Source organism: Flectobacillus longus (genome assembly GCF_030056705.1).
Classification (GTDB): domain Bacteria; phylum Bacteroidota; class Bacteroidia; order Cytophagales; family Spirosomataceae; genus Flectobacillus; species Flectobacillus longus.
In genome coordinates this window covers 1-57,671 of the sequence record NZ_JASHIC010000036.1, presented here as the reverse complement: position 1 = coordinate 57,671, position 57,671 = coordinate 1, and the positions used below count along the sequence as shown (strand labels likewise).

At 36.3% G+C, this 57,671-nt stretch carries 51 protein-coding genes and 1 pseudogene (1 of these 52 running past the window's edge); 23 read left to right on the top strand and 29 right to left on the bottom strand.

Annotated elements, in window-relative coordinates:
- From QM491_RS22805 to ccoG, 9 genes are all read left to right on the top strand, one after another.
- On the top strand, nt 1-972 hold the 3' portion of the coding sequence (locus QM491_RS22805; RefSeq protein ID WP_283329840.1) for a heavy metal translocating P-type ATPase. Its footprint begins 1,422 nt before the window's first position; 972 of the gene's 2,394 nt are visible here — the last part of the coding sequence; its start codon lies off the left edge, out of view; its stop codon occupies nt 970-972.
- Between the two features lie 208 nt (nt 973-1,180).
- Nucleotides 1,181-1,927, top strand: a complete 747-nt coding sequence (locus QM491_RS22800; RefSeq protein WP_283329839.1) for an acyl-CoA desaturase — start codon at nt 1,181-1,183, stop codon at nt 1,925-1,927.
- A gap of 100 nt (nt 1,928-2,027) precedes the next feature.
- Nucleotides 2,028-2,846 (top strand): phytanoyl-CoA dioxygenase family protein, encoded by an 819-nt coding sequence (locus tag QM491_RS22795; RefSeq protein ID WP_283329838.1) that lies wholly within the window; start codon nt 2,028-2,030, stop codon nt 2,844-2,846.
- 348 nt (nt 2,847-3,194) lie between these two features.
- Complete coding sequence (locus QM491_RS22790; protein ID WP_283329837.1) at nt 3,195-3,656, top strand: group III truncated hemoglobin; 462 nt, start codon at nt 3,195-3,197, stop codon at nt 3,654-3,656.
- 215 nt (nt 3,657-3,871) lie between these two features.
- A complete protein-coding gene (ccoS, locus tag QM491_RS22785; protein ID WP_283329836.1) occupies nt 3,872-4,027 on the top strand; it encodes a cbb3-type cytochrome oxidase assembly protein CcoS in 156 nt (51 codons plus the stop codon).
- Nucleotides 4,028-4,142: 115 nt separating this feature from the next.
- Entirely contained in the window at nt 4,143-6,284 is a 2,142-nt protein-coding gene (gene ccoN / locus QM491_RS22780; protein ID WP_283329835.1) for a cytochrome-c oxidase, cbb3-type subunit I, read from the top strand.
- Between the two features lie 131 nt (nt 6,285-6,415).
- Complete coding sequence (locus QM491_RS22775) at nt 6,416-6,610, top strand: hypothetical protein (protein WP_283329834.1); 195 nt, start codon at nt 6,416-6,418, stop codon at nt 6,608-6,610.
- Nucleotides 6,611-6,636: 26 nt separating this feature from the next.
- Nucleotides 6,637-7,503, top strand: a complete 867-nt coding sequence (locus tag QM491_RS22770; RefSeq protein ID WP_283329833.1) for a cbb3-type cytochrome c oxidase N-terminal domain-containing protein — start codon at nt 6,637-6,639, stop codon at nt 7,501-7,503.
- A 464-nt stretch (nt 7,504-7,967) separates the two neighbouring features.
- Nucleotides 7,968-9,410 carry a cytochrome c oxidase accessory protein CcoG gene (gene ccoG / locus QM491_RS22765; protein ID WP_283329832.1) on the top strand — a complete coding sequence of 481 codons (1,443 nt, stop codon included), beginning with the start codon at nt 7,968-7,970 and terminating at the stop codon, nt 9,408-9,410.
- A 318-nt stretch (nt 9,411-9,728) separates the two neighbouring features.
- On the opposite strand, the gene QM491_RS22760 is transcribed toward ccoG, so the two are convergent.
- The 3 genes from QM491_RS22760 to QM491_RS22750 all read right to left on the bottom strand — a co-directional run bounded on the left by QM491_RS22760 (nt 9,729) and on the right by QM491_RS22750 (nt 11,069).
- Complete coding sequence (locus QM491_RS22760; RefSeq protein WP_283329831.1) at nt 9,729-9,980, bottom strand: CBU_0592 family membrane protein; 252 nt, start codon at nt 9,978-9,980, stop codon at nt 9,729-9,731.
- 81 nt (nt 9,981-10,061) lie between these two features.
- A complete protein-coding gene (locus tag QM491_RS22755; RefSeq protein WP_283329830.1) occupies nt 10,062-10,808 on the bottom strand; it encodes a hypothetical protein in 747 nt (248 codons plus the stop codon).
- Nucleotides 10,809-10,856: 48 nt separating this feature from the next.
- Entirely contained in the window at nt 10,857-11,069 is a 213-nt protein-coding gene (locus QM491_RS22750; RefSeq protein ID WP_166551836.1) for a hypothetical protein, read from the bottom strand.
- A gap of 357 nt (nt 11,070-11,426) precedes the next feature.
- Between QM491_RS22750 and QM491_RS22745 the strand changes: the two genes are divergently transcribed.
- The 4 genes from QM491_RS22745 to QM491_RS22730 all read left to right on the top strand — a co-directional run bounded on the left by QM491_RS22745 (nt 11,427) and on the right by QM491_RS22730 (nt 21,437).
- Complete coding sequence (locus QM491_RS22745; protein WP_283329829.1) at nt 11,427-14,333, top strand: DEAD/DEAH box helicase; 2,907 nt, start codon at nt 11,427-11,429, stop codon at nt 14,331-14,333.
- Between the two features lie 359 nt (nt 14,334-14,692).
- Nucleotides 14,693-18,265: a PAS domain-containing hybrid sensor histidine kinase/response regulator gene (locus tag QM491_RS22740; protein ID WP_283329828.1), complete on the top strand. Its 3,573-nt coding sequence runs from the start codon at nt 14,693-14,695 to the stop codon at nt 18,263-18,265.
- Between the two features lie 139 nt (nt 18,266-18,404).
- Nucleotides 18,405-18,833, top strand: a complete 429-nt coding sequence (locus tag QM491_RS22735) for a DUF6526 family protein (protein ID WP_283329827.1) — start codon at nt 18,405-18,407, stop codon at nt 18,831-18,833.
- Between the two features lie 51 nt (nt 18,834-18,884).
- Nucleotides 18,885-21,437 carry a family 20 glycosylhydrolase gene (locus QM491_RS22730; protein WP_283329826.1) on the top strand — a complete coding sequence of 851 codons (2,553 nt, stop codon included), beginning with the start codon at nt 18,885-18,887 and terminating at the stop codon, nt 21,435-21,437.
- A 168-nt stretch (nt 21,438-21,605) separates the two neighbouring features.
- Here QM491_RS22730 and QM491_RS22725 read toward each other — a convergent pair whose 3' ends face one another.
- Together QM491_RS22725 and QM491_RS22720 are read right to left on the bottom strand one after the other, a co-directional pair.
- Nucleotides 21,606-21,995, bottom strand: coding sequence for a DUF1398 domain-containing protein (locus QM491_RS22725; protein WP_283329825.1), 390 nt, complete (start codon nt 21,993-21,995; stop codon nt 21,606-21,608).
- A gap of 82 nt (nt 21,996-22,077) precedes the next feature.
- A complete protein-coding gene (locus QM491_RS22720) occupies nt 22,078-23,076 on the bottom strand; it encodes a nucleoside hydrolase (protein ID WP_283329824.1) in 999 nt (332 codons plus the stop codon).
- Between the two features lie 117 nt (nt 23,077-23,193).
- Here QM491_RS22720 and QM491_RS22715 point away from each other — a divergent pair, with 117 nt between their 5' ends.
- From QM491_RS22715 to QM491_RS22690, 6 genes are all read left to right on the top strand, one after another.
- Nucleotides 23,194-24,522, top strand: a complete 1,329-nt coding sequence (locus QM491_RS22715) for an AAA family ATPase (protein ID WP_283329823.1) — start codon at nt 23,194-23,196, stop codon at nt 24,520-24,522.
- Nucleotides 24,519-25,001 carry a hypothetical protein gene (locus tag QM491_RS22710; RefSeq protein WP_283329822.1) on the top strand — a complete coding sequence of 161 codons (483 nt, stop codon included), beginning with the start codon at nt 24,519-24,521 and terminating at the stop codon, nt 24,999-25,001. Before QM491_RS22715 ends, QM491_RS22710 begins: the two co-directional genes overlap by 4 nt.
- A gap of 69 nt (nt 25,002-25,070) precedes the next feature.
- A complete protein-coding gene (locus tag QM491_RS22705) occupies nt 25,071-25,976 on the top strand; it encodes a helix-turn-helix domain-containing protein (RefSeq protein WP_283329821.1) in 906 nt (301 codons plus the stop codon).
- 97 nt (nt 25,977-26,073) lie between these two features.
- Nucleotides 26,074-26,829, top strand: coding sequence for an SDR family NAD(P)-dependent oxidoreductase (locus QM491_RS22700; RefSeq protein ID WP_283329820.1), 756 nt, complete (start codon nt 26,074-26,076; stop codon nt 26,827-26,829).
- A 486-nt stretch (nt 26,830-27,315) separates the two neighbouring features.
- Entirely contained in the window at nt 27,316-29,520 is a 2,205-nt protein-coding gene (locus QM491_RS22695; protein WP_283329819.1) for a heavy metal translocating P-type ATPase, read from the top strand.
- A 51-nt stretch (nt 29,521-29,571) separates the two neighbouring features.
- Nucleotides 29,572-29,784, top strand: a complete 213-nt coding sequence (locus tag QM491_RS22690; RefSeq protein ID WP_283329818.1) for a heavy-metal-associated domain-containing protein — start codon at nt 29,572-29,574, stop codon at nt 29,782-29,784.
- Between the two features lie 123 nt (nt 29,785-29,907).
- On the opposite strand, the gene bla is transcribed toward QM491_RS22690, so the two are convergent.
- From bla to QM491_RS22675, 3 genes are all read right to left on the bottom strand, one after another.
- Nucleotides 29,908-30,669 (bottom strand): subclass B1 metallo-beta-lactamase, encoded by a 762-nt coding sequence (gene bla, locus QM491_RS22685; protein WP_283329817.1) that lies wholly within the window; start codon nt 30,667-30,669, stop codon nt 29,908-29,910.
- Between the two features lie 101 nt (nt 30,670-30,770).
- Nucleotides 30,771-31,211, bottom strand: coding sequence for a VOC family protein (locus tag QM491_RS22680; protein WP_283329816.1), 441 nt, complete (start codon nt 31,209-31,211; stop codon nt 30,771-30,773).
- 176 nt (nt 31,212-31,387) lie between these two features.
- Entirely contained in the window at nt 31,388-32,143 is a 756-nt protein-coding gene (locus QM491_RS22675; protein WP_283329815.1) for an SDR family NAD(P)-dependent oxidoreductase, read from the bottom strand.
- A 123-nt stretch (nt 32,144-32,266) separates the two neighbouring features.
- On the opposite strand from QM491_RS22675, the gene QM491_RS22670 reads away from it, so the two are divergent.
- The 3 genes from QM491_RS22670 to QM491_RS22660 all read left to right on the top strand — a co-directional run bounded on the left by QM491_RS22670 (nt 32,267) and on the right by QM491_RS22660 (nt 36,040).
- A complete protein-coding gene (locus QM491_RS22670) occupies nt 32,267-32,620 on the top strand; it encodes a winged helix-turn-helix transcriptional regulator (protein WP_283329814.1) in 354 nt (117 codons plus the stop codon).
- A 35-nt stretch (nt 32,621-32,655) separates the two neighbouring features.
- Complete coding sequence (locus QM491_RS22665) at nt 32,656-33,474, top strand: helix-turn-helix domain-containing protein (RefSeq protein ID WP_283329813.1); 819 nt, start codon at nt 32,656-32,658, stop codon at nt 33,472-33,474.
- 115 nt (nt 33,475-33,589) lie between these two features.
- The gene (locus QM491_RS22660) at nt 33,590-36,040 is read left to right on the top strand and encodes a TonB-dependent receptor (RefSeq protein ID WP_283329812.1); all 2,451 of its coding nucleotides are present in this window, start codon (nt 33,590-33,592) and stop codon (nt 36,038-36,040) included.
- A 9-nt stretch (nt 36,041-36,049) separates the two neighbouring features.
- On the opposite strand, the gene QM491_RS22655 is transcribed toward QM491_RS22660, so the two are convergent.
- From QM491_RS22655 to QM491_RS22570, 18 genes and pseudogenes are all read right to left on the bottom strand, one after another.
- Nucleotides 36,050-36,259 (bottom strand): helix-turn-helix domain-containing protein, encoded by a 210-nt coding sequence (locus QM491_RS22655; protein WP_166576618.1) that lies wholly within the window; start codon nt 36,257-36,259, stop codon nt 36,050-36,052.
- Between the two features lie 3 nt (nt 36,260-36,262).
- Nucleotides 36,263-36,799, bottom strand: coding sequence for a DUF2975 domain-containing protein (locus QM491_RS22650; RefSeq protein WP_283329811.1), 537 nt, complete (start codon nt 36,797-36,799; stop codon nt 36,263-36,265).
- 299 nt (nt 36,800-37,098) lie between these two features.
- Nucleotides 37,099-38,205 (bottom strand): acyltransferase family protein, encoded by a 1,107-nt coding sequence (locus QM491_RS22645; RefSeq protein ID WP_283329810.1) that lies wholly within the window; start codon nt 38,203-38,205, stop codon nt 37,099-37,101.
- A gap of 108 nt (nt 38,206-38,313) precedes the next feature.
- The gene (locus QM491_RS22640; protein ID WP_283329809.1) at nt 38,314-39,144 is read right to left on the bottom strand and encodes a VanZ family protein; all 831 of its coding nucleotides are present in this window, start codon (nt 39,142-39,144) and stop codon (nt 38,314-38,316) included.
- Nucleotides 39,145-39,385: 241 nt separating this feature from the next.
- A pseudogene (gene arr / locus QM491_RS25565) lies at nt 39,386-39,763 on the bottom strand (NAD(+)--rifampin ADP-ribosyltransferase); the annotation flags it as partial.
- Between the two features lie 787 nt (nt 39,764-40,550).
- Entirely contained in the window at nt 40,551-41,633 is a 1,083-nt protein-coding gene (locus QM491_RS22630) for a serine hydrolase domain-containing protein (protein ID WP_283329807.1), read from the bottom strand.
- Nucleotides 41,634-41,838: 205 nt separating this feature from the next.
- Entirely contained in the window at nt 41,839-42,627 is a 789-nt protein-coding gene (locus QM491_RS22625; protein WP_283329806.1) for a PhzF family protein, read from the bottom strand.
- 59 nt (nt 42,628-42,686) lie between these two features.
- Nucleotides 42,687-43,127 (bottom strand): hypothetical protein, encoded by a 441-nt coding sequence (locus QM491_RS22620; protein WP_283329805.1) that lies wholly within the window; start codon nt 43,125-43,127, stop codon nt 42,687-42,689.
- Nucleotides 43,128-43,247: 120 nt separating this feature from the next.
- A complete protein-coding gene (locus QM491_RS22615) occupies nt 43,248-43,931 on the bottom strand; it encodes a hypothetical protein (RefSeq protein WP_283329804.1) in 684 nt (227 codons plus the stop codon).
- A 278-nt stretch (nt 43,932-44,209) separates the two neighbouring features.
- The gene (locus tag QM491_RS22610; RefSeq protein WP_283329803.1) at nt 44,210-45,250 is read right to left on the bottom strand and encodes a hypothetical protein; all 1,041 of its coding nucleotides are present in this window, start codon (nt 45,248-45,250) and stop codon (nt 44,210-44,212) included.
- Nucleotides 45,251-45,399: 149 nt separating this feature from the next.
- Nucleotides 45,400-45,957 carry a hypothetical protein gene (locus QM491_RS22605; RefSeq protein ID WP_283329802.1) on the bottom strand — a complete coding sequence of 186 codons (558 nt, stop codon included), beginning with the start codon at nt 45,955-45,957 and terminating at the stop codon, nt 45,400-45,402.
- A 218-nt stretch (nt 45,958-46,175) separates the two neighbouring features.
- Nucleotides 46,176-47,240 (bottom strand): ligand-binding sensor domain-containing protein, encoded by a 1,065-nt coding sequence (locus QM491_RS22600; RefSeq protein WP_283329801.1) that lies wholly within the window; start codon nt 47,238-47,240, stop codon nt 46,176-46,178.
- Between the two features lie 185 nt (nt 47,241-47,425).
- Entirely contained in the window at nt 47,426-48,196 is a 771-nt protein-coding gene (locus tag QM491_RS22595) for a hypothetical protein (protein WP_283329800.1), read from the bottom strand.
- A gap of 39 nt (nt 48,197-48,235) precedes the next feature.
- Nucleotides 48,236-49,303: a serine hydrolase domain-containing protein gene (locus QM491_RS22590; protein ID WP_283329799.1), complete on the bottom strand. Its 1,068-nt coding sequence runs from the start codon at nt 49,301-49,303 to the stop codon at nt 48,236-48,238.
- Between the two features lie 89 nt (nt 49,304-49,392).
- Nucleotides 49,393-49,617 (bottom strand): hypothetical protein, encoded by a 225-nt coding sequence (locus tag QM491_RS22585; RefSeq protein ID WP_283329798.1) that lies wholly within the window; start codon nt 49,615-49,617, stop codon nt 49,393-49,395.
- A 29-nt stretch (nt 49,618-49,646) separates the two neighbouring features.
- On the bottom strand, nt 49,647-50,051 hold the full coding sequence (locus QM491_RS22580) for a DUF4844 domain-containing protein (protein WP_283329797.1): 405 nt from the start codon (nt 50,049-50,051) through the stop codon (nt 49,647-49,649).
- Between the two features lie 187 nt (nt 50,052-50,238).
- Nucleotides 50,239-50,841: a glycosyltransferase family protein gene (locus tag QM491_RS22575; protein ID WP_283329796.1), complete on the bottom strand. Its 603-nt coding sequence runs from the start codon at nt 50,839-50,841 to the stop codon at nt 50,239-50,241.
- Nucleotides 50,842-51,482: 641 nt separating this feature from the next.
- Nucleotides 51,483-52,094: an FMN-dependent NADH-azoreductase gene (locus tag QM491_RS22570; protein ID WP_283329795.1), complete on the bottom strand. Its 612-nt coding sequence runs from the start codon at nt 52,092-52,094 to the stop codon at nt 51,483-51,485.
- A 111-nt stretch (nt 52,095-52,205) separates the two neighbouring features.
- Here QM491_RS22570 and QM491_RS22565 point away from each other — a divergent pair, with 111 nt between their 5' ends.
- Nucleotides 52,206-52,553, top strand: coding sequence for a winged helix-turn-helix transcriptional regulator (locus QM491_RS22565; RefSeq protein WP_283329794.1), 348 nt, complete (start codon nt 52,206-52,208; stop codon nt 52,551-52,553).
- A gap of 266 nt (nt 52,554-52,819) precedes the next feature.
- Here the strand turns inward: QM491_RS22565 and lodB are convergent, their stop codons facing one another.
- From lodB to QM491_RS22550, 3 genes are all read right to left on the bottom strand, one after another.
- Nucleotides 52,820-53,923, bottom strand: coding sequence for a lysine-epsilon-oxidase maturase LodB (gene lodB, locus QM491_RS22560; protein ID WP_283329793.1), 1,104 nt, complete (start codon nt 53,921-53,923; stop codon nt 52,820-52,822).
- 4 nt (nt 53,924-53,927) lie between these two features.
- Nucleotides 53,928-55,979: a CTQ-dependent lysine 6-oxidase LodA gene (gene lodA, locus QM491_RS22555; RefSeq protein WP_283329792.1), complete on the bottom strand. Its 2,052-nt coding sequence runs from the start codon at nt 55,977-55,979 to the stop codon at nt 53,928-53,930.
- A 1,060-nt stretch (nt 55,980-57,039) separates the two neighbouring features.
- A complete protein-coding gene (locus QM491_RS22550; protein ID WP_283329791.1) occupies nt 57,040-57,489 on the bottom strand; it encodes a hypothetical protein in 450 nt (149 codons plus the stop codon).
- Between the last annotated feature and the right edge of the window lie 182 nt (nt 57,490-57,671).

Here is a 57,671-nt window from a genome sequence, read left to right as displayed (position 1 = left end):
GGAAAACAGAATTTTTATCTCAAAAATGCAGACATTATTGAGGCGATGGCACAATGTGACACCATTGTTTTTGATAAAACAGGTACTCTAACAACCTCGGAGGGAAGTTTACCGACTTTTCATAGTCAGCGTCCTTTGAATCAGTTTGAGGAAATGTTGGTGTCATCATTAGTAAGAAATTCGACACACCCGATTTCACAAAAAATCAAATACTTATATCCTGAGCCTACTTTTTTAGAAATAGAAAATTTTCAGGAAATCACTGGGCAAGGTTTGAAGGGATTATACGAGAATCACCAAATCAAATTGGGTTCGTTTGAGTTTGTGAATCCAGAAGGGAAAAAACCTGAAAAAGGATTTAATGCAAGTGTAGCGCACCTCAAAATCGATCATGAATATATTGGCTATTACTCGTTACCAAATCATTATCGTGCCGATATAGAGGGTCAAATTCGAGCGCTTAGCAAAACGTATCATACCTATTTGCTATCGGGCGACAATGAAGCAGAGCGCAATCAGTTGAAGAGTTGGTTTTCGGATGAAAACAACTTGAAGTTTAATTGCACACCACAAGAAAAACTTGATTTTATTAAGAAACTACAAGCCCAAGGCAAAAAAGTAGTCATGGTGGGCGATGGACTTAACGACGCTGGTGCCCTGAAACAATCAAATGTTGGTATTGCCATCACTGATGATACGCTCAACTTTACGCCATCAAGCGACGGTATTTTGGAGGCTAACTCTTTACACAAGTTTACGGCTATTTTCAAGTACAGCAAATATGCCTTACGTCTGATTCAGTTCAGTTTTGTGGTATCCTTGATTTACAACTTCGTAGGTTTGACTTTTGCGGCCTCTGGTACATTACACCCTGTGGTGGCGGCGATTCTGATGCCGATGAGTTCGTCAACAATGGTGATTATTGCTTCTGTAGGTATGATTTTACGTGGTAAAAATCAGTTTAAGCACTGATTTTTGTCAACTCTACAAAATAGATAGTCTATTAAATTTGTTCCAAATTCGTAATGATTTGGCTAATGATAGTGCATGAATCACTCATCGGAAAAATCACTATTTTTTCCTTGTACCGTGTTGTGAGCATTGGCTCGCCTGCTGGCTTTCTGAGTGGTTTTCACAGGTTATTAGTCAAATTTTTACCTAATCTATAAATCCCAATTTCATGGCAATTTTATTATTTTTTGTAGCACACTGGTATCTGTCATTATTCTCGCAAACATTCTTCTTACATCGCTACGCGGCACACCAAATGTTTACGATGTCTAAGGGCTGGGAAAAATTCTTCTATGTTTTTACGCTCATTACGCAAGGGTCTTCTTTTTTGAGTCCCAAAGCTTATGGTATCATGCACCGTTTGCACCATGCCTATGCCGATACCGAAAATGACCCGCATTCGCCAAGTTATTCAAACAATTTGTTTGATATGATGTGGAAGACCAAGAAGATTTACAACGACGTATTGTATGACAGAGCAGATATTGATCCTAAATTCAAAAAAAATGTACCTAACTGGATGTTTTTAGAAAAATTAGGCGACCAATGGTTGATGCGTCTTTTCTGGGGAACACTTTATACGTTATTCTACATGAAATTTGCTACTTCACCTTGGGAATATGCTTTGTTGCCGATTCATTATTTGATGGGTCCTGTACATGGAGTAGTAATCAACTGGTTTGCACACAAATATGGTTATATCAACTTTAAAGTAAACGATACAGCAAAAAACTTGCTTCCATTTGATTTCTTGATGATGGGCGAGTCGTACCATAATAATCACCACAAATTGGGTGGTCGTGCCAACTTCGGTGTAAAATGGCATGAGTTTGACCCGACATATCCAGTGATTTTACTTTTAAATGCCTTACACATTATTAAGTTGAAGAAAAACAACGACTTGAATTATATGTAATATCAGGCAAAACGGTAGGCTTTAGGCAATAGGCTTTTGTGGCTAGTTGACTAAAGCCTACCGTTTGACCTGAAACAAAATATGCTAAATGTTTAAAGATATGGGGAAACAATTTGAAGCAAAGACCTTTACGCTCGGTGAGCAGATAACAGACGAGCAGCGTGCTTTTTTTAACGAATATGGATTTTTACATTTCAAAAACTTTTTGTCTAAAGATACTGTCAAATTGTTTTTGCAAGAAGCCCACAGAGTTGAGAAAGATTGGATTGATAAGGGAATAGAAAAAATGAACGGCACGCCTCTGAAATTTGGCAAAGATCCAGCAGGTAATACCATGATTCAGCGTATGTGTTTTCTTTCGACACATAGCGAAATATTACATCAATATTTGCAAGATCCACGTTTGAAGGCACTTTTGACTTTGTTAGAACCCAACAATAATCGTATTGCGGAGGTAGAAAAGGATGGGTTAGTGTTTAATCATTACATCAATCAGGACAATAGTAAATTCTCACAAATGGGTTGGCATACCGATAGCCCGCGAGATTTGTTTTTGGGACAAAAGATTTTGAAAATGCTCAATATTGGTACTCATTTGGACGATTGCCCTTTTGAGAATGGTGGTTTGAGAGTACTGCCAGGCACGCATAAATTGAGCAAAATGAAGGTTTTGTTTTTGAAAAAACAATTCATTGACCATAATCCTGACCCGAATGAAGTTGGTTTGGACATCGAAGCTGGAGACTTGACAGTACACGACGGTGACCTTTGGCATCGCGTAGAAGTTTGTCCATTTACAGGCGAAAAATCTCGCCGTCGTGTAATGTACTTCCCGATTATTCAAGGCAAATATGCGCCAAAAGACGAAAACAGTTCGACGCCATTTTATCATCGTTTGGCGAAGATTGTTCAACGATAATATTTACTGACACCAATTAATATAGTGATTAATTTCGGGTAAATCTTAAATTCATATCAATCCAATTTTTTAATACTAAAGCACAAGGAAAACATCTATAGGATTGCTTTTGGGCAGTTTATGTTGTTAGCTTTGTGCTTTTTTTCAAGACTTAGTTTAAGACTTAGTCTTGGACTAGGAATAGAAATCCTTTGACTCTTTTGCGTACTGCATAAAGCCTGATGCCTATTGCGGATAAAATTTACTTAATTTTGCGAGAATCTCTTATTTATCAATAAAGATATAAGCTATTCAAAAAGAACTTTTTTAGAGATTTGAGTGTCAAAAGATTGACAGACAACCCAAACAATGAATCCAGAACAACATATAGAGACTAACACCTCCGTTCCTAGCGTGAAAAAAGCTTTGGAGGGGCGTGAAGACGTTGAGCTTCTTGTGAATACATTTTATGATAAAGTACGAGATAATCAAATGCTCGGACATATATTTGACCATGTAGCAAGAGTCAACTGGCAAAAGCATTTACCCAAAATGTACAATTTTTGGGAAATGATTTTATTTGGTACCGAAGGATATGATGGACATCCATTACGCCCACATTTTGTCATCAATTCGGTACATCAGCTTACAATTCCTCATTTTGAGCAATGGTTGAGCTTGTTTTTTCAAACCTTGGACGAACTTTTTGAGGGGCCAAAAGCAGAAGAAGCTAAAGAAAGAGCCTACAATATAGCCAATGCTTGGGCTCATAAGATTGACTATATGAACAAATTGAATGATTCACCAACCATCGAAGTGACCCAGTCATAGTGTTGATTTTAAGAAGTTTATCCCTAAAGGTACAAGAATAACTCTTGTGCCTTTTTTTATGCACCTATTCAATCCTGAGTCAGACAAGTCTTTTTTACTGACTTTTGTCATAAAATGGACTAATAAATGCGAGTACCCCCACTAACATTCCTCATAGCTGAACACAGCAGAAAGCCCCAATTTTGAGGCATAGAAACACAAAAAAACACAAAAAAATGCAAATCATCTTCATCATGATCGGAATCAGTTTGGTGATGGCACTTGTTTTTTTAGGTGCGTTTTTTTGGTCAATGAAAGACGGACAAAACGACGATTTACACACTCCTGCTATGCGTATTTTGTTGGACGACCAAAAAAGTACTCTGAAATAAACAGGGAATCAAACATTGAGTTAGACTCAACCGACGTAGTAAAATGGGAGGGTAGAATCTACAAAATTTGCTCTCAATCGCAATTGTTCTCGTAACCAATTTATAATCTAAAAATATGTCAGCTATCAGTACACACATCGAACGCTTTGAGTACGACAATAAGATTGTCCGAAACTTTGCCGTTGCGACGATTATTTGGGGGATTGTGGGCATGTTGGTGGGCGTTATTATCGCTTCTCAACTCTTCAAGCCTGAGCTTAATGTTACGCAATATGGTACATTTGGACGTATCCGTCCTTTACACACCAATGCAGTTATTTTTGCTTTTGTAGGAAACGCTATTTTTATGGGTGTTTACTACTCCCTTCAACGCCTTTGTAAAGCCAGAATGTTCAGCGATTTTCTTTCGAAAATTCACTTTTGGGGATGGCAATTAATTATCGTAGCAGCAGCCATTACTCTTCCATTAGGTTTAACAAGTAGTAAAGAATATGCTGAACTAGAATGGCCAATCGATATAGCTATCACTTTGATTTGGGTAGTATTTGGTATCAATATGTTTGGTACTATTTTCAAACGCCGCGAACGTCACTTATATGTAGCTATCTGGTTTTATATTGCAACATTTATTACAGTAGCAGTATTACACGTAGTTAACTCATTTGAATTACCAGTTACTCTTTTCAAAAGTTACTCTTTGTATGCAGGTGTTCAAGATGCTTTAGTACAGTGGTGGTATGGTCATAATGCAGTAGCATTTTTCTTGACAACTCCTTTCTTAGGATTGATGTACTACTACTTGCCAAAGATGGCGAATCGTCCCGTATATTCTTATAAGTTATCGATTTTGCACTTCTGGGCTTTGATTTTTATCTATATCTGGGCTGGTCCTCACCACTTATTATACACTAGTTTACCAGACTGGGCACAATCATTAGGTACGGTATTCTCGATTATGTTGATTGCTCCATCTTGGGGTGGTATGATTAACGGTTTGTTGACTTTGCGTGGCGCTTGGGACAAAGTTCGTGAAGATGCTATCTTGAAATTTATGGTAGTAGGGGTAACTAGCTACGGTATGGCAACTTTCGAAGGACCTATGCTTTCTTTGAAAAACGTAAACGCTATTGCTCACTTCACTGACTGGATTGTAGCACACGTACACGTTGGTGCTTTGGGTTGGAATGGTTTCTTGAGCTTTGCAATTCTTTACTGGTTGCTTCCTCGTATCTACCACACAACGATTTACTCTAAAAAATTAATTAACGTACACTTCTGGTTAGGTACTTTAGGGATTATCTTCTATGCAGTACCAATGTATATTTCAGGTTTTACACAAGGTATGATGTGGAAAGACTTTACACCAGAGGGAACCTTGAAATACGGTAACTTCCTTGAAACGACGCTACAAATTTTACCAATGCACGCAATGCGCGCTTTCGGTGGCTTGATTTACTTGACAGGGGCTATCTTAATGGCTTACAACTTGTTCAAAACAATGGCGCAAGGTTCTTTGGAAGCAAACGAACCAGCAGAAGCTCCAGCTTTGGAAGTTGCATACACACCAACAGGAACAGATACTTACTGGCACCGTTGGTTCGAACGCAAACCAATTCCATTATTGGTAGGTTCATTGGTAATGATTTTGGTCGGTACTGCTGTAGAATTGATTCCTACTTTCATGGTAAAATCAAATGTAGAAACTATCAGTGCTGTTCAGCCATACACTGCGCTCGAATTAGAAGGTCGTGATTTGTATATCCGTGAAGGTTGTGTAAACTGTCACAGCCAGATGGTTCGTCCATTCAGAAGTGAAACCGAACGTTATGGTCAATATTCAAAAGCAGGTGAATTTGTATATGATCACCCATTCTTGTGGGGTTCAAAACGTACTGGTCCAGATTTGCACCGTGAAGGCGGTAAATATCCAGACTCTTGGCACTATCACCACATGCGTGAGCCAGTTTCGATGTCGCCAGGTTCTATTATGCCTCCATACCCTTGGTTGTTAGAACAAAAATTGAATACTGCTGACATTGAGGCAAAAATGAAAGCGATGCAAAAATTAGGTGTGCCTTATGATACTTATCAAATTCAAAAAGCACAAGAAAACCTAAAAGCTCAGGCCGATGGTATTGCAGCAAATCTTGCTAAGGAAGGTGTAAAAGTTTCTTCAGACAAAGAAATCATTGCATTGATTGCTTACCTACAAAGAATAGGTACAGATATTAAGAAAACTGAAACTGCGGCAAACTAAATAGAGTGATGAGTTTTGAGTTGTGAGTGATGAATTTAAAATTTTAATTTATTGATATTTTACGTTTTATAATTCGTAATTCACAACTCACCACTCAAAATTCTCTTTAGCTGTAAAAAAAAACTAAAGCCATGTTTAAGCAATTTATCGATAAAGTAGACGGCGCTGATGTATATATGATTACCTCGTTTATCATATTTATGGCCTTCTTCGTTCTTGTAAGCATTTATTTGTTCATTATGGACAAAAGCTACTTGAATAAAATGCAAAACCTACCACTTGAAGACAGTAACCAAAATGAGCTTCAAGATGTGATTTCTATTTGACAACTTTCTAATTGATAACCAATCCGATGAAGCGATTATCTATTTTAGCAATATTAAGTCTGGTCTCATTCTCGATGTTTGCGGCCGAAGAAGCCCAAAATACTTTTCTTCCAGGGCTTAAATCAGGGCAGGAGTTATTCATTATCACTTTGCTCGGTATCATGACCTTGATTTGTGCAGTAATTATTGTTGTTACGCTCAATTTGAACTCACAAATCAGAAATATTTTCAAACCTAAAACTGAAAGCTCTGAGTTTGAACAGGCGATGCAAAATCGTACTTTCTGGCAAAAATTCTGGAGCTTGAAGCCTATTCAGTTTGAAAAAGACCAAATTATGGAGCACCAATACGATGGTATTGCTGAACTTGACAACCCAACTCCTCCTTGGTTTATGTACCTTTTCTACATCACGATTATCGTTGGTATTTTCTACTTGATAGGCTACCACGTAATCGGAAATGGTAAAATCATGAACAATGAATATACCGAAGAAGTAACCATTGCCGAAAAAGCACGCGAAGAGTACATGAAAAAGTTTGCTAATTCGGTAAACGAAGACAACGTGAAAGTATTGACAGATGCCAAAGGTGTTGAGGATGGTAAAAAGATTTATACTCAAAACTGTGTAGCATGTCACGGTGCAAATGGTGAAGGGGTTGTTGGTCCGAACTTAACAGATGAATATTGGTTGCATGGTGGTTCACCAAAAGCTATTTTCCATACTATCAACGAGGGTGTGCCTGAAAAAGGGATGATTTCTTGGAAAAAAACATTGAACCCAATTCAAGTGCAACAAGTGTTGAGCTACATTGTGTCGATTCAAGGAACAAAGCCTGCAAATGCTAAAGCTCCACAAGGAGACAAAGTAGAAGCTGCTGTTAGCATGAAATAATGTTTGAAGGCTAACAGAAATGAATGCCTTTCAAGAATACTTTTTTACGATTCGGACGTTCGAGACTTATGGGTAGTGCATAAGCCTCGATGCGTTCGAATTGTTTTTTAAAGAAGATTGATTAAATGAAATAGCCATTAGATAATATATAAAAACAAACAAGATAGCTTAGTTGAATAGCTTGTTTGAATTACTATTTCTAAAAGTATGTTAATAAAATCATTTGGTATTTATTGAAAAAACGAAATTTCCGTTCGCAACTCCTTACTTTTCTTGTCTTGACACAAGAAAAGTAACCGCGCGGCGGCCGCAAAAGAAAGTCAAGAAATCCTAAACTCGCCTGCGGCTCAAACAGTAGGATTTCATAAAACCAAATACCAAACTGTAAGTGCCTATTTTGAGCAACTTATAAAGTTTGAACATACTCTAATTCACTTATGTGCTGAAATTTAACTCTTAAAATTATGAAACCTCCTAAAATTGATACCACCGAATTCCGTGATCATCTTTCGAATGTCACCGAAACAGGGAAACGTATTTGGATATATCCACGTATAGTTGTAGGCCAGTTGTACAAGCTTCGTACTTATTTTTCATGGCTTTTGTTGGGATTTCTTTTCGGAATTCCATTTGTAGAAGTTAATGGTGGTCCACTATTTCTCTTTAATGTAATTGAACGAAAGTTTATATTTTTTGGAGTAACCTTTTTTCCTCAAGATTTCCATCTAGTGGCTTTTGGTTTGCTTACTTTTATCGTTTTTATTATACTTTTTACCGTAATTTTTGGTCGTGTATGGTGCGGTTGGGCTTGTCCTCAAACCATTTTTATGGAAATGCTTTTCCGTAAAATCGAAAATTTCATTGAAGGTGATTATCGAGCTCAACAACGTCTTGATGCACAGCCTTGGGATACCGAAAAGATTGTGAAGAAAACCTCCAAGCATATTATTTTCTTCATTATCTCCTTCCTAATTGCTAATACATTTTTGGCCTATATTATCGGTAAAAGAGAGCTGTTTTCTATCATTCTCGATAATCCACTGAATCATATTTCTGGGTTAGTCGCTATTGTCATTTTTACCTTTGTATTCTATTTCGTTTTTGCCAAATTCCGTGAATTGGTTTGTATTGTAGTTTGTCCCTATGGTCGCTTGCAAGGGGTATTACTAGACAAAAAATCTATTATCGTAGCCTATGATTTTCTTCGTGGCGAACCTCGTGGCAAAAAGAAAAAGGTTGAAGAACAACCCAATCCATTGGAAGAGCTAAAAGCGTTGGCAAATCCTAATGCCAACAAAGGACATTGTGTAGATTGTAGTATTTGTGTGCAAGTATGTCCAACGGGTATCGATATTCGTAATGGTACTCAGCTCGAATGTATTGGCTGTACAGCTTGTATCGATGCTTGTGATGAGGTAATGGTAAAAACCAACCAACCAACAGGCTTGATTCGTTATGCTTCTTTAGATGGTATCGAACAGGGAAATAAATTATCGTTTAATTTACGTATAAAAGCCTATACGGGTGTATTAGTAGCTTTATTGGGGATTTTGGCATATATGTTAATTACTCGTAGCGACGTTGAAACAACGCTTTTGCGCACACCAGGCTTAACGTATCAAGAGGAAAAAGGGAATGTTTCTAACTTGTATAATATTGAAATCTTGAATAAGACCATCAATTCTATGCCAGTTTCATTGCGAGTGAAAGACTATCCTGCGGCTCAAATCAAACTGATTGGCAAACCTCTTCAGCTCAATAAAAGCGATTTGACAAAAGGTTCTTTCTTTATCGTTATTCCTAAAAAAGAGTTGGAGTCTCCTTCGATCAAACTCAAAGTCGAGATTTTAAGCAACGGACAAGTAATAGATGAAGTAAAAACCTCCTTCCTTGGTCCGATGGAGTAGCGACTTTCCTAGTTTAGTGATTTGAGATTGAGTGATTATTCTAAAATTTGTATTCTAGTTGTAGAAATGCAATGATTGCGTCTAAAGCCGAGTTAGACATAGCATAGTAGTATCAAAACAAGAGTCTTCCCGAATTTTTGGGAAAAGTACTCAAATGCTAGGCATTTATTTACTGTTTATCAAAAAAGGCGTTCGAAAAATTCATTTCGAACGCCTTTTTTGATACTATATTTCAACATTGCGTCTCTACGAGTGAAAGGTAGGTTTAAAAAAATCACTCATTCAGTCAATCTCAAATCACTAAATTAGAGATTTCTATCACCTTGTTTGTTTAGTTTTTAAAATAGAGTAAACCGCAATAGCTACCCAAACAACATTGACCAAAGCAGAAGGATAGGCTTTATGAGCAATCGTATTTACAATAAAAAATACGCCACCAATCATATTACTCCAAATATATAAGGGCTGGTCGGCACGCAGTTTCCCTTGAATATTGAGTGCATACGCACCGACAATCAACACCGAGCCAATCCAACCTAAGGCTTCTACTAGAATATCAATCCACAACATTGTTTTTGATTTTTAATGAATCGGCAAAAATACTAAATCTACTACAGACAGACAAAACGAGAAGGGAAGGATAATATTTATTTATCCATTTAAACGCTGAACACGGAAGTAGGTTATGCCAAAATTGAGAATTTGATTATATGGAATAAACAACTTGTCACAAAACAGATTGTATTCATGATGCTGGTTCTTTTTGAGAATATGGCTAAACTCTGTGTTATGTTTATCGATTACCTTTCTTTTTACCTTTCCAAGTTCTATCAATTCACAATGTCCGTCTTTATTGAGCTGATAATCCAATAAAAAACCAGAATACACAAAAAAGTCATTATCAATCTTGACACAAACATTCATGTAGGTCAATATCTCTTCTGTATCTTTCTTTAAGAACATTTTTCCTGAAAAAACATAGTGAAAAGCATTGTCGAATTTTAGTACTAAAAAGCGTTCATCTAGACGTAACGATAGCACTAGTCGCTGTAGCAAACTGCCTATGACGTAACTAAAAAGTAACAAACAGGCATTGTAACTAAAAATTGGAATCAAATGCTTTTGTACTTTTGAAAGCACTACCTCGTCGGGACTAGATAGTAGTTTAGCCAACAAACGAAAATCGATATAAAGTGATGGATGATATTTGTTAATCATCAAAATACCAAGACATTGAATAACCATCCCAAATCCTAAAGTTGTAGCGATTTCGGCAAAATTACTGGCTCGTAAATGATAATTAGAAAGATGAATCGGAGAATAAGCTTTTCGGAAAAGTCCCCCAGGAAGAATAAAGAATAAAATAATCAGCGCAACGCCGTAGGTGATTCCTGACATAAATGCAGTTAAGGTCTACAGGAAAATCTGTAAAAGAAGAGATATTGGTTAAATTTCAGAAACTCGTTCAACACGGAAAGAGCCTTTTGTTCCAGAAATAGTAATGATATTTTCGCTATTTCTCTCACGGTCGATAGCCGTTAATAATTGCTCAGCCATGTTGGCATCGGACAAAATCAATTTTGAGTTTTTTCCCAAAACTGGATAGTCTGATTCTGCTGAACCAAATAAAAAAGCCATGATATTTTTAAGAAGAGCCATAATCACTTAGTATTTAACATCATTCAAAATGGAATCTAAACAAAATTACATTCGTATTGCTAATATAACTATTTTTTGAATAAAATATTTTGTGAAAGACAAATAAGTTTGGAGTTTTGAATGATTAGCTTTGGGTGTATATAATTGTAAATGAGGAGGTTATCTTTTTGAATGTCTGAGATTCGACTTTTACGAATGTAATAGGTTGATAACTAATGTTTTGCAATTGTTAATCATAATTCTGAACTAAAATTAAAAATAGATGGATGCTAATTACTTTGTGCGTGTTCACTTTTCACTTTGGCGCTAAGCCTTTACCTTTGTTTTCTTATTTCTTACCGAGGACTACAACCAACCATGATTGAAAAAAAATTATTAGCATACTGGAAAACGTGTTTGGCGCAAGCCATGAAAGCCAATATTGATGTAGAAGTAAACGAAAAGCTTCGTTTTTCTGCCGATGTTTGGCGCTTGGGAATGATTGATGAACAAGTATGCGAAACATTTTTTCAGGAACAAGAAAAAAAACGTAACTACGAAAAAGGCATTCGTTCAGACAAAGACCCTAAATGGGAACGTCCCGAGGTGCTACAGCTACTAGTTTCGCCCAGCTATCTCGAACCCCAGCGAGAGGAGCATCTGTTTTTTACACCAAAACCTATATATCCATTTTGGTTTCCGATTTTGCTTCATCGAGGAGGTCATTTTTCGATAGTTGATGAATATTATCCTATTGTTCCTCGCGAATGGATGAGTCCTGTGGGAAATGAAGATACCGATTTTGTTTTCTGTCAATTAGACTCGCTTGAAGAACTTTTATCCAAAGACAGAAATACTTTTTTACGTTGGGAAAATTATGTAGAATATCTCGAAGAAAGTTTTTTGTTGTTGAGAGGACAAGCCATGGAAGAGTTTTCGGAAGATGATTATCGTGTGGTTTACGAAACTACCATTGTCGTACCCGAAAAAGATATGCAGGCGGGCGCAGCCATTGTATCCTTGTACGAACATCTCGAAAATGCCAAGCAATTGCCAGCCTTACTGAAGGATATGATTGGCTTGAAGGAACAAAAAAACTTTACCTCACCCGTGGTAGTTTCACAGTGGTTGGAAACCCATTTGCAACATTTGGGACAAATGGGCGGTGCTTTTCCTTTAAGTATTTCGCAACGAAATGCTTTGGCAACGCTCAGCCAAGAACGAAAATCAAGGGTATTTGCTGTAAATGGCCCTCCAGGAACAGGTAAAACAACACTAATCCAAAGCATTGTAGCCAATCAAATGGTGCAAACCGCCATTCAAGGTCAAGACCCTGCAATCTTGTTGGCGTGTTCTGCCAATAACCAAGCGGTGCTAAATATCATCGAAAGTTTTAAACCTGTACGCTCCGAGCGAATTCAAGATTTACAAGAGCGTTGGCTACCCGATTTGGAAGGGTATGCCACGTATTTGCCAGCAAGAAATAAAAACGAAAAAGAACTCGTCAATATCAATTATATGAAATTGGACGATTCTGGGCTATTTGCTCGTCTGGAAGAAGAAGCTTATGTCGAAAAGGCTGAAAGGTATTTTTTAAACATGGTCGAGCGATATACCCACAAGCGAACAGATGATATTTCAGAAGCTTATTTTTGGTTGCAAACTGAGATAAAAAACCTCCAAAAATCATTGGAAAAAGGACGGATTTTATGGAAAATAGTTTGCGAAAAAATGGCAGAATTTACCCAACGTTCGATAGACCAAAAGCATTGGGTTGATTTGGAGGAAAATCAGGATTATTGGTTAGCCATTGAGAGTAGTATCGAAGACCAGCTGTATCATATTCAGGCCACTGCTCGACCGATGGTTCGTCAAACAGTATTGAATTTAGAACCGCTAAAAGATACGTCTAGAAGTCGTTTAAAAGGCTTTTTTGAAACAAAATTGAAGTTGATTCAAGAAGTCTTGAAAGCTTGGGCTGTTTGGGAAAAATGGAAGCGCCAGTACGGAATTTTCTCGAACCCTTGTACAGATGAAGAGAAAGTTTGGGAGAAGGATTTTCTGAAGCTACGGCAGTTTAATACTCATAACCAATATTTTTTTGACGAAGTAGATACCCAAATTAGATATAAAGCCTTTTTGCTGGCAACCCATTATTGGGAGGGACGTTGGCTAGAAGCTATTACAGATCAACTCAAAAATGAGTCGCCCAATAAGGGTTTGGCTGGTCGCAAACTCATGTGGCGCACCCGTGCCATGCTGACACCTTGTTTTGTGAGTACATTTTTTATGGCTCCTCGTTTCTTTTCCTATCTCAAATTTGCAGGAGAGAATGAAGACGGAACTAAAAAATGGGAAACCCCTCCGATGTTAGAGTTTGTTGATTTTCTGATAGTTGACGAAGCAGGTCAGGTAAGTCCAGAGGTAGGATTAGCAAGTTTTGGCTTGGCAAAGCAGGCAGTAATTGTAGGCGATATTCAGCAGATTGAGCCTGTTTGGAATACCATTTTTAAAATAGACTTAGGAAATTTGCTGAAAAACGAATTGATTGAAAATGAACAAGATGCGTTTTTGAGCAAGCTGCAAGAAAGAGGCTTTACGGCATCTAATGGCTCCATTATGAAAATGGCTTTGGAAGCGACAGACGTTTTTGACCCTATTAGTGAACAAAAAGGTATTATGTTGTTAGAGCATCGTCGCTGTCATCCTGCCATAATTAGCTATTGCAATGATTTGGCTTACAAAGGACTTTTGAAGCCCATGAAGCTATCGGATTCATCCCAACAAATTTTCCCTCCGATGGTATTGCTCGACCAACCAAGTAGCTCGACAGTAAGGAATAAAGAAAGATTTAATGAGGAAGAAGCAGACGAAATCTGTCGCTGGTTATTGACCAACAAAAGTACCATAGAAAGGCACTATACCGAAAAAGCAAAGCAATACAAACGAATCGAAGAACTGGTCGGAATTATAACGCCATTTAGAGGTCAACGAAAAATTTTATATAAAAAACTAAAAAAAATAGGGATAGATACGCATCTTATGAAAATAGGCACGGTTCATGCTTTACAAGGAGCAGAGAGAGAAATTATTGTGTTTTCTCCGGTGTATGCCCAAGATGATGCCGAAGTATTCTTTTTTGATAGGAAAAATCGCCCAAACATGCTAAATGTGGCTGTTTCGAGAGCTAAGAGTAGTTTTGTGGTGATAGGAAATGCAGGAGTTTTTCAGAAAAATCCAACTTCACCCTCAGGAAAACTCTATCAGTATCTTTCCAAAATATAACTTTTTTGTCTTGCTTATAGCTAATTGGTTATATCCTAAAACGCGAATTATGTTGAACTTTGAGAAGAAATTTTTGCGTTAAATTATTGAGTGTAGCTAAGTTTTAGGATTACCTTATAACTGAAAAATAAGGCACTCATCTTCAATCGAAAATATTGTTAATTAAATACGTCCAAAAGGGTAGTTTTTTCGTAGATAAGGTTTCAGAATAAGTGCTCCCACTGGCTAGTTTTTTGAATCAAATAACATTTGTAGTATTTCATACAACCATAACCGCTAATTTTTAGTATGAAAACTATCTATTTGATTTTTACTAACCAGTATTTTGTTAACCAATACACTTCGTGCTTCAAATCTATATGAATCAATTCAATCAACATAAAGACACTCATCTGACTACAACGTCGGGCTTTTCAGAGTTTGTTTATGAGTTTTTTATTAAAGATTTATGGACTTGCTCTGTCAATAACCTCGATAGGTTTTGGTTTGCACCACAATTAGTAAAATTGTTGGGTTATGAGAGTGTGCAAAATTTGGCTCACCATCCTGAGGCTTTTCATCCCGAAGATAAAGAAGAGTGTATTTCCTCACTAAATTATTTTGTACAATTGAATAATCCAGTGGTGGTTTTGGAATTTAGAGCAAAGCATTTTATAGGTGATTTGGTGTGGATACGTGCAAAATGTGGTTGGAATGACAGTACAGATGAAAAAGAAATCATCATTCATTTTGAAAATATTACCTCTTTAAAAATTCAGCAAAAAATTCAAAATAATTTAGTCCTTACAAGTCAATGGGGAAACAACGAGGGACAGTTGCAGCTTTCTAAGGAAATTGTTGCTAAAAGTAGCCAAATGGCCCGTATTGGTGCTTGGCAAATTGAATTGCCAGGTTATCAAATGAAATGGACCAAAGAGGCCCGAGAGATACTCGAAGTACCAGATAATTTTGATTTGGATGTTGAAGGTAGTTTAAGTTTTTATAAAGACCCTCAAAGTAAATCGATTCTATTTGAAGCTCTTAAGTCTACTGTAGAAACAGGTATTCCGTTTGATATAGAATTACATATTGAGACTTTTACAAATAGGAAAAAATGGATTAGAATCATTGGCGAAGGTGAGTTTGAAGGGAAAAAATGTAAAAGACTCTACGGAACGTTTAAAGATATTACCAAAGAAAAAGAAAATGAAGTAGCCATTAGAAATGATAATAAGCTTTTCAAAAAACTTTCCAATCAAGTCCCTGGTGGTTTGTATCAGTTAAAACGATATCATGATGGTCGCATGACTATTGTATATTGTTCAGAGTCATTGTTTGATTTGTTTGAGACTTCTATAAGATATAAGGAAACTAGCTATGTAGAAGCTTTTTCAAGAATCCATAACAAAGATGTAAAAGGATTATTAACTGCCATTGAAGAATCATATCAAACATTAGAGGTAAAGTCTATAGATTTTCGTTTGGTTTTACCACACAAGGGTAAAATATGGGTTCGTAGTGAATCAACACCCGAAAAAGTAGATGATGGTGTGATTTGGCATGGCTATTTGCATGATATTACTAAACAAAAAGAAGCTGAATTAGAAATTGTTCGTTCCGAGGCAAAATTTAGAGCTTTGTATGATTCTACAAGCGATGCCGTATTGGTACTTTCCCAATATAGATGTCTCGACTGTAACCCTGCGGCGATTCGCCTTTTTGGTGCTAAATCAAAGGAGTCTCTATGTCAAAAATCAGCATTAGACCTATCTGCAACATTCCAGAAAGATACTGAAAATATTGCCGAAACCCTAAATGCCCATGTTTTACAGTGTTTACAAAATCAAAGTCATCAGTTTGAATGGATTTGCCAAAAAGAAGATACTAACGAAACATTTTTGGCCGAAGTACTATTATCAAAACTAAACATTGAAGGTGAGCAACTGATTCAAGCAGTTGTTAGAGATATTACGTTAAGAAAACAAATAGAGCAACAATTACATAATGCTAGAGAACATGCTGAGGCTGCTAGTAGAGCGAAGTCTGAGTTTTTGGCAAATATGAGTCACGAAATCCGTACGCCTCTTAATGGAGTAATTGGATTCACAGATTTGTTAATTCGGACTGGTTTGAACGAAATGCAAAAGCAGTATGTGTCTACAATTCATCATTCTGCTCATGCACTTTTGGATGTGATCAATGACATTCTTGATTTTTCAAAAATTGAAGCTGGCAAACTTGAACTTTCAATCGAACAAATAGATGTTTTCGAATTAGGAAGTCAGGTCGTAGACTTGGTTAGTTATCAAGCACATCAAAAAAACTTAGAGGTATTACTTCATATCTCTCCAGCGATTCCACGTTATTTGCACGCAGATGGGGTGCGATTGAGACAAATTTTGGTGAATCTATTAGGCAATGCTGTCAAGTTTACGCATCATGGCGAAATAGAATTAAAGGTAGAATTAATAGAAGCAATAGACCTTAACCATAATATACTGAGGTTTGCAGTTAGAGATACAGGAATAGGGATTGCTCCCAAAAATATCGTAAAAATTTTCGAAGCCTTTTCCCAAGAAGATGCTTCTGTAACCAGACGATTTGGAGGAACAGGCTTGGGCTTAACTATTTCTAATAAATTGTTGTCGTTGATGGATAGTCAGCTTCAGCTTGAAAGTGTGTTGGATAAAGGAAGTACATTTTTCTTTGATGTTGAGTTTGAAAGTCATGAAGATGAGGACATTGCCTTCAATTTACAAGGAACTTTTTCTCATGTGCTGGTCGTTGATGATAATAGTAGCAATCGAGCAATTTTGGAAGAAATGCTGGGTATTTCTGGGATTTATGCCAAATCTTTAGAATCTGGCTCAAAGGTAATTCAATATCTACAGGAAAGCCCCAAAGATGCAGAGTTGATTATCATGGATTATCACATGCCAGAAATAGATGGCCTCGAAACAATCCGAATTATTCGAGAAGAGCTACTCTTAGATACTCCAATTATACTATTGCATAGCTCTTCAGACGACGATATGGTGATAAAAGCCTGTGAGGAGCTAGATGTTGCCAAAAGAATGGTGAAACCTATTACCATTCATAAGCTATATGAAGCAATACTTCAAGTAAGTGGACGTTCTAAGGACAATAATATTAATTTTGATAGAGCTAATATGGTAAACAACCTGATGAAATCAGGTGATTATACTATTTTGATTGCTGAAGATAATAATGTGAATATGTTTTTGGCATTGACGGTCTTGAAAGCAGTATTGCCAGAAGCCCGTATTCTTACCGCTGAGAATGGTCGAGAAGCAGTGGAAATGTATGAAAAACATGCGCCAAATTTGATATTGATGGATATTCAAATGCCTGAATTGAACGGATATGAAGCCACACAAATCATCAGAACTAAAGAAACTAGTAAACACACGCCAATCGTTGCGCTCACAGCAGGTACAGTAAAGGGCGAGCAAACCCGATGCCTAGACGCTGGTATGGACGATTATATAATGAAGCCATTCGTGAGGGATACCCTCGAACGAGCGCTTAATAAATGGCTCAAGACAGAACAGAATATGAATAATCCAATTGGAACAGCCTTACTTAGTTCGATTGACACTCAACATTTAGATTTTGCCGATTTGTCTAAAAGAATGGGAGACGATCCTGAACTTGCCAAAGAAGTACTAGAAATGGTATTGGTTCAATTTGAAACCATTACTAATCAATTTCAAACGCTAATTGAGGAGGAAAACTTAATTGCCCTTAATAAATTGGGTCATAAAATGAAAGGTACTGCTCTGTCAGCTGGGATGAGAGAGTTAGGAATGAGAGCAGGTAAAATCGAAAAATTAAAAGTATTTGATAAGGAAGAGTTCAAGAGTCTTCTGGATGAATTTGATGCAGAGATTGAAACGATAAAGCCTCTTATTTATCAAATTCTAAACGGTTAGAAAAAGTAGTTTACCAAAAGGCTATCTCTGTAAAGGGATAGCCTTTTTTATTTGTATGGTCCTATCTATGAATTTTTGATTTAACTCGGAAAGTCTTTAAGTTTGAGGAATAACTAAATAATTCAAACATAAACTTTCCATGCAAGAACAAAATTTTCAGAATCATTCAAAGTATGTCGTTGGCTATCATGTAATTACGTCTATATTGTTGGTAGGTGCCATGATTGCTGCAATTATCTACGCTGTCAAATATGGTAGCGAACAGGCACTACTTGCAACAAACTTGCTTTTGATAGTTGGCACACTTTTAGGATTGTTTTGGTATGCCAGAGCTTTTGCATTGCGAGCACAAGATAGAGCTATCCGTGCAGAAGAAAATTTACGTTATTTCGTCCTGACAGGTAAACTTTTACCGTCAAATTTGCGAATGGGACAAATTATAGCTTTAAGGTTTGCTCCTGATGAAGAACTTCTCGCCTTGGTCGAACGTGCGGTAACAGAAGCTCTTTCTGCAAAAGAAATCAAGCACGCTATTCAAAACTGGAAGCCAGATTATCATCGTGCGTAAAAGAGAACGTACCAATTTTACCACCCAATTATTTCAACTCTATAAATACGTATGAAAAAAAAATCAATAACATGGCTGCTTTTTTCGCTTCTATTTACGCTGTGTTTAGAAGGAAAAGCGCAAAAAAAAGTACCTATCTTCAATTCTGAACAATTAGAGTTTTCATGGAAAGTAACTCAAAATGCTTTTGAAGGAAAACGACAATATGTATCTGTTTTTACACTAAAAAATACAGGTAAACAAGCACTTCCAAAATCGGGTTGGAGTTTGTACTTTAACTATATCCGAGATATAGATCCTAATTCTATTTCATCCAATATTACGATTGAACATGTCAACGGCGATATTTTCAAATTGAGCCCTAAAGCAAATTTCGCTGGACTTGAAGCTGGAAAAACCTTAGATATTAGTTTTCTATCTTCCGAAATTTTTGTCAACATAGCCGATGCACCATTTGGATTATATTGGGTCAATGAGCAAAAACCAGAAGAAGGGAAAACCATTCAAAAGTATAAAGTAATACCTCCAACTGAGGACAAAGTAGGGTATTTGACCTCTACTCAGTTGTATGAGAAAAATGCCTTGATTCATCAAGTCAATGCTGGTGATTTGCCCCCAATTTTTCCTACGCCACAATTTTATCAAAAGACTAGTGGAAATTTTGAGGTAAATGCCACAACCTCAATCGTTGCACCTTCAGAATGGAAAACTGAAATCAATTATTTTCAGGAAGATTTACAAAAGGTTTTGGGTAAAAAATTACAAGAAACTTCTCAGGCAAGTGCTAGTGCGATTGTATTTACAAAACAAACCAACTTGGCTGAGGAGGCATATCATTTGACTATTACGCCAACACAAATCAACATTAGTGCTTCCACCAGAAAAGGGGCTTTTTATGCTATCCAATCGCTCAAGGACTTATTTCCAGTAGCAGTTTGGAAAAATAGCGTGGAAAAAATCCAGATTCCATGCTTGAAAGTGGAAGATGCACCACGATTTGGTTTTAGAAGTTTGATGCTGGATGTGGCAAGAAATTTTCAAAAACCTGCGGAGTTAAAGCGTGTTTTGGATTTGATGTCAACCTACAAACTGAATGTTTTGCATTTACACTTTATCGACGATGAAGGATGGCGATTAGAAATTAATGGCTTACCCGAATTAACAACTGTCGGTGCCAATCGTGGACATTCTTTAGATAGTAAAAACTTTCTTCCAGCCTCTTTTGGCGCGGGTCCGAATGCAGGACAAAGTTCAGGTAGTGGTTTTTATAGTAGAGCCGAGTTTATTGACATCTTGAAATATGCCACCGACCGCCATATTCAAATCATTCCTGAAGTGGAATCTCCTGGGCACGCTCGTGCTTCGATCAAAGCCATGGACGCTCGTTATGAAAAATATAAAGCACAAGGCAATATGGAAGAAGCAGAGAAATATTGGCTTCGTGACCCTGAGGATAAATCACAATATCGCACGGCTCAACTTTGGACAGACAATGTTATTTGCGTAGCTCGTCCGTCAGTTTACACTTTTCTCGAAAAAGTAACCGACGAAATTATTGCCATGTACAAAGACGCTGGCGCACCATTGACAACTATTCACTTTGGCGGAGATGAAGTGCCCGCAGGAGTTTGGGAACAATCACCACTTTGTCTGGATATGGTAAAAGCTGACCCAACCGTTGACAATATAGATGATTTGTGGTATTACTATTTTGGGAAGATTAATACATTTCTCAAAAAGAAAGGATTGTTTTTGTCAGGATGGGAAGAAATCGCCATGCGTAAAACGCAATTGATGGGACAAAAAACGATGATTCCTAATCCTCGTTTGGCAAATGAAGGTTTTCAGGTAAATGTTTGGAATAACATGATTGGATGGGGCAATGAAGATTTACCATATCGCTTGGCAAATGCGGGCTATAAAGTGATATTATCTTGTGTAAGTAATATGTATTTTGATTTGTCTTATCAAAAAACTTACGAAGAGCCTGGCTATTATTGGGGTGGGTTTGTGGATGTTGATAAGCCTTTCTACTTTATTCCTTTTGATTATTTCAAAAACTCGACAGAAGACAGAAGAGGTAACCCAATAGAACAAAGTTATTTTGTCGGAAAAGACAGACTAACAGATTTTGGGAAAAGTAATATTGTCGGCATACAAGGATTGCTTTGGAGCGAAAACGTTAAATCTCCAGAAAGGTTGGAATATATGTTGCTTCCCAAAATGCTAGGATTGGTGGAAAGAGCTTGGGCTCCTGACCCGCAATGGGCGCAAACTGCCGATAATCAGTTATCTAAAAAGCAATATCAAGAAGCTTGGAATGTGTTTGTTAATACCATTTCTCAAAAAGAACTTCCTAAAATTGAGTCATTATCAGGAGGCTATCAGTTTAGAATACCTACGGCTGGCGCAAAAGTGGAAAATGGTAAAGTGTATGCCAATACCCAGATGCCTTCCTTTGAAATTCGATATACTGTAGATGGCTCGGAGCCAACTGCTCAAAGCAAATTATATACTGAGCCAATTTCTGAGAAAGGAATAATCAAATTAAAGGTGTTTTCCCCTAATGGGAGAGGAGGAAGAAGTATAGAAATTAAAAATTAATTTGCTTATATATTAGGAATATCTTGACAGAAGTATCAAAAAAGGCGTTCGAAAATAGGTTTTCTAACGCCTTTTTTGATACACTTCTTTAGACGTAAGCATTGCGTCTCTAAGCTAGAATACTAAATTTTAGAATAATCACTCATTCTATCAATTAGACTTTTACGATTAACTTGGAATAGTTTCTACCAAAATCTGATTTCCTTTTTTATCATAGTAAATGCAAGTCATTTCTTCGAGCGAAACGATCCATTTTTCAATACCTGATTTGGCACAATCTTTACAAAATTGGTAATAGTCTGTTTTTCCAGCTTGATGAGCTTTAAGGTCTTCTGCAAAAATACTTGGAGTACAGTCATCTTCAATGATTAGAGTATCATATACGGGCTCAGATGAGGTTTCAAAGTTATTTTTACCCCAGTAGTTTGTATGACTATCATTTACCCAAGTTTCAAAACCTATGACACCAAATGCCTTAATTTCTTGAATGTATAGTGGAAAATCTGCTCCAGATTTTACCTTTGCGTGTGCTTCTTTGATTTGTTTTACCGTAAACATATTTGATTTGTTTTTAAGTTTGATAGCACAAAATTCGGCATTTGATTTTTCCAGAAATTGTAAAAAATCGTTGATTTTTGAGTTACTTATTATTCATTTCCAACTTGGCAAGAAAATCACTAAACATCAAATAATTATCGATTTGAGTATAAACACGAATATTTCGCCCATCGTAATTATATTGATATTGCCCATCTGAATTGATTTTTGGAGCCTGTTTTACCACATAAAAACTTGATGACGGGTCTGCTTCAAAATAGGATTGCAAGGCAGTAAAAAGAACCAAAGGACTATCTCCAAGAATATAAGTTTCACCAATGCGTCCAACGCGACTCATGAGCGTATGAAGCTCCTTGTACAAATACTCGCCCAATTTACCTTGTGGTTTGACTTTTGTCACCAGATGCGAATACGGGAACAACGCCTGACGATATACATTTCTTGGAATTTGCCACAGTTTTACATCTGTTTTATTAAATACAGCCATAGCTGCGTTTGGGTCAATATTGAGGTTATATTCCACTTTCGAATACCCAGGAGGCGGTAAGGCAATATCTGCATATTCTGGTCCACCAATCCAAATCAAAGTAATTTTTCCAGCAATTTCAGGCTTCGTTAATAGTGCCGAAGCTATCTCTGTGAGTCCAGCACCACAAAGCACATAGAGTGGCTGTTTGGTATCGGTACGCAAGGCTTCGTTGATAATCAGGTCTACACCAGCACTTTTTACAGGTGTATTATCGTCTGTCATGCCTGAGTTAGAGCCAGCCACTACAGGTACTTTTCCTTCCAGATTCATGATTTGAAGAAGTTCTTTAGTCTTTTTTGCAGCATTTTCGGCTTGTGTAGTAGAAGGATCAAATCCATCTTTGACACTCAAATGCGAACCAATAATCCCACGAATATCAACAGAAGGAGATAACAATAAGTGCGCCATTTGGAACAATCCATCGGGGTCACCACTAAAATCATTATCGACAATGACACGCATACGAGGTTTGATTTCGGAGGATTGTGCCAAAAGAAAACTTTGACAAAGAGGGATGCACAGGAGCAAAATTATAAATGTGATTTTTCTCATCAATTAAAAAAGGTTTTGTTAACAGGTTAAATTTATTGAATTAAAGTAAATGATTCTAAGGATATACTTTGTAGACCAATTTATTATTACTTTTGAACAAAACGAAAAGAATATAATATGTTAGTAGATGGATTGTCTTTGAAGGATTTTAAATGCTTTGAAGAAGTTGATATCGAGTTTGGTAAAATTACCCTTCTTACTGGTGCAAACAGTAGTGGTAAAAGCTCACTAATTTATGCCTTATTGGGGATAATGCAAAGTAAACATTTTCCCCAGTTTTTTGCTTTGAATGGGAAATTGGTAAATATGGGAGGGTTTGAAGATGTGATTAGGAAGAACTCAAATGCTGAACATTTTGAAATTGTAGTCACTTTTAAAGGAGAAAAGCTCTCCTCTACCTGGAAGCAGAATACTTTTAACGAGCAACCGTTATTAGTTGATTTTATTTATCAGGATATAAGTTTTACTAAACATATAAGCATTGAATATGAGGAGAGGCTTGATGTAAATTTAACTATTAAAAGAGAGACTTATGGTAAAATTATCGAGATGATTAACGATAAGAATTTACGTAGTGCTCCATCTAAATGGAGTTTACGTGGAATCGGTGTTTTAATTGAAAATATTGAGCTTGAGAAAATTTTAAATAGTGATTATGAAATAGTTTTAGAAGATGATAAAATAGTTCAAATTCGGTACTCATTTCCCAATTTAGAATTATTGAATGAAACTATCTTCCATAATGTACCTACTTATGAAGATACTGATTTTTCTGATTTTAATTATATTGGATCCTTTCGTCTACCTCCTGAAAGGACATATTACAGTAAGCCCAACGCAAGTTTAATTGGTGTGAATGGAGAAGGGTATATTGATCAGATTATTTCGTGGGAAGAACATGACAGAGAACTACTTGATAATCTGATATATGAAATCAAGGAATTAGGCTTATTAAGCCACATTGAAACTAATAGAATGAAAGGTGGGCGTTTTGAAGTAAATGTTAAAACTAATAAAAATAGTTCGTTTGCTTCCCTAACAGACGTAGGTTTTGGAATAAGTCAATTTTTACCAATTATCGTAGCTGATTTTCAGTTAAAAGATGATTCGTGTTTAGCTGTTTCTCAACCAGAAATACATTTACATCCCAAAATTCAGGCAACTCTAGGAGATTATTTTGCAAGACAAATAAAGAAAACCGAAAAACAGTATATCGTTGAAACCCATTCAGAATATCTTATCAATCGTTTAAGGTTGCTCATTGTAAAAGGTGAATTAAATCCTGACGATGTGAAGCTCTATTATATGGAAAACGATGGAGATAAAACAACTACCTACAAAATAGAACTAACAACAGATGGACAAATTAAAAATGCCCCTCAAGGTTTTTTTGATACTTACGAAATGGATGTAATGGACATCGCCCTTTTTGCTTCTGCACAATGAAAAAAGATATTTTTATAGATAACAATATTGCAAGTCGATTCAAAAATCCAGCCGATCCAGAGTATATCAAATTACTAGATTGGTTGATTCGATTTCAAGAGGTAAATGAAGGTCAAGAGGATAGTAATGCTTATTTAGTCGTTTCTCACAAATTATTGAGTGAATATCATCGTTCAAATCAGGATGTAAAAGGTAGCCAAAATATCATTGCAATAATTAGTAGACTACAGAAGGAAGGTCGTTTGGTATTTGTTAAGAATCCAGAGATAAGTAGCTTTAGATCAAAGTATTTTACGAAGAAAATAGAGAAAAAGTTAACCTGTAATCTGGAGGATTGGGATCACATACCAATTGTATTGTTATCGGATCGAAAATTTGCGCTAAGTATTGACGATGCTTTCGTAAGGGATTTGAATAATTTTCCTCGTTTTACTGCTACAGCCTGTAAGCGTCCTGAAGACTTACCCTATGCAGATTAAAGACTATTTGTTGAATTTGTTTTAATGAAGTTGTGTTTCTAAAGAATACATTCTTTGATTTTTACAAACATGAGCACAAAATCTGTAGAAGAGTTTTATAATGAAGTTAATATTCCGCTTCCTGAAAATTTTAAAAAGGAAATCGGTCATTTTAATGTATTTGCTATCGACGAGTTTATCCGTGGACTTCGAGAGCGCAATATGATGCCTTACAATCGACGTTCTTATTACAAAATCAGCTTGATTATTGGAAAAAATCGTGCTGAATATGCCAATAAAGTTTTTGATATTGAGGAAAATGCCTTGCTTTTTGCTACTCCCAAAATTCCTTATCATTACCTGCCTCAAGATGAGTTTCAGTCGGGAAATTTCTGTGTATTTACTTCCGAATTTATGATGAAAAATAAGGTAGGCTTTCCTATTGACGAGCTTCCGATTTTTCGTCCTGATGGTTTTCCTATCTTCAAGCTTTCTACTGAAGATGTAGAGGAGGTTTCTTACATTTTCAAGAAAATGCACAAAGAATTATCCTCTGACTATGCCTTTAAGTATGATTTGTTGCGTAATTATGTCATGGAGCTTTTACATTTTGGGCAAAAATTACAACCTGCCACAGCATTGTATTCTGCACACAATGCTTCAGACAGAATATCTTCTTTGTTTTTGGAGCTACTCGAAAGACAATTTCCAATAGAGTCACCGCAGCAAAAATTACACTTACGAAGTGCTAAAGATTATGCTGACCGCTTGGCTGTTCACGTCAACCATTTGAACAAAGTGTTAAAAGATAGCACAGGCAAAACTACCACTGAGATAATCGGTAGTAGAATTGTCCAAGAGTCTAAAATACTTTTGAAAGAAACCAATTGGAATATTTCTGAAATTGCCTACAGCCTTGGTTTTGAAGAGATAGCGCATTTTTCTAATTTTTTCAAAAGACAAACGTCTTTTTCACCTGCTCAATATAGAATTTAGCCATTGTTTGAATTTTGCAAATAATGCTTTTCTTTTTGCAAACAAAAGTGTTGAGAGATGTCACAACTTTGTAACATCAAATTTAACACTTACAACAATGAGCAAAATAGCATTAGTAACTGGCGGTAGCCGTGGTTTAGGAAAAGATGAGGCTATCCAATTAGCCCAAAAAGGATTCGAGGTAGTAATTACTTACCAAAGTCAAAAGGGCGATGCTGACGCAGTGGTTGCTGAAATTCAGGCAATTGGGCAGAAAGCAGCAGCTATTTCTTTAGACATTTCTAACACTTCAAATTTTGACGCATTTATCGCCGAGTTTCAAGGAATATTAAAAGCAGAATTTGGTACAGATACATTTGATGCCCTTATCAATAATGCTGGCGTAGGACATTATAGTGCTTACACAGAAACGACCGAAGCTGATTTTGATAAAATGGTTAACATCCATTTGAAAGCACCTTATTTCTTAACTCAAAAACTTTTACCCTTGATGAATGACGGTGGAAGTATTTTGAATACATCATCTGGTTTGGCACGTTTTTCTTACCCAGGTTCTTCGGCGTATGCGATTATGAAATCTGCAATAGATACCCTAACCAGATACCAAGCAGAAGAACTCGGTAGTCGCAAAATCAGAGCTAATTCGATTGCTCCTGGTGCTATTGCGACAGATTTTGGAGGAGGGAATGTTCGTGATAAAGTGGCGCTAAATCAGGCTATTGCATCAAGAACAGCCCTTGGGCGAGTAGGTTTGGCGGATGATATTGGAAGCGTGGCAGCATTTTTGTGTAGTGACGACGCCAAGTGGATTAACGGACAGCGTATCGAAGTTTCAGGGGGAATTCATAATTAGGACTGTATTGAGGATTATAAAAACTGTTTATTTCGGATATCGGATGTTGGATTTCGGAAGTGTAGGCTTCTATATTTTACAAAAAGTAAAGGCATTTCTTGATTTCCGAAATCAGAAATTCCAAATCTGAAATAGTTGGAAATCCTTCGTACACTACTAACGAATAATAACCATATTGGGACAAGTATGAATAATCCTGAGTTTTAAAACTGGGATTATTCTCCAACTTTTCATCAAAAAAGCGGTCGAAATTTTTTTTTCGACCGCTTTTTTGATATTACTCCGCTATGGCTAGCTCTGCTTAAGACGTAAAGCATTACGTCTCTACAACCTAGAATATACATTCATTTACACAATCTCAATTCACTCAATAAGTTTGTGTTTTAAACCGTCCATTTCTTGAAAATTATATACATCTATTCGTAAATTCTGTAACAATTCTCCACATAACATCCTCTAATTTTGTATCCAAGAAATCGATATGACATGGAAAATTTAGAGGAACATACTACAATTCATATTCAAGTCCCTGTTACAGGAATGACCTGTGCAGCCTGTGCATTAAGCGTAGAGAAAGTCTTAAAAAAGCAGGAGGGTGTTGAAAATTGTGCGGTTAATTTTGCCAATGAAACCGTTCAATTGACGATTGATGGCGACAAAACTTCTATCGAAAAACTACAGTCCAAAGTACAATCCGTTGGTTATGATTTGATTTTGCCTTCGGATGATACCCGAACTCAGGTTGAGGCATACAAAACTCAAAAACATGATTCTTTAAAACGAAGTGCCATTGGTTCTGCGATTTTGGGCATACCTGTTTCTATATTAGGCATGTTCTTTATGAATGAACCGTGGGGGCCTTGGGTGTCTTGGATTTTGTCTACGCCAGTGGTTTTTTATTTTGGAAAAAACTTCTTTTTCAACGCATGGAAACAAGCGCTTCATGGGAGTGCCAATATGGATACACTCGTGGCTGTCAGTACGGGAGTAGCCTACTTTTTTAGCGTTTTTACCACCCTTTTTCCTGAGTTTTGGCACCATCGAGGCTTGCATGCTCACATCTATTTTGAGGCATCTGCCATCGTGATAGTTTTTGTCTTAATTGGAAAACTATTAGAAGAAAATGCCAAATCAAATACCTCTTCAGCCATCAAAAAGCTCATTGGTTTTCAACCTAAAACGGTTTGGCTCATCGTTAATGGCGAAGAACAACAAGTGTCTATAGACGAAGTTCGAGTAGGGGATAGGGTAGTTGTTAAACCTGGGGAACGTATTGCCGTGGACGGAAAAGTCCTATTCGGACATAGCTTTGTTGATGAAAGTATGATTTCGGGCGAACCTATTCCAGTAGAAAAGTCGAAGGGAACAAAAGTCTTTTCTGGAACAATCAACCAACAAGGAACCTTGAAGTTTTTAGCCGAAAAAGTAGGCTCAGAAACCTTATTGTCTCAAATCATCAAACGTGTACAAGAGGCGCAAGGCAGTAAAGCTCCTATACAAAAGTTGGTTGATAAAATTGCAAGTGTCTTTGTGCCTGTTGTACTAGGAATAGCGATTGTCACTTTCATTTCATGGATGGTTTTTGGTGGAACGAATGCTTTTTCCTATGCGCTAATTACCTCTGTTTCGGTGTTAGTGATTGCGTGTCCCTGCGCATTAGGATTAGCAACTCCTACGGCAATTATGGTCGGAATAGGCAAAGCCGCCGAAGAAGGAATGCTCATTAAAGATGCTGAAAGTTTGGAATTAGCACATCGTTTAGACACCATAGTTTTGGATAAAACTGGCACATTGACTGAAGGAAAACCAAGTATCAAAGACAGTTTTGGATTAGAGAACAGCCACATAATTGACCTATTTGTGAGTGTAGAACAAGCCTCCTCACATCCATTAGCACAGGCTATTATTCCATTTTTGAAAGAAAAAAATGGTAAAACTCAAACTTTGAGTCATTTTGAAAATGTTGTTGGGAAAGGAGTAAAGGCTGTTTTGGAAGAAACTACCTATTTTTTAGGAAGTGTCAAATGGATGCGTGAATTAGGGATATATCAAGAAAATCAATTATATCATAATTGGCAAAACTTGGGATATACCACTGTGTTTTTAGCGAATGAGAAGGAAATATTAGCTGGAATTGCCTTAGAAGATACCCTAAAACCAGATGCAAAAAAGGCGATTTCGAACTTACAAGAAGCAGGAATAGAGATAGTCATGCTAACGGGAGATAATCATAAAACAGCCCAAAAGGTAGCGATTGAACTTGGAATAACACAATTTAAAGCTGAAGTGTTGCCAAGTGATAAATCTAAGATTGTCAGAGAATTTCAACAAAAAGGTAATGTTGTCGGAATGGTAGGTGATGGTATTAACGATTCGGAAGCTTTGGCACAGGCGGATGTCAGTATAGCAATGAGTAAAGGTTCGGACGTAGCGATGGATGTAGCAAAAATTACCTTGATTTCGGATCAATTAACCAAAATTTCTGAAGTAATAAACTTGTCCAAAAGAACGCAGTCCATTATTCAACAAAATTTGTTTTGGGCTTTTATTTATAATATCATTGGGATTCCGATAGCGGCTGGCGTGTTGTTTCCGATCAATGGTTTCTTGATGAACCCTATGTTAGCGGGTGCAGCCATGGCTTTTAGTTCAGTATCAGTAGTGACAAATTCTTTAAGATTGAAAAAGTAAAATAAGGAGAAAATATCTCAAATCAATAGTTAAATTATAAAAACAAAAATCATGGAAAAATTACAATTTAAAACAAATATCAATTGTGGTAACTGCGTAAGCAAAGTAACCCCTTTCTTAAATCAGGTGGAAGAAATCGAAAACTGGAAGGTTGATACATCGATACCCGAAAAAATATTGACTGTTGAGGGAGAAGACCTTTCAAGTGATAAAATTAAAGCAGTAATAGAATCTGCGGGTTTTGAGATAGCTGCGATTGCCTAGTTTGTATTTGTTGATATTTTCTTCAAAAGAAATAGGATAAAATCCTAAGAAGTTGTGAGTGTTGGATAGGAATCCAGCACTAGCGATTAGGGTGCGACTCAAGTCGCACCCTAATCGAAATAGTTATTCTTTTGGTTTGAACAATCTTGCTGTATAATCTAACAGTTTTTGATCGCCTGCATCTCCATGCCCTGGAACCACAATTTTAACTTTTGGATAACGGGCTTTTACTTCTAAAACAGTTGAAGACCAAGCTTTCAAATTCGCATCTCCAAGGTAGCCTCTGGTAGCACCCAGTTCCTTGATTAAGCATCCGCCAAACATGATTTCATCTTTTGAGAAATATCCAACTATGTTATCCACTGTATGTCCCTCACCAATAAACTTTATGGTTACATTTTCATCACCAATCACCAGTGAAAGAGAGTCTTTGAAGCCATTTTGAGGTAAAATTGAATCGTTCTCCTTGGCCAATGCGATGGTTTTTTCGTTGGCATAAGATGGTATTTGATATTTGTCAAATATTCCTAAACCTCCCAAACAATCATTGTGAAAATGCGTAGGAATAATCGCTTTAATCTTACATTTTTGGTTTTCAGTCAACCATAGAATGAGTTCTTCAGAACCTTTATCATCAGTCGGTGTATCGAAAATGATTGCCTCTTTGTTGTCGACTACCACAAGACCATTACAAGGCACATTGCCAAAATCATTAGTTTTGAGATAGGAGATATGTTGATATGAATTTGGTGCTAGTTGAAGAATGATTAGTTTATCAGACTTATAGACCTGACGAGTATCAAAATCTTTCTTTTTTAAAGAGGTACATTGAAATGAAAAAACACATAAAAGAATAAAGCCTATGGTTTTAAGAATGGAGTTCATGTTGTTGCGTATAATTTTTACAAAGCAACGAAATATCTAGCTTTGTTAGTATTCAGAAGCATATTACGCTAATTCCTTTAAAAAGTTTGAAAACTATTTTCTTACACCTGACCATTATACTTTGGGTCAAAATCTACCATCCACTCTATACCGTATTTATCTCGAAACATACCAAAATACGAACCCCAAGGACTATCTGCTATTGGCATTTCGACACTTCCGCCTGCTGAAAGTCCATTGAACAAATGATCTGCCTCCTCTTTACTTTCAGCACTTATTGAGATTTTACTTCGATTCTCTTGCTCATTGACTTTTCCTAGTACGTTTGGCACATCGCTTCCCATCAATACGTTGGTCTTGCCGATTGGTAAAGCTATATGCATTACTTTGTTGGCTTCTTCCTCTGGAAAAGGTTGTTCGGGATTTTCTAGATCTTTGAATCTTGCAATCATCGCGAATTCGCCACCGAATACAGATTTGTAAAAATTGAATGCCTCCTCAGCATTGCCGTTATAATGAAGATAAGGATTAATGAGTGCCATAGTATAAGAGTTTAGTTGTTAACATGTTTGGTTGGGAAATGCCCAACCTACACTAAGTTAAAAAGAACTTTTGCTTTTAACTATGATTAAAATGAATATTTGAAACCAATAAAATAAAAATAGGCAAAGCAATCATCATCAATTGCTTTGCCTATTTTCAAAAGTTAAACCAATGACTACAAGCCATATAAGCCACCTGCAACGGTTATTTTCTCTCCAGTAATCCACCCAGCATCATCTGAGGCTAAAAATATTGCCACTTTGGCAATATCTTCTGGTTGACCGATTCGTCCTAGTGGTGTTTTAGAAATCATGGCTTTTTCGGCATCACTTCCTGTAATACCAGCGGTGATTGTTCCTTCTGTTTGGACTCCGCCAGGAAGTAGTGAATTAATACGGATATTTCGTCCGCTAAACTCTTTAGATAAGGAAATTGTGATGGCGTCTAAGGCTGCTTTTGTGGCAGAATAAATCGACATCATAGCAGGAGGCGTTGTACTTGCACCCGAACTGATATTGATAATTACACCGCCTTTTTCATCAAATTGCTTAACTGCTTCGCTGATAGTTAACAATGATCCTAATACGTTGGTATTGAATTGTTGATGAAAAGAATCTTCCGAAAATGTCTCAATTGGTGAAAATTGATATATCCCTGCATTATTGACCAAAATATCTACTTGCCCAAACGCATTTTTTGTTTCCTCGAAAAGCTGACTTACCTCTGTTGCTTTGGATACATCGGCTTTAATGGCGATAGCAGTGCCACCATTTTCAGTAATACTGGTCACTACTTTTTCCGCTCCTTCTTTACTTGACGCATAATTTACGACTACCTTGGCGCCTTCTGCGGCAAAATATTTTGCGATGGAGGCTCCAATACCTTTTGAAGCTCCTGTTACAATTGCCACTTTGTTCAATAACTTGCTCATGTTTGTTTTCTTTAAAGTTTGAGTGGTAAAGGTATATGTTGTTAGTTTATTTTAGTAACTTAGTGTCAAAAAGTAACAGTATCATTCGGGTAATACAGTAACACTTTAGTAACAAGGAAAAATATGAAATGTGAAGAGTTTCAAGGGGATGAACACAAAAAAGCAATGCTGGCAGTCCAAGATTCGATGGATGTGCTGAGTGGGAAATGGAAAATTAATATTATATCTTCGATTTGCTATTACAACAAAAGACGATTTTCGGACATTCTTAACGATGTCAATGGTATCTCCAACAAAATGTTGAGTAAGGAATTGAAAGAGTTGGAAACTAACAAAATTATCAAACGAACCGTGTTGGAAACCCAGCCTATCACCGTGCAATATGAACTTACTGAGCACGGAAAAACCTTGCAGACCATTATCAGAAACCTAACTGATTGGGGAAGACGACACCGTCGTGAAATAATCGGGAAATAGGGAAGAAGCATTGATAAATTTATGTGACTCATTTTATGCTAACCATCAAAAATAAAATAGAACAATCGGTGCTGATAAAGGCATTACCATTTAAGAAAAATATTCGAAAAACGGTTCCTCATAAGCATCATAATTATTTTGAAATTATCTATCTTTCTGAAGGCACTGGAACACATACGATAGATTATCAAACGTATGAAATACAGCCTTCTACGCTTTTTTTTATGCACAGAGATCAGATACATCATTGGGATATTACGTCTGAACCTGAAGGCTTTGTGATTATTATCAAAAATGGATTTATCGAGAAAAGTTTGGACGGGGAGCTAAAAAGGCTCTTTGCCAAACTCAGCGAACAAGCGGTGCATTATACCAAACCTTCGGAGAGTGTAAACTTACTGTTTAATCTGCTTGTGATAGAGGGTAATACCAGTGATTTATCAAATTTTGTGGTAATTGAAAGCCTCCTCAAGGCACTAATATCGAAGATTTTTGCTTCAATAGAAACTACCCAGACAATACATTTAGGAGTAACTCGAACGCTTTTTCAACAGTATATCGAATTACTTTCTCAGTCTACCAACCTCCGAAATCACGTGGCTCATTATGCAGAATTGCTCAATACTACGCCTCAAAATCTAAATGCCATTTGTAGAAAAGAGGTCAATCAGACGGCTGCACAGGTTTTATCCACTCGGCTGATAAACGAAGCGAAAAGGCAACTAATTTATACAGACAATAGAGTTTCGGAAATTGCATTTCATTTAGATTTTGTAGATGCGTCTCATTTTGTCAAATATTTCAAACGACATACAGGATTTACACCAATGGTTTTTAGAAGTCAACCATTTTAATACTATAACATTTTCATATATACCGCATTTTTGAGAATCGATAGTAGAATTTTGTAGATAGAAAATCTCCTTCTGGGAGATCTATCTCTAACATATTACTATCCTTTCAAGATTCATGAAATCATTTGGTGTTTTAATCTTAACTATCTTACTCTTTTTTCAGACTGGCTATGCTCAAAAATCAAACAGAGTTATTCAAGGACGACTGCTCGATTCGCTTACACATGAGGTATTGCCCTACGCTACCGTTCGTCTGGAAACCTCAGAAAATGCTAAACCACAAGTAGTATTGACAGATGATAAGGGCGATTTTCGATTCGAAACAACCCTCAAATCGAACCTTATGCTTCGATTTGATTATATGGGTTATCAGAAAAAAGCTATAACGGTTGAAAATGAAAAAGGTAATTTAGGAAGTATTTTTTTACGAGCTTCCACTCAATTGCTTGAGTCTGTTACCGTGACAGGTGTGAAACCCAACATGATTTCGTCTTTAGAAAAACAATCCTTTAAAGCATCACAGTTTGAAATCGCCAAAGGTGGAACTGCCACAGACATACTGAAAAATATTCCTTCGGTGACAGTCAATGCTGAGGGTGAAATTACCGTGAGAGGTTCGAAAGGCTTTTTGATTTTGGTTAATGGCAAACCTAGTCAAATAGATGCAGCTACTTTACTTGCACAAATTCCTGCCAATACGATAGAAAAAATCGAAATGATAACGGCTCCTTCCGCCAAATATGATGCTGATGGAAAAGCTGGAATTATTAATATCGTAACCAAAACAGGTACAAACGACGGGATTTCATTGTCTACCAATGTACAATATGGACTTCCTCGCATTAAAACGTATTATAATGCCAATGAACCACAGCGTTATGGTGCTGACGCAACCATCAATTACCGAAAAGGTAAAATAGAGGCAACGATTGCAGGAAATTATTTACAAAACGACATTGCAGGACGTCGAGAAGGAGATGTAAATACAACGATTAATCAAATATTTACACAATTTCCAAGCGATGGAGAGCGTAGTTTGAAACGAGAAAATTATGGTGTTCGTGGTACTTTGGTTTATAGTTTATCAAAACAAGATGAAATTTCGGCTGGAGTTTATTGGGGCGAACGTAGCCAATATCGTACCGCAGATATTTTTTATCACAATACCAAAACAGATTTGAGCACTGGTCAAGTAATTGGGAAGTCCAATTATTACAATACCAACTTAGTATTAAAATCTGGAGCTTTTAAGGTTTTTAATGTAGATTATACCCATAAATTTCACAATAATTCCTCTCTGACTATCTCTTCACTTTACGAAAATGCCCTAATTGATGGTTATACCAAAAATAGAAATTTAAACATCAATGATTATACAGATACGCTACAATACACGTACAATACAGGCTATAATCCTTTGAATGCCATTAGGTTAAAAGCCGATTATGAAAAAAATATTGGCGCAGGTAAGCTTACCCTTGGATATCAGTTTCGACAACAACAACAAGATGGTAATTTTGTGTATCTCGAAAAAGAGGGTAGTAATACACCTTTTGTGCTCAATCCTTTGTTTACTGCCAATGTAAGTGTTCTCAATCGGATTCATGGCGTTTATGCGCAATATGGGGGGACGTTCAAAAAATGGGAATTTTCTACAGGCATACGTTATGAAAATGCTTTGAGAGAATTTAAAGACAACAAAGGTAATACGCCCAAAGTCCTAAATCTTTCTAATATTTTCCCTTCAGCCAACGTACTTTATAATGTCGATAATTCCCTAAAACTAAAATTATCCTATAGCAAACGCGTGCAACGCTCGACCAACAACGAACTCAATCCCTATCCTGAACGAGAGCATAGCGAAACCATGGAACAAGGCGACCCCAATATTCGTCCCGAGTTTATTGATGTGGTAGAGGTCGGTTTTACGAAAGATTTGAAAAAAGTTTCGTTGTATGGTAATGTATATGGACAATTTATCAATGACATCGTCAATCGAGTAAATAGCGTTTATAACGATACGATTTTGAATCGAATTTATACCAACGCAGGTAAAGCTCAGTTGCTGGGTTCAGAAATTGGGATTACCTATTTGCCTGTAAAAAAGGTAAAAGTTTTTCTGGGCGGGAATACCTATTTCCTAAAAATGAATGGGGATCTCTTCAATAATTCTGTTCAAGTAGATAATAACGGTTGGGTATATTCGCTAAACACCAATATTAGTTATCAAATCAGTCCTAGTTTGAGTACGCAGTTCAATATGACGTATTTGTCGGCAAGAAATACGGCTCAAGGTAGGGATTCGAGGTTTTATCAACCCAATATTTCCCTTAAAAAAACCTTGATGAACAACAAAATGTCTATTGGTGTACAGTGGCAAAATCTGGCGTTTGGTCAAATGAAGGTCAATGAACAACGAATTACGACTTGGGGAAAAGACTTTTACACCACCACCAATTATATCCAGGAAACCAATATTTTCATGATAAATATATCCTATCTTTTCAATAAAACAGATAAAAAAGCCAAACTCCCAGCAAGCGAGTTTGGCGAAAAAGAGTTTTGATAAATGACCTTATTGCTCCTTGACATACTCTAAAATATCGGCTGGCTGACAATCCAATGCTTTGCAAATAGCCTCCAAAGTACTAAAACGGATTGCTTTGGCCTTACCTGTTTTTAAGATAGAAAGATTAGATAACGTTAAATCAACTCTCTCAGAAAGCTCATTAAGTGACATTTTACGTTTGGCCATCATAACATCTAAATTTACAATAATCGGCATATTTTAAACTGTTAAATCGTTTTCATTTTGGATTTCTACTCCTTTTTTAAATATAGTGGCAATCACTGAAATAACTGCTGCCATCAGGATAAACGCCTGACTATCTGCCCAAAATGGATTTAGATTATCGACAAGATAACCGTGATGCTGTAAATTTTTGGCAGATTGTTGGGCTATATAACTACCGATACCTATGACAAAGGTATAGTAGCTAATTTGGGTGATTTGTGCAGAAGTAAAATTGTTGAAAGGCTTTGATAAATTCAGCTTACTCATGAGTTTGATGACGACATAGAATAAATAAGCTTTTAGAAAGGCGATGACTAAAATAAAACTGTACATACTACCAAATGCCCATTTACTTCGACGATACATGTCGCTTAAATCTAATTTTTGATATAGATTTTGGACAAACTCAGGTTTGTAAATGCTAAAAATAAAGTTGACTACCAACCCACCTGCTTCGATACATAAGCCAACAAAGATAATCCATGCGACCACATGTAAACCTTTAAATACAAAGTTGTTTTTGCTTGACATAATTTTAAGAAGTTTAAGTTATGTCATGAAATTAACAAATATTTATTGATAAACAATAAATATTTATTTTTAATCGAATTTTGTACAAGCAACTTTGTTATATAAATTGTGTTGGTAATTATAGTGTTTTCCAAGATAGAAAATGGCAGGTAACTTTAAATAAGTAGAATAAACTTAATCATGATTATTTTTTGAGGCAAAACATTATGAAGAAAGCAAGATGTCGTATTTATATACTTTTGCGTAAGTTGGAAAACTTTAGATAAAGTTGGTTCAAGTCAAAGACTTGAACCTGAGGCTTATCCAAGCTTTTGATGCAACCATTTTCTCACTGGCTCATCATATAGTTTTAAGCTTATAATTGCCAAAACAATAGCGCCTCCAAAGGTTAGTAAAGCCGTTGGCCAAGCTTCTACAAGGGTTATACCTTTATGATTACTAATCCATGCTACATAAAAATAGACTAGCACATAGTGCGTCATATATAAAGGATAGGAAATGTCTCCAAGAAATTTACAAATTTTATCTTCGTTTGGATGCAATACTCCACTGGCGCCGATATAGACTATCAGCGGAAAAATTACGATGATACAAAATGCTTCAAACAGTCCATTTAACCATAAATTTGAAGCTCCGCCGATTCTTGGCATCAATAAAACTGCTATAACCAAAAGGCTACACCACAAAAAGGCATTTTTAATTTTGGTCGGTTGAGTGACTCTGGATAAAAGCAAGCCAGCAAAAAATGGGAAAAGAGTTCGTGTAATCCCAACCCGCATGTGTTCATAGTTGAGCGTCCACCCACCAGTGACATCACCGTTTGGATTGGTGACTGCAAAATGTATTAACAGCAAAGCTGACAGCGATACAAATATGGCGAGTGATTTATTGGATAACTTTCGAATACCAAGAGCATACATCATATTGGCGATGTATTCGAAGAAAAGTGACCAACCAACACTATTGAGCGGGTGCATTTCTTGCCAACCTCGAATATCCATCGAAAGTGGTATCGGTAAAATGGTGTACCCAATTAGCATTACAATGATGAGTTTCCAAAGTGGAACTGTATGAATCATTGGCCAAATTGAGGAGTCTGTAAAGTAAAAGGTGATTCCGCCAAGGGTCATACCTAAAATTACAAGAGGTTGAAGCCTGATTAACCTTCGACGAAGAAAGCTTTTAAAAGTTAGCGTCTTCCATCTATCATCATAGGCATATCCGATGACAAAGCCAGAAAGAAGAAAGAAAAAATCAACTGCTAAATAACCGTGGTTTACAACGTTATCGTGACTGCTAGCAAGTGGTTCTGCAAGGTGAAAGAATACAACGAGCACAGCGGCTACTCCACGAAGCCCATCCAAAATTTGAAAATGGGGCTTCGAACTTAAATGTTCTTGATTCATTTAGATTAAGTGTTTGTATATCAGTTTTTTATAGAATTTGGGTTTGTTTTAAAGAATAGGGCGTTGTTCTATTTACTGCAAAAATGATTATAGTTTTGGGTAGTTTTTCTATTTTTTAATATTCGAATGTGCCAATGCACAAACCAAAACCAAGGAAGCAGTTTCGGTTTCATCTATTACAATCGTGACTCTTTCTCCAACTTTTAGGGTTGAGGCTGCAATGAGACCTGATGAAGTTTTGACTATCGTTTGGTTTGTTAGTCGAATTTGTTGTACAACTCCATCGTTTCTTTTGATGGTAAACCTATTTATACCTGTTTTGATAATTTCACCAGTTCCCCCAGTTCCGCCACATAAATCTTCATTTTGAGCTAGCTTTTTATGTTGTAATTGACTTGAAGCATTTCCTTTTGGAAAAAAGGCATAAAAACCTCCGAACGAAATAATTAAGACTAATAAACTAGCCACAATCATGAGGGTATATTGCTTCTTTTGCCACCAAAAAAGATAGATTGAATAAGTCCAATAACCGATCATGACACCCAAAGCATTTAAGATAATATCGTCTATGTCAAAGATTCCTACCTGTAATATTACCTGCATGACTTCGATGGATAGACCTGAGCAAAAACCCAAAAGCAAAGATTTTTGTGTAGAAAAATCTTCAACCACCAAAGGCGCAAATATCCCTATTGGAATCAATAACCCAATATTTCCTAGTAGGTTAATACTGGCGATAATAAGTCCTTTGTGACCGAGAAGATACGGGTAAATGGTGGTGAAGGGAATAAAGTTTGGGGCATGTCCAGGGTTTGTTCCTGAAAAATTTAGCATCAAACCTCCAACATTTATCGTTGGCAAGTCTTTGAATACCATGATTTTGATTAATAAAGCACAGTATAGCAAAAGAAGAGTTACGGGTAAAATTTTAATTTTCACAGTAATTTAGAATGTTTAGTATAGCGCATGAGGTATTTGCCAAATATACATTATAAAGGAGTATGGTTTTATGTTGTGCTGTGTTGGTTAGGGTTATTTAATGAAAAGAACTAATTGAGTGTACTGTGTTTTAGAAATGAATAATTGTTGCAGTATCGGAAGAGAAGTGTTGCTAGGTCAAAGCGATGTCGAATGATCTTGGTTACAAATGCTCGTTCAATCCTGAAGGTCTACTAAAATCTTAATTAATAATCTCTCCCTTATTGTTCTCTAGTTTTTCTTTAAATTTTTGTATTTCCTCAGGGCTACGGCTTGCCCATTCTTTTATTTCTCCAACGATTTTCAATGGTGCTTCCGAACGATAAGAACGGGTTGGATTTCCTGAGAATTTTTTATCTGTAAGATTGGGATCATTTTCATAACTTCCAGTTGGCTCAACCACATAGACTCTTTCAGTACCTTCTCCATTTGCTAGTGCTGCTGCTAAAGCTGCACCATCCACCAAGGCAGTAAAATAGATATGGTTCATTTTGAGATTGTTCTGGTAATTTGATTTTCCTCCTGCTACTAAGAAATCGCCAATTGATAAATCTGCTTTTGTTCCATGATAGAAAGGTCCCTTATCAGAAGGGCTGTATCGATGAGCCTCCGACTGAGCTAAGAGTTCCTCTGCTTTTTCAAATTCACCTAATGATTTGTAACATTCGGAGATACTAAGATATATAGTAGGCAAGGCTGTATTGACAGCGGGACTATTTGATTTTAAGGCAAAAGATAAGGTTGACTCTAACCAAAATAACTTTTGCTGAGTGTCATCTTGGAGCTTGGCGATATAGTAGGAGGTAAGATACTTTTCAAAATCGTTGTTTGCCTCATTCCATCCTTCTAAATAGATTTGTAATGCTTTTTCACGATTATTTTGGGCTTCTAATTCCATGCCTTGTAAGCATAATTTTACAATTGGATTGAAGGGAGAAAATTCCATAAGTAAAAGGTTTTATCACTGTTGAATATTATTGATGCTTTTGCCAGATGAGTAATGTTGAGTCTTGCTTCGAGCGAAGAGTTACATCGTACTTATGTATTCCGTTAACGATTTTTATTATTCCATTTCCACAAATAGGAAAATTGTAATTTAGTCTACCATGTCCATTTATTTTGCCTGTGGCAAACCCAGTGGTATGCTATCTTGAACAGAAATGCTTTCGCAGTTATTAAGCGTCAAGGAATCTGAATTTGCCAAGTGAAAGTAGTGACCCTCAAATTCAAGAGAATCGAGAGCATATACAGTTTTATTAAAAATCATGATTTGAAGCTTATTCTGATAGCTCTCCAAAACGTACATTAATAGAGCGATCAAAATCGCTAAAAAAGATGAAGAAATAATTCTATGCATATATACCAACTTAATACCCATAACTCTCTTTTAGTTTTCGCATAATAAGTCTTACTCCTTGTTGTGTATTATTGTTGAATGAATTGGTAAAAATGATATAGGCTCGAAGTTTTATACGATCGATATGTACTAGACTAAAGTAAGTAAAAGCGCCAGTACCAGAATGAACAGATAACTCTTTATTGTTTTCATAAATATTAAACCAGCCTAGCGAATAATTTTTGATTCCTTTATGAATTAGGTTGTATGTTCTTGCTGTCAGATAGTTATTATGCCCTTCAAGTCCGTCAAGGTTCATTTGAATGAATTTTATATAGTCTGTTAACTTTATATTGAGGTCTCCTGCGGGTTCGGTGAAATCCAGATGAAAATCATTTTTTGATGGAACGGGCGTAAGTACGTCATTTTCGGTGAGGTGCCCCCATGTATCTTTATTGGTTTGATTTTCAGGCCATGAGAGTTTTACATTGAGTTTTAAATCCTGATTAAAGACCTGATCCACTAACTGCTCCCAACTTTTACCCGTAACCTTTTCTACCATAAGTGTTGCAAGGGTATAACCTGCATTTGAATAAACAAAAGGATGCTCATTATCTATTTTTACAGGTGAAAATGTAAGGACGAATTGAGCAAACTGTTTTCTTTTTTGAATATTATTTCCTTTAAAATCAGGGATTTGTGGGTCATCTTCCCCTTGAAATGGTAAAATCCCAGCTCTGTGTGACAGTAAATCCTGAAGGGTCATTTTGGCATATTCTGGTTTGCTCTTAGATTTCCAGCTCGGGAACAGGTCAAAAAATTTGGTGTTCCAATTGAGTTTTCCTTTTTCTACATATTTGGCAATAATGAATGCCGTCATAGCTTTTGTATTTGAGCCAATATGGAAACGGTCGTTCAAGCTGGCTGTATCGGTAAGTTGAATCGAGTGTTTTCCTAATGCTGCTATCTCCAAAACAGTTTTAGCATCCACGACTGCATAACTCAACTCAGGTATATGGTAGTGTTTTCTAAGGGAGTCTGCGTAGGCAACGTTGATTTGTCCTTTACAAATACAAGAGGTGAGTAGGCAAGCAAGGAGAAGGATATTTTTCATGGTGATTAATTAGGTTATGCTAAAGGTCATATTGACACCTATTTTGGAATGGCAAAAAAGAGATGCTAAAAAAAATATGAATGCATGATTTGAATGGTTTTTGCCTTCATAAAATATTGTGATGTTTGTATAAAGATGGAAAATCGTATATATCTGTTGTAAAAAAAATAAAGCTGGATTTCAATACAAACGATAAAAACGAGAATTATTCAGTCCAAAGTGTTCCAACGGAGTAAGTTCTAGCTTTTCCACTGATAATTACTCTATCTCCAAGGTTTTCACAATACAACTTACCGTTCCTGTCTGAAATTTGTGAGGCTTCAAGTACATTTTTTCCTAATCTTTCTGCCCAAAATGGAATCAATGAACAGTGAGCTGAGCCTGTGACAGGATCTTCGAGTATAGAAGCTTGAGGAGTAAAAAATCTGGAGACAAAATCATCTTTTAACCCTCTGGCAGTGACAATTACCCCACCTGGGTCGAGGTTTATTTGGTCAAATATTTGCCTATTAATTTGTATATTCTTGATGTCCTTCTCGCTTTCATAAACTAACACATAGTCTCTTGATTTGAATATCTCCTTAGGTTGAATACTCAAGGATTGGGAGATAATCTCAGGTAATGCTGCCTTTGTAGGCATTCTTAAAGGAAAATCCATTCGATATAAATCACCGTCGACTACCACTTTCAACCTACCACTGAGTGTTTCAAATTGAATAATATCTGAAGAATACCCAAGCATTGTTTTGAGACAATGAGCCGTTGCCAAGGTCGCATGACCACATAAGTCCATTTCGATTTCGGGAGTAAACCATCTTAAATGAATATAGTCTTTGTGTTGTACAAAAAAAGCAGTTTCTGCGACAGCATTTTCTTGTGTAATTTTCATTAATAAATCGTCAGGTAACCAATTTTCAAGAGGTACCACACACGCAGGGTTGCCTCCAAAGACTCTGTCAGTAAACGCATCTATTTGATATAAATCTAGCTTCATGTTGATGATCAATATTATTCAGTACTTTATTTTAGTGAGCAAAATTCTTTTCATTCCATTTATAAAGTCCATGTAAGAGTGATAGACTTGCCAATTTCAAGATTTCTCCAGTGATTTTGAATAGTTGCTATTTCTTCGAGGCAATTATCTAAGCGGAGGTCGGATATTTCAAAATTCAGATGATTGATGAATTGAGAAAATTTCTGTTTTGGCAAATGCCCAGCATATACAGATTGTATAGGTCCAACAATCTGCTCAATAAATCGAAGTTCAGGAGTCAAAGGGTTTTCTTTTCCGAAAAGCTCTTGAAGCGAATGCCCGATTGAAAGCATTCCCCAGAAGCCTTTATTGAACTGAAGTTGCTTTTCGACCACATAGTGACAAATATCATGTAAAAAATAAGTCTTTGTCTCAAGCGTAAAATGCTCTTGAGTTGTATCATCTCTGGTAATGCTGTATTCACAAGCATACTGAGTCTTTTTACAAATTTCTATTAACATAAATATATTTTACTACCTTGATTAGAAAGAAGTAAGCGGTTAAAATACCCAATGATTAATAACTTAATACTGTTACAAATTAGGTAATTTTATTGAAATCTTGAACTGAAGAATGGGAGGTTAATGAGTTTCAAATTGAATTGATTGTAGGTAATACATCGAATTTTTGAAGAAATATTCTTGTTGCTCATCATTTCGTTTGGTAGCTAGCTCAAATCTAAATTCTAAGGAGTTTCCGTGGATGTAAGTCTTTGCGATTGTAAATTTCGTCCATCTTTTTTGAATTGAATCATATCCCTCAAGTCCAAATACCGAAAAAGTATGAGAGCCTATTTGGGTTATGGTATCAAATTTTATGTATTGGCAGTCCATGCATATCTCCTGCCAGAAATTCATATTTGCTAGGGTTAGTTGCTTGTGAGTGCTTTTTATAGATGTTTTGTCATCTACTTTTAGATTTTCGAGGTTTAGATGATGGTTAATCGTAAACCTTTCTATCGAATCTTCTGGTATTTTTTCTGAGATAAATCCTGATTCATGCTGGATAATAAAATGCTTTGACTGAGCACGATACTTAACTTTGTGGCATGAGGAACAGTCCGAATAATCAACCCAATGAAATACGGTATCATATCGCTGAGGCAAGGAAATAGAAATTTGCCCAAAGGGTTTAGGAAGTTCAAAATCAACTCTTTGGGAGTTTTCTTTCGACTCAAGGAATGTATTTTTCGTACCCTTGTTCTGACAGGCAGGTAGAAGACAAAATATCAATACTGCTAAAGATAATTGTGAAAAATTCCTCATTAAAAGCCTCATCAATAATATCTTTTATGATTTTTACATTCAATTTTAGAGCTATATAAATAATCTATATTTGAGTATGAAATCAAAACTACATATCTAAATTGTAATTTTAAAATATGGTATTCGTGAGTTTTTTATAACTCTTGAGTATACAATCAAAGAATCCTTCTTCGTCATTTTCATGAGCATGTACCTGACTTTGCTTTTTAGAATTACTTTTTAGGGGTGTAGATTTACTCATTTGTGTCGCCTCTTAAGCTTTATAAGCTTTTAGGTAATCAATACTTTTCTCTCAGGATATCTTCCAACGAAATTTTACCATCTTTAAAAAGTCTTGATTTGTACTCGATACCTAGTTTGTCTAGTAAGCGAGCCATATTGAAACCAGTGGCGTAAAAGTAGGTAGTTTTGTCAGTCAAATACAACCACTTATCCTTTTGAAGATTATAGTTCTTGAATTTCGCAAATGATTTAAAAGAGCTATCAGATTTTAGCAAACTTTCATCGGGTTTTCTATTAGCAAAATCCTTGTATAACGAAAATTCAACATATCTGGCAGTTCCTTCCATAGTTTCATAACACTTTTCAAATTTGTCAAGGCTAAATTTATGTTTCTGTTGAAATTGCCATCTTCTTTGTTTTCGTTTATCCCAAAAAGCCTGAATTAGCCTCTTTGTTTGGATACTATCTTTTTCAGCAATTGCATCGAGTAGTAACTGGTTTTCGGCATCGATTGATTGTTTAAACCAAGGGAGTTTTTTGTAGAAAGTCGTCAAACTATCTGGCTGGACTTGAACGATTTCGTTCTCATAATAATCCATATAAGGTTTGTGCTTATACTGAAAACCGTGAAAATATTCGTGAATAATCATGGTAGTCCATTCATCCGTAGAGCCAACATCTGGAATGGTTTTGACGGTTTCTTCAAAACTACTGCACATCATAAATGGTGAATGGTAATTAAACTCAGGGGTAGGGTCGCCCAAAGTCATGCCTGTCTCCATGTGAAAAGGAGAGTCATCCACTCTTTTTTGAGTTTTGTAAATTTTGATAGTGCCATCCTCTAATACGAGTTCAGATTTGAAAGTTTTGAGGAATTTTTCGGTAGGATTTGCCACATAAGAACTCGAATCAGTGAAGTATATCAATGGCACATCATATTGAGGATCATCGAATGTCGTCCATGTATTTGCTTCTACGGATTCTTTTAAATGATATACAAATAGGATTCTATCAAATATCTTTTGTTCGGGACGCTGTTTGTCTTTCTGGCAACCCAATAGACAAAAAAGGAGTAAAAGGAGTGGTGCTTTATTCATAAATGATTTGATGGAAGGTTTTGGCGTAAGAGGTTGATGATATCTTCAGGATTCTATACCTAGTTCAAGACTTATTCTTGGACTAATTTTTTCAGCAGTTTTAAAACTGAAAAATATTCATCCGTAATTTTTACCTATGTTATAAATTGTTATGCAACATCGTTTTGAGATAGCGCATTAATTCTTGGCTGAATGACCCAAATTCCAATAAAGAAAAACCATATCAGGAAAAAATCTCCTAAACAATCACCAAAACTTACCTTTTCTTGACTTTCTACCGTTTTTAAAACCTTTGCAACAAAATATATGCAGTAGAATACACAAATCATTGAAAATAGGTGAAGAGGAAATATCATGAACAGAAGCATGAAATTTGGCTCAACCGACTGGCTTATGTTAAAAATAAAAAAGCATATAAATCCAATATAAATTACTGGGAAAACCAAAAAGGTTTTGAAGAGCGTTAGATTCATTTTTACAGAGGGAGGTAATTTTTGGTGTAAATTGGTGCCAACAGCATAAAACCAACCAAAATACGTACCCATGAATACAAGCGTCAAAAGCGGGAAGAGATAAGAAATATAAAAAAAGTTAGCTGGGGATTTACTTGCAAAAATTGATACTAGTGCAATGATTTGAAAAATGATTGGTAACCCGAAGGAAATTACGAAAAGTTGCCAATGTTTAAGTGTAAGAAATATTTTCATTTGAGTTACGGTTAAAAGTTAACTTTTTTTGGTAGAAGTATTAATTTCTGCACTAATTTAGAAAAAGTAGCTTATGAAGTTATAATTGAATCGGCAAAATAATTATATCGATACAAAACGGATAAAATCCTTAGAAATGGTCGGTGTTGGATATGAATCCAGCACTAGCAAAGGAATCCAGCACCAGCGAGTCAGTTGCAATCCAATACAGGCAATACCTAATTTTGCCAAGGTCCATTACGCTTTACCTGATAAAATCTTGTTTTATCAAAATTATATAATCCTTGACCCGTACCCCACCATACATGACCTGATTGATCTTGAAACATACTTTGTACACAACAAGTAAATCCATCCGCAGAAGTGAATACACTAAATGCCTTAGGGTTTGGTAATGGAATGGATGGATTGAATCTAGTGGTGCTACCTCTGGCAGTAATCCAGATTATCCCAGATTTCTCTATTAATATGCCCCAAAACTCAGTTCCTCCTAAGCCATCTTTAGCGGTATATTCTGTCAATGTTTTACCGTCATATTTACAGATTCCATTTTTGAACACAAACCACATATTACCTGCTGGGTCTTGCGCAATTCCTCCTGCGTAGTTTTCTCCTAATTGGGCTTTTTTATTAAAATTTGTGATTGTTTTTCCATCATATTTAAAAACTCCTTGATTCGGGGAGGCGAACCAAATATTTCCAGTTTTATCTTCAAATATATCGGCTGTGTTGATTTCTGGTAGTAATGAAAATTGACTAAAACTGGGCTTCTCTTGCTGGTCTGCCTCGGCATTATATTGATACACGCCTCTATGAGTGCCTACCCAAATTTTACCAGATTTGTCTACAAGGATACTTCTACGACTGATATCTAAATGCTCGAGTCCGTCTTTTTGATTAAAGTTTCGAAAGGTTTTACCATCGTATCGATAGACTCCGTGGTCTGTTCCAAACCATATATTTCCTTGATGGTCTTCATTTATGGCAAAAACGCTTTTTGAAATAAATCCTTCTGTGTTTGAAAAATATTGCAAGTTTTTTTTGTCATAACGTACCACGCCATCACCAATGGTGCCAAACCACAAATTCCCTTTTGAATCTTGAAAGATACTCCTGATGTATTGACTTACTAAAGTCGTATCAAAATCTGGTACAAGCCCAGTTGTCTTAAAGGATTTTACCACGATAGGCGCTGAGTTATTTTCTTGTGTTTTCCATTGTCCAAAACAAGAAGATAATAGTGTAAAAAGGCTAAAAGTGATAGTTGTTTTGAAAGATGTCATTTGGATTTTGAAGATTAGAGGTTCATGATGGACAACTTTCTACAATTTAACGAAGTAATTTTTTCTTTTCAAAGAAAGCTCAATATTGTTGGAAACGGTTCAAACTATAAAAACAAAATTAGGTCAAAGCGATATCCACTGTCTCATTGACCCAAAGAATACAAAGTATCTAAAAAGGGATAAAGTTATAAGAAGCTTTTGAGAAAAGGCTTGCCTTGTAAAGCTTGAATAAGCGTACTTAAGGAGAGAAGCCCGTATATTAGGGCAAGCCCCACAGTAAGTTTGGTATCTTTTAAGAAATAAAAGGAAACGATTGGCAGTACTTGTAAAGCATGCATTCCGATAAAGTGTGCAACTCGCAAATCCCCAACCGTTTTACTCCATGCAATAATCCATAAATTTGAGTTATCGTTAAGCGCTCCTACACTATGATTGAGTCGTGAGCCCATGGCGAAACCTTCAAGAGAGAAAATTACAAAGAGAATAATCCCCAATCGGATTGCCCATAGGTAATAGGCTGGTAGTAATGGGAAGTCATCATTGAAAAATAAGAATCCAACATAAGCAGTGTACAGTGTAACAACAGTTGCCGCAATTGCCATTAGACCATACAATATTGTATAAACAGGAGTCGATAAATTATAGTGTGAAAGTTGTCCCTTACTTGCTTGAAAGGCAATATAAATGAGTTCAAAACTCCATAAAACTACTACTGTCCAGTTGAATAAGTTTAAATTAAAATTGGGTAAATAATGACAATACCATGCCATCGTCCATGAATATACACCCAGTGATACGGCAAATTTAAAAGGTTTGTACCACGCGCTCACGCCATAGATTTTTAGAGGAGAAATTGTTGAGAATACCAAAAATACAAATCCAGCCCAAAGGCAGACTTGACCAAAATAGAATAAGGTTTCGTTTCGATTTTTTATTTCTTGAATAAATTCCATCATTTCTTTAGGCTTATTTAGTACTTTTTGATTTTCATCATACTATTTAATGGTAGGTTTTTCGCCCTTGCTTACTAAATACAATTGCTCAGACATTCCGTACAGATTTGTCCCGTTGGTATTATTCAAAACTAAAATACATCTTTGGTCTTCCAGCGAATGTATCCAGTTTGAGCTTGCACCTAAAATCCCGCCAGTACGATAAATAAAGGGTTTGCTAAATGTTCCATATCCATCGGCATACCATACACCAAAGGCAACATTGCCTAGTTTGGGATTGGGTTTCAGTAAGAGTTTGGTCGTAGCGGGTTTGAGTAATTTCTCTTGAAAAATTCCTTGATCAAATTTGAATAAGTCTTCAGCCGTTGAATACATCGCACCTGCGCCGAAGTAATTTTCGGCAAAGTAAGGTTTATCTTTTGTAATAACCTTGGTACTGTCATCAACAGAATAGGAAGTCACAAGTCCCTTTGGATAATGTTGAGTATGAATCATTCCCGAATGAGTCATTTTTAACGGTGTCAAAATTTGCTCTTGGAGAACCCTTTCGTAAGGCTTTTTTGTAATGTTCTCAATTATTTTGGTTAGAATAATGTATTCAACATTGCTGTATATGCTTTTTTCTCCTGGTTTATCAACAACATTTTCACTACAGTACAGATTGATAAAATCATCAAGTTTCAACTGTTTCTCGTAGGGTTTCATGTCTAACTTAGCCCCCTTGTCGGGAATACCTGAGCTGTAGGTTAACAAGTTTTCGATGGTAGCTACATTTTTCGCATTGCCTTTATAGGAAGGAAAATATTTACCGAAAGGAACATTCAACTCTAATTTGCCTTTTTCATAGAGTTGTAAAATCAGTACAGCCGTAAATGCTTTGGTAATGGAGGCTATTCTAAAAGTTGAGTTATTGGTAATCTTCGCTTTAGTGTCTCGATTGGCAAGTCCAGTTCCACCCAGAAATTCTATTTTCCCTTCCTTTGCTACCAATACTGTCCCATTAAAATTTTGATGAGTTTGGTAATAGTTTAGCACCTCAGTAAATGGGCTGTTTTGGCTGAAAGCCAATGGGGCAATAACGATGAAGAGGCAAATAGAAAAATACTTCATGGTGAGAAAGAGTTGTTAGAGGTTTTATTAGTTAAGGTTCTTATATTATTATCAAAACAACGCTATTCTGTATTGGTGTAATAAATGAGTTAGTTAGAATTTTTCTTGAGTTGTTCTAGATGTTCAATAGCTTGATGCTGGTTATAGTCCTTTCCATCTAGCTGCTCTTTTACTAGATAAGTACCGTAATTTTGTAGCCTAATATTTTTACCAGTCGGAATTAAATTTAGCTCTAAACAAGTGACACATTCCACCACCAACCAGTCTGTTTGTGCGGTATGGTCATCTATGTCTTTGATAATGAACTCAATCATACTACTATATTTAGTACATACTTGTTCAATTATTTCCACTTTTTTTGAGACTCAAACATTTCTTGTAAGTATGAAATGGTGTCAAGGGTGGATCCATAGAGCCACTTGTTCAAATCTTCACTAATTTCTACTTCTACCAACGAGGCTAATTCATATAATAAATCACAGACGAATTCATTTTCTTCTGTATCAAAATCATCATTTTCCAACGTGGCTAACTGTGAATTAAAGGTCTTTTGGAGTGTTTTAGATGCGCTATTTTTTTCAATATTTTTTATGAGTTTTTGAGCAGTAGTGTTAAAAAAAGCATTCAATTCTTGACTCATTTCATCACTAGATGGAAGAAGCCCTCGTTGATTCCATGCTTCTTCGGAGAATTTATCTCTTTTTATAAACTCGCCTAGTTTCTCGATTTTTTGTTCTTTTGATAGCATAAATTGGTTGGGTTTTATTTGGAATTATCTCTATAATTTGAAAACAGTATAAGTCCGAATAATGAAAGAGTACTGCATAGGAATCCAACACCAGTGACTGAAATAGTAGGAAGAAAAATGAAAGTAGTCAAATTGTCACTTGTTGAGAATTTAAAAATTGATCTGTAATTTCAAAAGCAGGTAAAAACTAACCAAACAAAAGGGCGTATCCAAGTCCGATGGTTATAAATAAGAAAAAAATTGTCATGAATACATCAGATGAGTTGTCCAATAGATATAAGAATCTATGCTGTTGTTGAACTTTGATTTTACCTTCACTCTGTCTCAACCTACGAAAGGTTTGGTTTAACTCCTGAAAGTCCATTTCACCAATACTGTAAAGCTTAACTACTTTGCCATTTTTGAGCAGTATTGTAGTTGTTATATGATAAAAGCTACAGCCTGATTTCGAAAATATACCCTCGTTGACAATAACCTTTTCTTTCGTTTGAAGTAGACTCCTTACTTCTTCAAATTTGAATTCCTCCCTCATAGGTAGATTCAAATGATAAACAAAAAGTGTTTTTCCGCTAAGCTTAATGCCTCGCATGGTAAGCAAATAATACAGTGCGGTTAGCGATAGCGTTTCAAAAAGTATAATAAATGATATAGATAAAACGCTGAATTGCGTGTTTGCACTTTTTATTATTAAAATACTTAAAAGCTGAAAACAGGCAAAACCACAAAGGGTTATACTCAAAAGAATAAGCCTCGGTCGAGTTTTGTAGATGATTATTTCCCTTTCTGTCATTGTTTCTGAAGATGTACACTACAAGATTACTAACTAGAATGACAAGCTTTTGCTTTATGTATTTTACCAGTAATTTGAGTTGGACTAAAATAGATAAAACTCTTTCCTAAAAGGTTCTCCTTACTAACATCAATTGATAAAAGTAGAAAAAAATATAGTATTGTTTGGGATAAAATCCCAAGAAAGAAAGAGTGCTGGATAGGAATCCAGCACCAGCGACGATTTGTCCTTCTCGAAAATTATCCAGAATATTGAGTGAGTGAAAGTAAGGATAGTCAGCATGACTTGAAAGGTGGGTTTCTTGTATACAGGAACTCATGAGTATAGCCAATAGGTAGGAGAGAATCTTCATGTAGATACTTTTTGTTTGAGGTGTGCTTAAGGATTTTTAGGCGTAAATAAGGTTTGTACCAATCTAATAAAATGAAAGCAGGAATATCTTAAAAATAACGCAACAATTTGGCATTTGATGAAAATTAATCAAAAAGGCGATTGAAAAACTAATTTCAACCGCCTTATTTGATACTATATTTCAGAATTGTTCCTATCTACGAAAAGCACTGTAGGGCTGTTGACAAAACCTAGAATTAAAGAATATCCACTCAATTCGAGAAGTCTCACGTTGGTTATTCTCGAGATAGCTAGTCGATTACAATACTATCAATCCCTTTTTGCAAAGCATTTTCTTGGAGCACTGGTACGTGAAGCCCCTCAGCTCTAAATACACTCATATCTGTCATGCCAAGAAAACCTAAAAAAGAACGCAAATATGGCGCCACAAAATCATGTGCTTGTCCTTGCTCATCGGTATATACCCCACCTGAACTCATTGCTACATATACCTTCTTGCCCGAAACAAAACCTTTCGGTAATCCATCTTCTCCATATCCAAAGGTAATCCCACGTCGTGTGATATGGTCTATCCAAGCTTTCAAGGAGCTGTGAATGGTTCGATTGACCAATGGTGCTCCAATGACAAGTATATCAGCATCAAATAGTTGGTCAACTAATTGATTGGATAAAATAAGATTTTGTTTGGTGTCGTCTGTTTGATACTCTGTAGGGGTAAACATCGCTTTAAGCGTTTCGGGACTAAGATGAGGGATACCCGTTTCTACCAAATCCAACTGCTCAACGATACTATTTGGATATTTTGCCAAGATTTTGTCTACAATCGCATTGCCAAGTTTTCTACTGAACGACTGCTCACCCATGATACTAGAATTAAGCTGTAATATTTTCTTTGAACTCATTACTTTATTGTTTAAAATTTGTGGGTCAAAGGTAGATAAAGTAAGTATTTGAAAGATAGCAGTTTCCCAAAGGAAAGCGGTTACCTTTAGGAAAGCTATTATGTTTGTATCATGAAAACAAAGTTGACAAAAGCGGAGTGCTCAAGCAATCTCAAAAATGTGATTGATGCCTTGTATGTATTGAATGGCAAATGGAAATTGCCTATTGTCTTGAGTCTGGTGAACTCACCCAAGCGATTTAATGAGCTCATGAAGGATGTGGAAGGTATTTCCCCAAAAATATTAGCTCAAGAGCTTAAACACCTAGAACAAAATGAATTGGTTGAGCGAAAGGTATTTGCCACAACTCCAGTAAGTATTGTGTACGAAGCATCCGAATACAGCGAGTCTCTAAAAGACGTATTGAGAACCCTAAGCGATTGGGGCGCTGGGCATAGAAGGAAGATTTTAGGAAGATAGGCTATCTCTTTTTGGAATAATCAATTATTGAGTCTACTGTATTTTTATGGGATATTCTTAAAAATAGCAAATTTCCCTAAATCATCTTAGACCGTTTTCTACTTTTTGAGCTCCGTAGCTGCGACAGAAAGCTGACTATCTTGAATGCTGTCGCAACTACGGAGCTGATGGAATGACTGAATTCTAGAAAAACCCTATTAAACAGACATATTTATGTTGTATAATTGATAAAGTTTATTTTCCGTAAGTGTTTGATTCTATTTGATTTAGAAGGAAATTCTTTTTTTCCAAAATATAGAATCTGGCCATCTCTGTTCTTTTCTATAATAGAAACCTTTAGTCTCATTATAGTTGCTCAAGATATTTTGTATGCTTTCCACGTAAACTTTTAAAGCATCTGGGTTGCTAGAATGATCGGCTATTGCCTTGGCAGCAAAACTCCCAGAACTCATTGCGAAGCCTATTCCCATTGACGAGATAGGATCAAATGAAGCAACAGCATCTCCAACTGCCAAGAGGTGATTTTGGCAATCCATTTTAACAAAATGTGAGAACGCATTTTTCGTCCATATCTTATGGATTGTCACAGTTGATGGAAGTTTCTTTTGGATATGCTTGGTCTTTAGAATCTCTTTAACCCAATTCTCAGCTTTGTGAAGTTGTTTTTCTTTTACAATATCAGCGTCAGAAAATAAGGATACAACAACTTTGTTGTCGGGTAATGTGGCAAAATACCACCAACCATCTTCTACGGTTTCAACAAATATTTCTTGCGTCAAGGCAATATTTTTGTCAAAATGTAAAAAAGTGCCTACCGCCACCAGCTCATCATGTTGTTCAAAGTTAAGCCCCACTTTCCTAGCCACATAGCTTTGTCGACCGCTTGCATCTACAATGTATTTAGCTTTTATTTTGAATGAGCCTTTAATTTGATGCTCCAATAAAACCTCCCAAAATCCATTCTCAAAAGAAAATTCTAGCGCTTTTGTTCGAGGTAGGACAGTTGCGCCACTTTCAGATACTTTTTTTATTAACAGTAAATCAAAATTTTCTCTATCAAGCTGATAACTATCATGTTGAGTGCTAAATATTGAATGCCTCGAAGAAACATTGGAGTTGCCCCAAGCAGCAAGACTGTCAAATGCAGGTAGGAATGTTTCGTTGTCAAAATCATTTTTAGTAATACCCATGTATTCAAGAATGTCAAAAATGCTGGCATTTACTTGCTCACCCACTCTCATTGTATTGAGATTACTTTGCTCTAAGACTACCACCTTGAAATTGGTGTATCTTAATAAACTTAAAGCGGTGGAAGACCCTGCGGGTCCTCCACCAACGATAAGCACATCTGTTTCAAATGTACCAGTCATAGTGTTATCGTCTAGATCTTGTACCTGAACGTGGGAAACCAAGTCCATCACTGTGCACCTCAATTTCCTTAAATCCTATACCCTCAAAATGCTCTAGCAATGAGAGTGCTTTAGCATTTTGCGTTTTGGCCATTGAAGATTTAGTTTCGATATAAAATACAGGAACAGTCGTAGCGTCATCCTCTGGGTTTCCACTTATTTTCCCAACAGGCACTTCCTCTGAGGTAAATAGCTCGTTATTTCTTTCAGTTTCAAGCAAATAAGGGAATCCAACATTTCCTGCATTTTTATCTCGGATAAAGCCAAGTGCATACCAATATTGCACCATTTGAGTAAAGCTGTTTATACCCCTTGCATAGTTCATTTGCTGTCCAGCAGGGATATTTCCATTGGCAGCTTGTCCTTCTGGAGTCAATTCTCCCACCAATACATCCCACGGGCTTTGAGGCGGCCACCAGTATGAGTAATACGTAGGAGGGAGTGGAATAGTTGAACCATCTGAAAGAGTTTCCTTATTGACAGCAGGATTGGTAAAATTGATATATTGTATCGTACACTGAAAGAAATCTGCTTGCCATGGACAGGCCATTCGTTTGGTTAAATCACCAGGCTCACAACCGCCACCAGCACATTCGTCTCGCGAAGGAGTAAGTCCGTTGTCGAAATACCAAGCTTCATTTTGGTACTGGAGGATTTGGTACGGTGCTTTATAAACGGTGGGATTTTGCATACTCCACGTTACCTCGATGCCCGGACACATAGGTAATCCAACGCAGTTTCCAACACTTGCGGCATCTAATGGATTGACAGGATATGGCTGAAAGTTCGAATTATTCTCAAAATTTCCGTTTGCCCATTGCTCCATCAAGAATAGTTGAGTGTCGTTCAATGCGAGAAATTTCATAATATTGATATTACTCACAGAGTTACTTCCTGAATTGAGCGGCATCATGGGAAAAATATTTTCACCATCTATTTTAAATAGCTCTTCTTGCGGTAAATATGGGGGTTGAGGAGGTTGCGAATCATTCTGTCTAAAATAGGAGAGATAGTTTTGTCTGTTTTGAAGATTATCCGCACTAGCGTCAGAATAATCGAACTGATAACTGGCAAATGCCATCATTGGCTGGACGTTTGCTACCCATTGATATCTGCTAATTCTATTGATGATGGGTAGTATATCCCTTTTAAAGTTTGCAGTGAAACTTGGGTTATATTGCCCGTTTGAATACAATTCTGGAACCAAATTAAAACACCTTACCCCAACGTCAAACATGGTATCACTTAGATTAGAGATATTAACAATCTCTGGGGCAAAATCAGGTGAACCAACAATACACCAAGCTGAAAGCGAGATGGGAGCAGTTCCATCGTTGAAGCTTATTAAACAATACACAGGACCATCTGAGATATCATCATGCCATGTGCTTGATCCTCCGTAGGAAATCAAAGGAAGGTCGCCTCCTGCATTTCCAAAACCGCCTAAAACGATGAGTCTGCCTTGCTCATCGGTGACTAAATCCCCAAGTGTTGTAATTCCTACTCCATATTTTGGATTGGTATTAGGATATTGAGCCGGGTAGCCTTCAGGTACATTAGACACATCAAATCCTATGGATTGTTGTCTACCGAATATTGACCTTGGGCCTGGGTCAATAAATAAATTCTGTCGATCAGTCGTGTTTTCAGGATTCCTTTTGGGAATATTTTGATTTTCGTAGCTGTTGTCTTCTCCATACAGAAGATTACCTTGTAGCTCGCTGTATTGATACCATTCGGCTTTTTTATTAGCCAAATGCACCGTCCACGTAATCGATGCAACATTGGGAGAATCAAGATTGAGTTCTTCGCCGTCGTCCGTTAAAATTTTGAATGGCTGTCCTTGTCTTTTGACCCGTCCTATGGAGTCTTTAAAACTCGTAATAGGACCAATTTTGTTTCCGAAACTATCGGAATCATAAGGTAGACCTCCAATACTGTCAGGAGAAAGGCAAATTTCTGTAGGACTGTTGCCTAAGCGGGCAATGCCAATTGAGGGGTGAATGTTTAGATTCATAGTAAAAATTGGTAAAGGTGTTAATAACTCGTAGAATTGGGGTTTTGAGGTAGAGGTTTAAGCAAAAAAGTATTAGGATAGGCTTGTTTTGGGGTAATACGAAGATAATTGACAAAAATAATTCCTGCTTTCTTCGACGTAAAATCTTGATCAAAGCTAGGTTTAAACGCAATAAAATGCAATTTATTCGTAGAATAATTATTGTACGGTAAATTTTATGCCAATTTTACAATTCTAATACAGGTTCATTTATTTCCTGAATTCTATTTTTATAGGTTTTTATAAAGACAAGGATATTTGGATTCCCAATGAATCGATAACACGTTGGGGTTGCTGTTATTTCATAATGGCTTTAATAGCTCCAAATATAAATATTAAAAAGCTAATTAAAAGTGCTGAAAGGGCGCCGACAAATGAATACGCAGAATATACGTAGAAGTCAGGGTTTTTGCAGAGATTTTCTAAATTGACTGAGATTACCAAAAGGAATAAACCAATGTTAAAAAGACCAAAATGCCAATAACCTGTCCTGTTGCTAACAAACTTTCCAATTTTTTGAAGCCCGAGATAAAATATGGCTATTAATAGACATAAAAAGCCAAATATCAGATAAATGGGGAGAAACCCTACAACAAACAAAGAGGTATGGAACTGAATATTCATAGTTTGGTTTTGGGAAAAGATACCTATTACTAATAAAAGTACAGAGGTAAAAGCAAATAAATAAGGAGGTGTAAATTTCATGTGATGCCTAGTGTCTCAGAATTGATGATAGCTATTGAAATTAACAATAAATTTCGAGATAATTCCTAGTAAATAACTGATAATGAATAAATTAATAATGAGGTGATTTTTTATTAACAAATCCAATTTCAACTATTTGAATTTCAAACAACAGTTATAAAGTATTATATTATCGTACAGCAACATTTCAAAATCGTTGACTTTTCTATGAGTTGATAACCTGACAATAATTGACTGTAATTTTTATAGAATCCCAAGAAAGCAAGAGTGCTGGATTACTATTCAGCACTGATGACTATTAACTTAAAAGCTATTCCTATTTTGAGCGAACAATTATTTTTACCAAAGCATTTGAATGATCCCCGTTCATTGTTGACACCTTTGATACTCTAAATTCAGTATTCTCATTAATTACCTTTGTTAATTTAGATGCCTCTGATTGACGGTCTAATTCAGTCCAACTAAATTCATCATCAAGCTTACAACTGTAGAACTCATAAGGATACTCTTGTTTATTTACTGCTATGTTCAACTTCGCAGGAAGTAAGCTACCATAATGCATATTACAATCAGGGACTCGCCCATCATTTACACTCGTAAGCGTGAATACATAAATGCTATTATTGAATTCAATTTTGGTCTCTTTTCCAGATTGAACTTCAATAATTTTTTCATTCTCTTTAGTGGGAACTATATCACTTTTATATCCTAAATAGATTGATAACAAACAGAAGCTTGCTATTAAAGAACTATTGATTACTTTCATCGTAATTATTAAGGTTAAAGATGCGAATATTTTGTATTGAAAAATCGAATGGGTGGATATCCCATGTCTAGTCCTGAAAAAAGTTGACAAGGATTAGATTATAAAATTTGATTAATATTAGCCTCGGAAGGACTTACTTTCGAGGTTTTTTTCTTCCATTTTATTAATGGTATTTCTTTTTG

Coding starts and splice junctions, on each gene's coding strand:
- lodA (WP_283329792.1), bottom strand. CDS start 55,979: ATGAATCTAAACATTCACCCCTCAATTGGCATTGCCCGCTTAGGCAAC.
- QM491_RS22775 (WP_283329834.1), top strand. CDS start 6,416: ATGTTTAAGCAATTTATCGATAAAGTAGACGGCGCTGATGTATATATG.
- QM491_RS22770 (WP_283329833.1), top strand. CDS start 6,637: ATGAAGCGATTATCTATTTTAGCAATATTAAGTCTGGTCTCATTCTCG.
- QM491_RS22655 (WP_166576618.1), bottom strand. CDS start 36,259: ATGCCGATTATTGTAAATTTAGATGTTATGATGGCCAAACGTAAAATG.
- QM491_RS22675 (WP_283329815.1), bottom strand. CDS start 32,143: ATGAGCAAGTTATTGAACAAAGTGGCAATTGTAACAGGAGCTTCAAAA.
- QM491_RS22600 (WP_283329801.1), bottom strand. CDS start 47,240: ATGACATCTTTCAAAACAACTATCACTTTTAGCCTTTTTACACTATTA.
- QM491_RS22665 (WP_283329813.1), top strand. CDS start 32,656: ATGCTAACCATCAAAAATAAAATAGAACAATCGGTGCTGATAAAGGCA.
- QM491_RS22570 (WP_283329795.1), bottom strand. CDS start 52,094: ATGAGTTCAAAGAAAATATTACAGCTTAATTCTAGTATCATGGGTGAG.
- QM491_RS22755 (WP_283329830.1), bottom strand. CDS start 10,808: ATGTCAGGAATCACCTACGGCGTTGCGCTGATTATTTTATTCTTTATT.
- QM491_RS22585 (WP_283329798.1), bottom strand. CDS start 49,617: ATGATTGAGTTCATTATCAAAGACATAGATGACCATACCGCACAAACA.
- QM491_RS22565 (WP_283329794.1), top strand. CDS start 52,206: ATGAAAACAAAGTTGACAAAAGCGGAGTGCTCAAGCAATCTCAAAAAT.
- QM491_RS22630 (WP_283329807.1), bottom strand. CDS start 41,633: ATGAAAAATATCCTTCTCCTTGCTTGCCTACTCACCTCTTGTATTTGT.
- ccoS (WP_283329836.1), top strand. CDS start 3,872: ATGCAAATCATCTTCATCATGATCGGAATCAGTTTGGTGATGGCACTT.
- QM491_RS22730 (WP_283329826.1), top strand. CDS start 18,885: ATGAAAAAAAAATCAATAACATGGCTGCTTTTTTCGCTTCTATTTACG.
- QM491_RS22790 (WP_283329837.1), top strand. CDS start 3,195: ATGAATCCAGAACAACATATAGAGACTAACACCTCCGTTCCTAGCGTG.
- QM491_RS22745 (WP_283329829.1), top strand. CDS start 11,427: ATGATTGAAAAAAAATTATTAGCATACTGGAAAACGTGTTTGGCGCAA.
- QM491_RS22795 (WP_283329838.1), top strand. CDS start 2,028: ATGGGGAAACAATTTGAAGCAAAGACCTTTACGCTCGGTGAGCAGATA.
- QM491_RS22680 (WP_283329816.1), bottom strand. CDS start 31,211: ATGGCACTCATTAATCCTTATCTTCATTATAACGGCAATGCTGAGGAG.
- QM491_RS22760 (WP_283329831.1), bottom strand. CDS start 9,980: ATGTTGTGGATTGATATTCTAGTAGAAGCCTTAGGTTGGATTGGCTCG.
- QM491_RS22750 (WP_166551836.1), bottom strand. CDS start 11,069: ATGGCTCTTCTTAAAAATATCATGGCTTTTTTATTTGGTTCAGCAGAA.
- QM491_RS22580 (WP_283329797.1), bottom strand. CDS start 50,051: ATGCTATCAAAAGAACAAAAAATCGAGAAACTAGGCGAGTTTATAAAA.
- lodB (WP_283329793.1), bottom strand. CDS start 53,923: ATGACTGGTACATTTGAAACAGATGTGCTTATCGTTGGTGGAGGACCC.
- QM491_RS22800 (WP_283329839.1), top strand. CDS start 1,181: ATGGCAATTTTATTATTTTTTGTAGCACACTGGTATCTGTCATTATTC.
- QM491_RS22700 (WP_283329820.1), top strand. CDS start 26,074: ATGAGCAAAATAGCATTAGTAACTGGCGGTAGCCGTGGTTTAGGAAAA.
- QM491_RS22715 (WP_283329823.1), top strand. CDS start 23,194: ATGTTAGTAGATGGATTGTCTTTGAAGGATTTTAAATGCTTTGAAGAA.
- QM491_RS22590 (WP_283329799.1), bottom strand. CDS start 49,303: ATGAAGTATTTTTCTATTTGCCTCTTCATCGTTATTGCCCCATTGGCT.
- ccoN (WP_283329835.1), top strand. CDS start 4,143: ATGTCAGCTATCAGTACACACATCGAACGCTTTGAGTACGACAATAAG.
- QM491_RS22575 (WP_283329796.1), bottom strand. CDS start 50,841: ATGACAGAAAGGGAAATAATCATCTACAAAACTCGACCGAGGCTTATT.
- QM491_RS22695 (WP_283329819.1), top strand. CDS start 27,316: ATGGAAAATTTAGAGGAACATACTACAATTCATATTCAAGTCCCTGTT.
- QM491_RS22720 (WP_283329824.1), bottom strand. CDS start 23,076: ATGAGAAAAATCACATTTATAATTTTGCTCCTGTGCATCCCTCTTTGT.
- QM491_RS22620 (WP_283329805.1), bottom strand. CDS start 43,127: ATGTTAATAGAAATTTGTAAAAAGACTCAGTATGCTTGTGAATACAGC.
- QM491_RS22650 (WP_283329811.1), bottom strand. CDS start 36,799: ATGTCAAGCAAAAACAACTTTGTATTTAAAGGTTTACATGTGGTCGCA.
- QM491_RS22670 (WP_283329814.1), top strand. CDS start 32,267: ATGAAATGTGAAGAGTTTCAAGGGGATGAACACAAAAAAGCAATGCTG.
- QM491_RS22740 (WP_283329828.1), top strand. CDS start 14,693: ATGAATCAATTCAATCAACATAAAGACACTCATCTGACTACAACGTCG.
- QM491_RS22610 (WP_283329803.1), bottom strand. CDS start 45,250: ATGAATAAAGCACCACTCCTTTTACTCCTTTTTTGTCTATTGGGTTGC.
- QM491_RS22625 (WP_283329806.1), bottom strand. CDS start 42,627: ATGAAGCTAGATTTATATCAAATAGATGCGTTTACTGACAGAGTCTTT.
- QM491_RS22645 (WP_283329810.1), bottom strand. CDS start 38,205: ATGAATCAAGAACATTTAAGTTCGAAGCCCCATTTTCAAATTTTGGAT.
- QM491_RS22690 (WP_283329818.1), top strand. CDS start 29,572: ATGGAAAAATTACAATTTAAAACAAATATCAATTGTGGTAACTGCGTA.
- QM491_RS22705 (WP_283329821.1), top strand. CDS start 25,071: ATGAGCACAAAATCTGTAGAAGAGTTTTATAATGAAGTTAATATTCCG.
- QM491_RS22710 (WP_283329822.1), top strand. CDS start 24,519: ATGAAAAAAGATATTTTTATAGATAACAATATTGCAAGTCGATTCAAA.
- bla (WP_283329817.1), bottom strand. CDS start 30,669: ATGAACTCCATTCTTAAAACCATAGGCTTTATTCTTTTATGTGTTTTT.
- QM491_RS22595 (WP_283329800.1), bottom strand. CDS start 48,196: ATGATGGAATTTATTCAAGAAATAAAAAATCGAAACGAAACCTTATTC.
- QM491_RS22735 (WP_283329827.1), top strand. CDS start 18,405: ATGCAAGAACAAAATTTTCAGAATCATTCAAAGTATGTCGTTGGCTAT.
- ccoG (WP_283329832.1), top strand. CDS start 7,968: ATGAAACCTCCTAAAATTGATACCACCGAATTCCGTGATCATCTTTCG.
- QM491_RS22605 (WP_283329802.1), bottom strand. CDS start 45,957: ATGAAAATATTTCTTACACTTAAACATTGGCAACTTTTCGTAATTTCC.
- QM491_RS22615 (WP_283329804.1), bottom strand. CDS start 43,931: ATGAGGAATTTTTCACAATTATCTTTAGCAGTATTGATATTTTGTCTT.
- QM491_RS22725 (WP_283329825.1), bottom strand. CDS start 21,995: ATGTTTACGGTAAAACAAATCAAAGAAGCACACGCAAAGGTAAAATCT.
- QM491_RS22660 (WP_283329812.1), top strand. CDS start 33,590: ATGAAATCATTTGGTGTTTTAATCTTAACTATCTTACTCTTTTTTCAG.
- QM491_RS22550 (WP_283329791.1), bottom strand. CDS start 57,489: ATGAAAGTAATCAATAGTTCTTTAATAGCAAGCTTCTGTTTGTTATCA.